Genomic DNA, 55463 nt, shown 5'->3' with positions numbered 1-55463 from the left:
GAATTCTGGATGAAGATCGGCATGCTGGCCGAGGCCAATCCGGCCCTGTCCTTCAACGAGATCGTCAGGATGCAGCTCGCCGCGGCCGACGCGGCGCTGGTGGAACGCGCGGCCGCCTGACATGGTGAAGACCGCGGACGAACTCGCGCTGATGCGCATATCGGGCAGGCTGCTCGCCTCGGTGTTCGAGATGCTCGACCGGCAGGACCTTGCCGGCATGTCGACGATGCAGGTCAACGACCTGGTCGATCGCTTCATCACCACGGACCTTGCCGCGCGGCCGGCGAGCAAGGGGCAGTATGGCTTCGCCTATGTCCTCAACTGCTCGATCAACCACGTCGTCTGCCACGGCGTGCCCGATGCGCGGGAGATCGTCCGCGACGGCGACATCGTCAATCTCGACATCACGCTCGAGAAGAACGGCTTCATCGCGGATTCGAGCAAGACCTACATGGTCGGCAACGTCGCGCCCGCGGCCAGGCGGCTCGTCCGCGTGGCGCAGGAGGCGATGTGGAAGGGCATCGAGCAGGTGCGTCCGGGCGCGTATCTGGGCGATATCGGCTTCGCGATCGAGCGGCATGCCAGGCGCCACGGCTATTCGGTGGTGCGCGAATATTGCGGGCACGGCATCGGGCGCGAGATGCACGAGGAGCCGTCCGTGCTCAATTTCGGGCGGCCCGGCACCGGCCTGAAGCTGCGCGAGGGCATGGTCTTCACCGTCGAGCCGATGATCAATCAGGGCAGCCGGAAGGTATCCACGCAGGACGACGGATGGACGGTGGTCACCAATGACGGCAAGCTCTCGGCGCAGTTCGAGCATACGGTCGCGGTGACGCCGGCGGGAGTCGAGGTGCTGACCCTGCGCTCGGGCGAGAGGCCGATGCCGGGATTGCGCGTGGCCTAGCTTGAGACGCTAGCGCCAGCTCACCTTGTCGCCCGGCGAGATGCCCAGCTCCGCGGCCTTGCCGCCCAGGATCTCAAGCACCGCCGCCACCGGCTCGCCCGAACGGACCTGATCCTCGGACAGCGGCACCGTATTCTCGGCGATATGCGCGATCGTGCCGTCGGCGCGGATGAAGATGATGTCGAGCGAGGTCGGCGTGTTCTTCATCCAGAAGCTCGCCTCGCGTGGCGCGCCGCCGCCCGCCGGATAGGGCGCGAACAGCATCCCGCCATCGGCCGGGATGTCGGTGCGGTACATCAGGCCGCGCTGCTGCTCGTCCGCCGTGCGCGCCAGCTCGACCTTGAAGACGTGCTTCGCGCCGCTGCTCTCGATGGTGACCGTCGTCCGCGCGGCGGCCTGCACCGCCGCCGTGTCGCCGGCCTCGCCGCTCTTGCATCCCGGAGCCAGCGCCAGTGCGGTCAGCGCCAGCAGCAGCGGCGTGCTAGCCCGCCGCCTCCACGACGACGGCGAGCGGGCCCTTGTCCCCTTCGACGATTCGCGCACGTAGCGGCTGATCGGGTTCAACGTCATAAATCTCCGCCCGGCGAAGCGTTTCCATATGCACGAATATATCGGCCGAATCGCCATCGCGCACCAGAAAGCCATATCCCTTCAGCCGGTTGAACCACTTGACGGTCACCTGCTCGAACGGCCCCGCCGAATCGATCAACTGCATCCGGTCGGCGCGGTCGGCGGCAGCGCGCGTCTTGGGCGGCTCAACCGCGTCGGTCAGGTCGATCGACAGGATCTCGCGCGCCTGCAAGCCGCGCTCGCGGCGCAGCACGGTGCATTCGACTCGCGCGCCTTCGGGCAGGCTGCGGCGGCCGTGCGGCTGAAGCACGGAAAAATGGATCAGGATATCACCCGCCGCCGCATCGTCGGCGACGAGGAATCCGAAACCACGAGTCACGTCGAACCATTTGACCGTGCCCGAATATCGCTCCCCCGAGCAATGTTCGTCGTCCGCGCCGGAACCGGCGACCGACAACACCGTGCCGGCCGGCACGGGCACAAATTCGCTCGACGCTCGTTGCGGGTCGATACGCATCCAGACACTTCCCCCTGACCGGCAACATTAACACAGCATTTCCGGCGGATGCGAATCCTTTGTTACTAATCCGCGACAAGCAACGGTTCGACGCTTTCGCCGGGGTCCATGCGGGCGATTTTCCAGGCGAGATCGGGCGAATGGCCGGCGCGCACCATCGCCGCGGCCTGCTTCGCGGCGCGCTCGCGGTCCGCCCGTTCCGTGGCGAACGGGCCGATCCTGCGCTTGCGGGCAAAGGCGAGCGCGGTCTCGACGGCGCGTTCGGCGATGAGCGGCGCGATCTCCGCGGCGTCCCGTTCCTGGACGCCTGCGTGGCGCAGCGCGTCGTTCACCCGCCGCGCGCCGAGGCCGCGCCGCGCCATCGCCGAAGCCTGTGATTCGGCATAGAGCCGGTCGTTGACGTACCCCAATTCGGCGAAGCGTTCCGCAATCGCGACAGGGTCCGCGGGCTCGCCCTCCCACCCCCGCTCGCGCACCTTGCGCAGGAGGTAAGCGGCCAATTTTCCGCGGGTCGTCGCGAAACGCTCGACATAGCGCAGCGCCAGCCGTTCGAGCGCTGCGCGGTCAAGAGGGGGCAAAGGGCGGCGCCCGGGGCGGTCGTTACGGCGCATGCGCCTTGTTTGTGCCACAGTACCAACCGAATTTGAACGCCAGTGCGTAGCAGGGCCGTCCGCATTTCTGATGTGGGGCCAGAGCGTCGTTGATGCGACGGACGGCCTGCCACGATCAGGGGCACGGATTTTAGGATATGGCATTGAACGTCAAGGATATGGTCGACGGGAACGGCGCAGCGCTGCTGCCGACCCCGACCGAAGATGCGCTCCCCCGCCGTCTCGCGGATTTCGCGACGCTCGGCGATGCGCTGGATTATGCCGCGCAGGGATTGCGCGGGCTCAATTTCCACGATGCCCGCGGCACGCTCGTGCGCGCCTATCCCTTTCGCGAGATGCGCGAGGATGCGCTGGCGCAGGCGCGCCGCCTGATCGCCGCAGGCGTGAAGCCCGAGGACCGGATCGCGCTGATCGCCGAGACCGGGGCCGATTTCGCCGCCCTGTTCTTCGGCGTGATCTATGCCGGCGCCTGGCCGGTGCCGCTTCCCCTGCCCACGAGCTTCGGCGGCAGCCAGCACTATATCGACCAGCTCAGCGTCCAGCTCGACAGCTGCGACCCCAAGATGCTGTTCTATCCGGCCGAGCTCGCCGCGATGGCCGGCGAGGCGGCGCGCATCAAGAAGGTCGAGGGCGTCGACTGGGAGAGCTTCACGACCCGCGAAGCACCCCAGGCCGATTTGCCCCAGGCGAAGACCGGCGACATCGCCTATCTCCAATATTCGAGCGGCTCGACCCGCGTCCCGCACGGCGTCGCGATCACGCACCATGCGCTGCTCAACAACCTGTCGGCGCACAGCCACGGCATGCATATCCAGGACAGCGACCGCTGCGTCTCGTGGCTGCCCTGGTATCACGACATGGGCCTGGTCGGCTGCTTCCTGTCGGTCGTCGCCAACCAGGTCTCGACCGACTACCTCAAGACCGAGGATTTCGCCCGCCGCCCGCTGGCGTGGCTCGATCTCGTCACCCGCAACCAGGGCACCACCCTCTCCTATTCGCCGACCTTCGGCTACGACATCTGCGCGCGCCGCATGTCGAGCCAGACCAAGGCGTCGGAGCGCTTCGACCTCAGCCGCTGGCGCGTCGCCGGCAACGGAGCGGACATGATCCGGCCCGACGTGATGCAGTCCTTCGTCGATGCCTTTGCCGATGCCGGCTTCAAGGCGTCGGCCTTTCTGCCCAGCTACGGCCTCGCCGAAGCGACGCTGGCGGTGTCGATCATGCCTCCAGGCGAAGGCATCGTGGTCGAGCTGGTCGAGGAAACCCAGCTTTCCGGCGGCAGCAATGGCGACGCCGGCGCGTCGCGGCGCCCCCAGCGCTTCCGCGCCATCGTCAATTGCGGCAAGGCCGCCAAGGACATGGAGATCGAGATCCGCGAGGAGGACGGCACCCCGCTGCCCGAGCGCGCGATCGGCAAGGTGTGGTGTCGCGGCCCAAGCCTGATGGTCGGCTATTTCCGCGATCCCGAATCGACCGCCGCCTGCCTGCAGGATGGCTGGCTCGACACCGGCGACATGGGCTATCTTTCGGACGGCTACATCTACATCGTCGGCCGCGCCAAGGACATGATCATCGTCAACGGCCGCAATCACTGGCCGCAGGACATCGAATGGGCGGTGGAGCAGCTTCCCGGCTTCAAGCAGGGCGATATCGCAGCCTTCGCGATCACCACGCCGGGCGGCGAAGAGACCCCCGCCGTCCTCGTCCAGTGCCGCACCAGCGACGAGGCCGAGCGCGTCAAGCTGCGCGAGGAGATCCGCGAGCGCGTACGCACCGTCACCGGCATGAACTGCGTGATCGAGCTGATCCCGCCGCGCACATTGCCGCGCACCAGCTCGGGCAAGCTCAGCCGCGCCAAGGCGCGCAACCTCTATCTCAACGGCGAGATCAAGCCCTACAGCATCGCCGCCTGAGCTTTCTTCAGGAGATCGACACCCGCCCGCGCTCCGTCTGCCCTGTGGGACCGGCGGTGGCGCGGGATGGCGCGGCTTTCGTCAGGCGCCCTATCCGCGATGGCGGAAATATTTCACCGCTTTGCCTCGCGCCTAACCTCTCGCTAACCTGATCCGGGCTAGTCACGGGGCGTGACGAGCCAGACGACTTCTCAATTCGCGAGACCGCGCATCGACGTGCGCGCGCTGCTCGGCCTGTACGACCCCGCGGACACTACCGACTGGGGTCCGATTCGCGCCGCCCAGATGAACGCCGGCAGCCAGCTCGCGCTGTTCATGCTTGCGGTCAACGTCGTCGGCGCCGCGCTGGTGACGCTCAACTTCGCCCCCAGCTTCCCGTTGTGGAAGCTCGCGAGCTGGAGCGCATTGGTCGCCGCGGTCGGTGTCGCGGTCGCGTTCCGGCGCCTTGCGGTGCGCCATCGGACCGAGCGGATCGCCACGCTCAAGGACGTGCGCGAGACCGCGCTTGACGGCATCTCGCTCGGCGCGGTCTGGTCGATCGCCCCGCTGTTCTTCGGGCCGTCCGCCAATGCCGATCAGGCGGCGGCGCTGTGGATCATCCTGTCGATCCTGATGGCGGCCTCCGCGGTCGCGATGGCCGCCCTGCCGCTCGCGACGATCGCCTTCCTCGTCGTTCTCGGCGCTTCGGCCGCGGTGTCGCTGGCGCTGACCACTGCGCCGGCGCTGGGTGCCGCCTCACTCCTCTTCACCGCGCTGCTGGTCATCGCCTGCTTCGCGCGCGGCAAGGCGCTGGTAGTGATCCGGGCCAACGAGATCGCGCTCGCCGAGCGCGACGAGACCGTCAGCCTGCTGCTGCGCGAGTTCGAGGACAAGTCCGCCGACTGGCTGTGGGAAACCGATGCGCAGCGCCGCGTGGTGCGCGCCAACCCGCGCTTCGCGGTCTCGCTGGGCGTCGATCCCAAGGCGATCAACGGCATGCCGTTCCTCCAGGTGCTCGCCGGAACCGCCTGGGAAAGCGGCAACTTCGCGCAGGGCCTGCGTGAGCTGGCCGAGCGGATCAAGCAGCGCGAGCCCTTCCGCGACCTGCTGCTCCCTGTCTATGTCGACGGCGTCGAGCGCTGGTGGGAGATGACCGGGTCGCCGCGCTTCAATGAGGAAGGCGGCTATGTCGGCTTCCGCGGGGTCGGCTCCGACGTCACCGAGGCGCGCAAGTCGGCCGATCAGATCAGCCGCATGGCGCGCTACGATCCGCTCACCGCCCTGCCCAACCGGCTGCTGATCAACGAGGCGCTGAGCGCCGCGATGGCCGAGGCCGAGAAATGGGGGTCGCGCTGCGCCTTCATGATGATCGACCTCGATCGGTTCAAGGCGGTCAACGACACGCTCGGCCATCCGGTCGGCGACCGGCTACTGACCCGCGTGTCAGAGCGGCTGAAGCAGCTGATGACCGTCAACGACGTGATCGGGCGCCTCGGCGGCGACGAGTTTGCAGTGGTGGTGCGCGACGCGACCGACACCGCCGCGGTCGAGCGGCTCGCGCGCACCATCATCAGCGTATTGTCGCAACCCTATGAGGTCGACCAGCACACGCTCTATATCGGCGCCAGCGTCGGCCTCGCGATCGGCCCGCGCGACGGGCGCACGGCGGAGACGCTGATCCGCGCGGCCGATCTCGCGCTCTATCGATCCAAGGACGCTGGCGGCGGCGTGTTCCATGCCTATGAGCCCGAGTTGCACGTCCAGGCCGAGGAGCGCCGCGTGCTCGAGATGGCGCTGCGCGCCGCGCTCGACAATGACGAGCTCCACCTTCTCTACCAGCCGGTCGTGCAGGCCGGGACCGGCGCGCTGACCGGGTTCGAGGCGCTGTTGCGCTGGACGCATCCGGAGCTTGGCAGCATCTCCCCCGCCAAGTTCGTGCCGTTGGCCGAGGAAGCACGGCTGATCGCGCCGATCGGCGAATGGGTGCTGCGCACCGCCTGCATGGAGGCGGCGAAGTGGAACGATCCGATCCGCATTGCGGTGAACGTCAGCCCCGATCAGCTGCACAGCCCGGCTTTCGCCTCCTTTGTCGCGGCCGCATTGCGCGACAGCGGCCTGCGCCCCGATCGGCTCGAGCTCGAGGTCACCGAAAGCGTGTTCATGCGCGAGGGCACCGCCGCGGTGCGCACACTGGAGGCGATCCTCGACATGGGGGTGCGCCTCAGCCTTGACGATTTCGGCACCGGCTATTCCTCGCTCGGCTATCTCAGCCGAACCCGCTTCTCGTCGATCAAGGTCGACCGCAGCTTCGTCCAGGGCGCGTCGAAAGGCAGCAAGGAGGCGATCGCGATCATCCGTGCCGTCGTCGCGCTCGCCGACAGCCTGGGCATGGCGACGACGGCCGAAGGCGTGGAGACCGAGGACGAGCACCGGCTGATCCAGGCGCTCGGCTGCACCAAGGTGCAGGGCTATTATTTCGGGCGCCCGCTACCGGTCCTCGAAGCCCGCGGCCTCGCCGTCCGCGACGATCGCGACAACGCCAGCGTCGCCGCCTGATGGCGGCATCCGGAGCTGGCCTGCGCTTGCCCTGACTTTCGTGCCCCGCATGCCACCGGAATGCGGCTGCCGCACGAAAACAATCCACCGTCACCCTCGCCTTGTGCCGGGGTCCACCGCGCGACGATCGATGTCGCATAGCTTCCTGTCCGCCGTGACCCCCGGCACAAGGCCAGAGTGACGACTGGGAAAGCTAACCTCTACCCGATGTCGATAGCCGCATTCCTCCAGCGGAACCGGCGATGCTCCGCCTCGCCTAAGCCGCGGCGGAACGCGCGCCCGCAGGCAGCACCGCACCCTGGCCCGACGGCTCGGGCGTGACCAGCCGCGCCCATTCCTCCACCCACCCGGCGGGATCGGTGAGCGCCCCGGGCCGGCGCGCCAGCACGCTGCGCCGGTACTGGCCGATCGGCCTTGGCCTGCCGACCAGATAGCCCTGTATCTTGTCGCAGCCCTCGGCGAGCAGCAGCTGCATCTGCGCCTCGGTCTCGACCCCTTCGGCGATGATCGACATGCCTAGGCCCTTGCCCAGGCCGATCACCGCGCGGACGATCGCCAGCGCTTCGCGGCTGGTCGTCAGATGCTCGATGAACGACCGGTCGATCTTCACCTCGTCGAACGGGAAGGCGCGGAAATAGGCGAGCGAGGAATAGCCGGTGCCGAAATCGTCCATCGCCACCCCGACGCCCAGCGCCTTCACCCGGCGCAGCGCGGCGAGCGTTCCGTCGGGATCGCCGACCAGCAGTCCCTCGGTCACTTCGAGGTCGAGCCGGCGCGGGTCGAGCTTCGCGTCAGACAATGCCGATGCGATGACGTCGGTGATATCGGTCTGCGCGATCTGCGCCGGCGACAGGTTGACCGAGACCTTGAGCGGCTGCCGCCAGCGCCCGGCCTCGCGGCATGCGCTGCGCAGCACCCACTCGCCGATCGGCACGATCATCCCGCCGTCCTCGGCCAGCGGGATGAACTCGCCCGGCGGGATCTCGCCATGCTCCGGGTGGCTCCAGCGCAGCAGCGCCTCGAACCCGATGATCGCGCCCGTCACCAGGCAGGCGAAGGGCTGATAGACCAGGCTGAGCTCGCCGCGCTGGAGCGCGAACTGCAGGTCGTGCTGCAGCTCCAGCCGCCGCACCAGCTGCGCGTCCATATGGGCGTCGAAAAAGCGCATCGTGCCGCGCCCCTGCGCCTTCGCGCGATAGAGGGCGAGATCGGCCTTGGTGTGCAGCTCCTCCGCCGTCGCCGCATGATCGGGATGGATCGCGATGCCGATGCTCGCCCCGGTGCGGATTGATCGGCCCGCGACCTGCATCGGCACCGCCAGCGAATCGAGGATCCGCCGCGCGAGCGAGGCCGCACGGTGCGGCTGGTCGCCGCCGGGCTGGACGATCGCGAACTCGTCGCCGCCCAGCCGGGCCAGTGCCTCGTTCCCGGTCATGCACGCGCGGATGCGCCGCGTCACCTCGATCAGCAGCGCGTCACCGGTCGGATGCCCGTGAATGTCGTTCACCGCCTTGAACCGGTCGAGGTCGAGGCACAGCAGCGCGACCGGCGCCTGCCCGGTCGAGCGCGTCAGCGCATCGGCGAGCAGATGGTTGAGGCTCAGCCGGTTCGCGGCGCCGGTCAGCGGATCGTGCGCGGCGAGATGCGCGATCCGCGCCGCCGCGGCGGTCTGCTCGGATACGTCGCGCAGCACCGCCATGTCGCGATCGACGCCGAGCAGTTGCCCGCGGCGGAACGCCATCTCGACGTCGATCCGCTCGCCGTCGCGCGCATGCAGCCGCGTGTTGAAGAAGCCGGGACCGCGCCGCTGCGGCGCGTCACCGGGCACATCGGGCAGCAGCTCCGACAGGCGCAGCCCTTCGGGTGGGTGCACCGGATCATAGCCGGCCAGCCCCCAGAAGGTGGTGTTGGCGTCGACGATCACGTCGTTGTCGAGGATCGCGAGCGCCTCGAGCGCGCTTTCGCTGAAGCTCTTGAGCCGCTCCGCCTCGCGCTGGGCATGGCGCGCGATCCGCGCCTCGGCGATCGCGGTGACCAGCCCAACCCCGAGGATCGCCGCCGCCAGCGTCGCGATCAGCAGGGCGAGCGTCCCCGATTCGATCGTGCTCGGATCGATCGTCAGCCCCGATTCGGGGTAGATCGTCACCGCCGCCATCGAACCGAAATGGATCGCGACGATCGCCAGCACCAGCGCGAGCGCCGGCAGGACCGGGAGGCGCCGCCAGCGCAGCCATGCCCAGCGGAACCCGGCATAGCTGAGCGCCAGCCCGACCATGACCGACCCCGCGATCATCGCGACGTCATAGGTGATCCGCCCGGTCGTCTGGAGCGCGGTCATCCCCGTCTTGTGCATCGCGGCCACGCCGATCGCGAAGATCGCGGGCGCCGCCAGGCGCCAGACCGCGCCCTTGGCGAAGAAGGCGCGCCACGCCGCGGTCGAGGCCGCCACCCCGACCGCGATCGACAGGATCGTGCGCAGCGGATCATAGGCGGTCGGCAGCTGCGGCTGATAGGCCAGCATCGCGATGAAATGGGTCGCCCAGATGCCGCCGCCCGTCACGAAGCCGAGCGCGGCAAGCCAGCGCAGGCGGCGCCGGTCACGCATCTCGCCGATCTGGGCCGCGAGCAGGAAGGCTGTCAGCATCGAGAGCAGGCAGACGATTGCCGCCACCACGACAAGTCCGAAGTCATGCTCCGTCGTCAAGCAGGAAAGTACACGCAGCACGGCCCCTCCCAAAGAAGACATAGAACTAGTATCATGTCCTTATCAATCGATGAAGACTTGATCGCAACCGGACCTATTGTCTGGGCGCGCCGACATTCCGCGCGTTCCGGTAGTAAAGGCCCCCGCAACCAAAGATATCGCGCGCACTGAGCGCGCCCCGGCCGCACGGAGATTCCCGCGAAGCGACAGGCGCCCGCCGCCATAGGCAAGTTGCATTTGCAACCGGAGCTTGCCACGCTCCCCCTCCCGCCCGTGGAGATACGCATGCGCCTTGCCTTGATCGCCGCCCTGCTCGCGTCCACCACGCCCGCGCTGGCGCATGACGCCCCCGCCCCCGCCCAGGCATCCAGGCCGGTCCCCAAGGAGGAGCTGCTGAAGCCCCCGGCGGATGCGATCCATTTCGTGGTGGTGTCGGAGGCAGGCAAGCATGGCGACCAGTGGCGCTGGCAGCTTCCCGACGGCCGCCTGGCCTATCGCTGGTCGCAGGAGCTGCGCGGCTGGATCACCGAGATGGACCAGGTGACCCGCCTCGCTCCCGACGGCACGGTCACCGCGCTCACCGTGCGCGGCGTCACCATGTCGGGCGACGCCGCCGAGACCTTCCGGGTAGAGAACGGCCGCGCGATATGGAAGACCGCAACCGATTCCGGCGAGGCGCCTGCGGGCGGCTGGTACATTCCGGCCGGCGGCGTCGGCATCGCCGGCGCGCCGATGATCGACAAGCTCGCCGCGGCGGGCGAGGCCGGCATCGATTTCCTGCCGAGCGGCAAGGGCCGCATGACCTTCGGCCGGACGCTCACCATTCAGGGTCCCTCCGGGCCGAAGAAGGTCCAGCTCGCCTTCATCAAGGGCATGCTGCCCTCACCGGCGCCCGTCTGGCTGGACGAGAACAAGCGCTTCTTCGCCAATATCAGCTACATCTCCGTGATTCCGGCGGGCTATGAGGGCGCGCTCAAGCAGCTGCGCGATGCGCAGGACGCGGCGACCGCTGCGGAGGTCAAGGCGATCGCGCAGCGCTTCCTGACCCCCGCCGCCAAGGCGCCGGTGCTGTTCGACCATGTCCGGCTGTTCGATGCCGACAAGGGCGTGTTCCTCGCCGACCGCGCCGTGCTCGCCCGCGACGGCAGGATCGCCGCGATCGGTGCCGCCGGTTCGCTCAAGGCGCCCGCGGGCACGCGCACCATCGACGGCCGCGGCAAGACGCTGGTCCCGGGCATCTGGGACAGCCATCTGCACATCGGCGACGATTGGAACGTGCTCTCCAACGTCGCCAACGGCATCACCAGCTTCCGCAGCCCCGGCACGACCTTCGATCGCGCGGTCGATGCGATCAAGCGCCGCGCGTCGGGCGAGCTGCTGATGGGCGAGCCCTTCATCTCGGCGATCATCGACAAGAAGGATCCGCTCGCGGCGCAAGGCGCCGAGGTGGTGAGCAGTGAGGCCGAGGCGATCGCCGCCGTCCGCCGGATCAAGCAGGCGGGCCTGTGGGGCGTCAAATTCTACACCTCGATGAACCCCGCCTGGATCGCCCCCGCCGCCGCCGAGGCGCATCGCCTGGGCCTGCACGTCCACGGCCATGTCCCCGCGACGATGAAGCCGAGCGAGGCCGTCGCCGCGGGCTATGACGAGCTCACCCATCTCAACTTCGTGGTGATGGAGGCGATGCCCAGGGAGGTGATCGACAAGGCCAACACCCGCCAGCGGATGGAAGGGCCGGCGCGCTACTTCAAGGATGTCGATCTCGACGGCCCGCTGATGACCGGCTTCGTCGCGGATCTCGCGAAGCGCGGGACGATCGTCGATCCCACCATCGTCATCTTCGAGGGCTTTCTGACGCAGGACGGCGGCAAGCCCCACCCCGCCTATGCCCCCTATATGGGCATCGTCTCCCCGGTGGTCGAGCGATCGGCCTTCACCAGCGGCGGCTATCCGCTGGTCGAGGGGCTGACCCGCGACGACTATCGCAAGAGCTATGCGAAGATGGTCCAGCTGGTCGGCAAGCTGCACAAGGCCGGCGTGCCGATCGTCGCCGGCACCGACGGCTGGGGGATCGAGCTGGTCCGCGAGCTCGAAATCTACCGGCAAGCCGGATTTACGCCCGCGCAGGCCTTGCAGAGCGCCACCATCCTGCCCGCGCGCGTGGTCGGCGCCGACCAGCGCACCGGATCGATCGCGGTCGGCAAGGAGGCCGACATGGTGCTGGTCGACGGCGACCCCTCGACCGAGATCGGCGCGCTCCGCCGCGTCGTGACCGTGGTCAGCGACGGCTATGTCATGGACGGCGATGCGCTGCGCGCCGCGGCCGGCTACAGCGGCCGGCCGAAATAGCAACGCGCGGCCTGCAATGCGGGCTTGCAATGTTGGAATGCGTTTCGGAACACTGGCGGATGGCACGACCGTTCAACCGCCGCCAGGCACATGAGAACCAGGCCTTCCTCGCCGCGCTGCGCCGCACCGGCAACGCACGGGAGGCGGCGCGCAGCCTCGGCTTCCACCGCTCGACCATGGTCAAGCGCCGCAACCGCGACGCCGCCTTCGCCGCCGAGTGGGACGCCGCGCTCGCGCTCGCCCATGCCCGCCTCAATACCGGTGAACCGGCGGCGAAGGCGGAAGCCGAGCCGCACGTCATTCGCACTGCGTCGGGCCGCCTCCAGCTGCGCCGCGCCCAGCCGCGCCGGCTCGATCGCGCGGCGGAGCAGGCCTTCCTCGCCGCCTTGAGCGCCACCGCCAATGTCCGCCTCTCCGCCGCGGCGGCGGGGTTCAGCCACTCCGCATTCTACGCTCGCCGCCGCAAAAGCCCCGCCTTCGCGCGCGAGATGCGCCTCGCGCTGGAGATGGGCTATGAACGCCTGGAAATGGCATTGCTCGAAGCCGCCGACCCGGAAAGCTATCGCGAGGACGCGTGGCGCCACAACGATCCCCCGCCGCTCCCGCAGCTGAGCCCCGGCGAGGCGCTCCAGCTCCTCTACCTGCACCAGAAGGAAGTGCGGCTGCAGGCCGAACCGCCGCACATCAAGCGGCGGCGCGGCGAGAGCCGTGAGGCGCACAGCTTCCGCCTCAGCGCGATGTATGAGGCGCAACAGCAACGCGCCCGCGAAGCGTTCGACATCGCCGAAGCCGAGCGCCGCGCGGCGGGCGAACCCTCGCCCTTCGGCCCGAAGGTGCTGCCTCTCCCCGCGCTCGATCAGGTCAAGGGTTGGAGCAAGGCCGATCCGGCAAAGCGCCTGCAGGATCGCGATCGGCCGATGTTCGGCGGCTGGCGGATCGGAGATTGGAAGGAGAAGTGAGGTTCGAGGCTCGTGTGTACCCCAAATTCTGCCGTTGGCAGCAGTGTCTGTCGATCCCGAAAGCAGCCTTTTGCCATTAGGTGTGGGCGTGAGCGCAGTAGGCGGTGAGGAATGCCCTCGCGACGACGTCGGCAGCGCAGAACCTGTCGATCGTGGGACCCTCCTGCAGCCATTTGCGAAGACCCTCGGGTTTGGTCCTGCCGGGGTGGCTGAGGCTGCTCGACCGGAATCGGTAAAGTTCCTTCGCAGACCTCACGACCGCGGGCTCGAGTTCGAGAATAGAGGCCGTCATATCGATGGACGGCAGCATGTTGGTCATCGACAGCTCGCGTAGTCTGGTGGAAGCCGCGCGGATCGCCTCGGGCTTGTCGGAGCGCCTTGCGAGGTCGACGGCGAAGCCAGCGGCGAACTCATGCTCGGCCAGGCGAATGGCATCAGCCCGTCTCCTGCGCACGGGGGCCATAATGCCGTTCACGATGGTCTCTACGCAGAGCACATAATGCTGGAGGATGGATCGCTGGAGCGGCTTCGAGCCGGCGGTGGACTGGAGCTGCCAAGCGGTGAGGAGGTGCACGTAGGCATTCTCGGCGACTTCATCGATTTCGACCAAGTCGAAGGTCGCCAAGGCGGTGGCGAGGTCGTCGGATTCGAACGGCTTAGGCGGTGACCAGCCGGTGATGGCGAGCGGCTGGGACCAGGCGGAAATCTCTTGCCGTTCGCCAGCGCGCCGGATCTTCCGCATCTCGACCACGTAGCGTCCGCCGGGAACGGTCAGGCTGAGGCTGGCGGCGAACCGGTTAGCGATCTGCTCGGCATGGAGGATCGCCGTCGCCTCGTCGGGAGCTTCGACGTCCACCTGGAGTCTATGCCGGCTGACAACGTGGTCACGCGGCGGGTAGCGGACAACAAAGTTCTCGGAGGTCATCGTTGCCTTGGGCACCGGCGTGCCCTCCTCCTTAAATCGCGTATAGGCTTCGTCATCAAGCGGTGCGAGATAGATGCCGGGACGGACCATCGTTTCGCTGGTGACCATTCGAGGGCCAACGATCATCCATAAGCTTTGCCATCGCTGCATTATCGAAGAGCTCCCTGCGTCGCGGCCTTCTAACTGGAAGCTACCTGGCCGCGTCAGGCCTAATTCGAGCCGTGCGTCGCCAAACCTCCGCCCATGTCCGCCTTCCCGTTTGCACGACAATAACTGCCTGTCCTCAACCGGCCCAGCTTCCGCCCACCTGTCCTAACAAGAAAGGCCGGAGCTTCCGCCCCGGCCTCTCGAATCTACAACTGTTTCCGAAGCCCTATTTCGACCGTTCCACCTGATCGAAATCCAGCTCCACCGGCGTCGCGCGACCGAAGATCGACACGCTGACCTTGACCTTCGACTTGTCGAAGTCGAGCTCCTCGACCACGCCGTTGAAGCTCGCGAACGGGCCTTCCAGCACCTTGACCGCGTCGCCGATCTCGTAGTCGACCTTGATCTGCGTCTTGGGCGCGGCGGCGGCTTCCTCCTTGGTGTTGAGGATGCGTGCGGCCTCGGCTTCGCTGATCGGCTGGGGCTTGCCCGAAGACCCAAGGAAGCCGGTCACCTTCGGCGTGTTCTTGACGAGGTGATAGACGTCGTCGTTCATCGCCAGCTTGGCGAGGACATAGCCGGGGAAGAACTTCCGCTCCGACTGCACCTTCTTGCCGCGGCGGACCTCGGTCACGGTCTCCACCGGAACCTCGACCGCCTCGACCAGCGCGTCGAGGCCAAGCCGCGTCGCGTCGGACAGGATCTGGTCCCGCACCTTGTTCTCGAAGCCCGAATAGGCGTGAATGATGTACCAGCGCGCCATTGTTTTCCCGTTATTGGCTTGGGTTATTCAGCAAGGCTGAGCAGGAAGCGGACGATCGCGTCGAACGCGCTGTCCACGCCGAAGAAGAACAGGCCGAGCAGCGTCGCCATGATCAGCACCATCACGGCGGTCATCACGGTTTCCCGGCGCGTCGGCCAGACGACCTTCCTGGTCTCTGCCTGCACCTGGCGCATGAATTCGAGCGGACTGGTCTTGGCCACCTGTTGCCTCGCAAATTGGTTGCCCGGCTTCGGGACAGGTTCCGCCGCCCGGCCCCTCCAGTGAGAGACCCGGCGAACACCCATCACGCTGTCGGATTGGGGCTGGTATCTAGCGACTTGGGCGCGGCGGGGCAAGAGCCGTATGTCTTCCACGACGCGGAGCGGCGCCCCAACGAAAGCGGGCGCTCCGCAAGGGGAGCGCCCGTGGGGTCCGCCGGGTCCGGGCGACCGTCAGTTGCTGTCGGAATCGTCGTCGCCGCTCGCCAGCTCGACGATGCCCCAGATCATCAGGCCGGCGACGATCGCGCCGATCACATAGACGCCGGCGCTCGTCTCGCTCTGTGCGTTGCTCGCGCCGATCGCGGTCACGGCGCGGGCTTCGGGCACGTTCGACAGGCTGAGCGATTGGGCGGATCCGGCATGCGCGGCCCCCGCGGCAAGCAGCGACAATGACGCGAACAGGGCCGAAAGCGGTCTGAGCATGTCCTTCCTCCTCATGGCGCACGAAACCTGCCCGTGCGAGCGCGGCCATTCGGTCGCGTTCGGACGGGCGCTGGCTCAACCGGCCGGCGGCATGGGGGTTCCGGCCCGGCCGCGGGAAACAGGACGGGCGGCGCGCCGTGTGAGGCGAACCGATCGCCGGCCAGCGGCGCTACGGGCAAAAAAATGGCGGCCGGAGCCGCCATTTTCCTCGACCGTGAAGATCGAACAGCGCTTAGTTGCTGTCCGAATCGTCACCGAAGATGTTGATCGCGCCGGTCACTTCCAGAATCGCGACCACGGCGATGATGCCGCCGACGATGAACAGCGGGCTGATGCCTTCAGCCTGCGCGTTCGATTCCGAAACGTTGGTCGCCGAGCGAGCCGGCACATTCTTGAGGCTGAGCGACTGGGCCGCCGAAGCGTGAGCGACACCGCTCAGCGCCATCGTCGAAGCCGCCACGGCAAGGGCAATCTTCTTGAACACGTTACTTCCCCTTCGGTTTTGCGCAAAGGCCCCCCGCCGATACGGGGCTTTCCAAGATTTCGCAAGCGCAATAATTTCCGTTCGTCCCGAATAAAGCACGAGACTGTAAAGAATTATTCATATTTCTCCCAATGAGCAGGAAGAACGAAGCAACGGATCGAAATGCGAGACGTCCCGGCAGTAATCGTCAGAGCAGCGCCACCAGCGCGAACCCGCCAATCAGTGCCGCGAGCACGATCCAGCCGATCAGGTTCAGCCGTTCCTCGATCACCTTCTGCACCGGCTCGCCATATTTCTTGAGCAGGAACGCGACGAGGAAGAATCGCGCGCCGCGGGTGATGGTGCAGAGCAGAATGAAGATGCCCAGCGGATAGTGCGAAAGGCCGCTGGCGATGGTCACCAGCTTGAACGGGATCGGCGTAAGCCCCTTCACGAGAATCAGCGCCGCGCCGTATTTCTGATAGGCGGCGGTGAAATCCTCGAACGCGCCGTGGCGGAAGAATTCGAGCACCTGGTGCGCGAAGCTGGTGAGGAAATAACCGATCGCATAGCCCAGCAGGCCGCCCAGCACCGAGGCGATCGTGCAGATCGTCGCGATGCGGTAGGCCTGGTCGCGCCGCGCCAGCACCATCGGCACCAGCATCACGTCGGGCGGAATCGGGAAGAAGCTCGATTCGGCGAACGACACGGTCGCGAGATAGCGCTCGGCGTGGCGATGGCCGGCAAGCCTCAGCGTCCAGTCGTACAGCGCGCGGAACATGCGGGGAGACCTTGGCTGAGGAGATGGCAGGGGAGCTCGGATTCGAACCGAGGGCCTTCGGTTTTGGAGACCGACGCTCTAACCAGCTGAGCTACACCCCTGTGCGGCCCCCGCCCCTAAAGTTTGATCGGCGGGAAGGCAAGGGGCCGTGCGAGCGAATCGCCGCGGTCCTTTCATGCCAGCTCGACTCCAACATGTATCCAACAATCGACGGTGCTTGCTTTAGAGGCGCGGTGGCGCTATGCGCGCCGCCTTCCATAGCGACAGCATTGGAACTTGCGGGAGCCGCGGAGCAATCCGGGGCGCCAGTACCGCTAAACTTGAACCGGCCGGGGCGACCCGGCCAGCTAGAGAGTGAAACATGGCTAAGAAGATCACGGGCTATATCAAGCTCCAGGTGCCCGCGGGCGCCGCCAACCCGTCGCCGCCGATCGGCCCTGCTCTGGGTCAGCGCGGCGTCAACATCATGGAATTCTGCAAGGCGTTCAACGCGGCGACCGATGGCCAGGAGAAGGGCACCCCCCTCCCCACCATCATCACCGTCTATGCCGACCGCAGCTTCTCGTTCGAGACGAAGCAGCCCCCGGCGACCTTCCTCATCAAGAAGGCGGCGAACCTCAAGTCGGGCTCGAAGGAGCCGGGCAAGGTGAAGGCCGGCACGATCAAGCGCAGCGCGCTTTCGGCCATCGCCGAGACCAAGATGAAGGATCTGAACGCGAACGACATCGACGCCGCGACGCGCATCCTTGAAGGCAGCGCCCGCTCGATGGGCCTCGAAGTGGTGGAGGGCTGATCACATGGCAAAGCTGACGAAGAAGGCGAAGGCCATGGCGACCGCGGTCGACCGCGAGAAGCTGTACGGCATCGACGAGGCGATTGCGCTCGCGAAGACCAACGCCATCGCCAAGTTCGACGAGACGATCGAAGTCGCGCTGAACCTGGGCGTCGATCCGCGACACGCCGACCAGATGGTCCGCGGCGTGGTGACGCTGCCCAAGGGCACCGGCAAGACCGTGCGCGTCGGCGTGTTCGCCAAGGGCGCCAAGGCTGACGAGGCCAAGGAAGCCGGCGCGGACGTGGTCGGCGCCGAGGACCTGCTCGAGATCGTGCAGGGCGGCAAGATCGAGTTCGACCGCTGCATCGCGACCCCGGACATGATGGGCCTGGTCGGCCGCCTCGGCAAGGTGCTGGGCCCCAAGGGCCTGATGCCGAACCCGAAGCTCGGCACCGTCACCATGAACGTCGCCGAAGCGGTCAAGGCCGCCAAGGGCGGTCAGGTCGAGTATCGCGTCGAGAAGGCCGGCATCATCCATTCGGGCATCGGCAAGGCCTCGTTCCCGGCCGAGGATCTGCGCGCGAACTTCGACGCGCTGGTCGATGCGGTGGTCAAGGCCAAGCCTGCCGGCGCCAAGGGCAAGTATCTGCGCAAGGTCGCGGTCTCGTCCTCGATGGGTCCGGGCGTGAAGATCGACGTCGCCGAGGTTTCGGCGGTCTGATCTTCGGCAGGACCGAACAAGGCAAGGGGTCGGTGGCAACACCGGCCCCTTTCCGTTTATGGAGCCCGGCGTGACTCAAGATGCCCATCCGATCCGCGTCGTCGCGCTGTACCGGTTCACGACCTTTGCCGATCCTGTAGCGATCAAGGGCCCGCTGGAGCAGGTTTGCCGCGCGCACGGCGTCAAAGGCACGTTGTTGCTGGCGCCTGAAGGGATCAACGGCACGGTCGCCGGTGCCGATGAGGGCATCGACCAGCTGCTCGCCCATATCCGCACGCTGCCCGGCTGCACTGCGATCGAAATCAAGGAGTCCCGTGCACCCGCGATGCCGTTCCACCGCATGAAGGTGCGGATCAAGCGCGAGATCGTGACGATGGGCCAGCCGGACATCGATCCGCTCGACACCGGCCATTATGTCGCGCCGGAAGACTGGAACGCCCTGATCGACCGGCCCGACACGATCGTCATCGACACGCGCAACGACTATGAGGTGGCGCTGGGCAGCTTCGCGGGCGCGATCGATCCGCGAACCCGCACCTTCCGCGATTTTCCCGACTGGTTTCGCGAACATCGTGACGCGTTGCTGAGCGGTGGAACGAAACCGAAGGTCGCGATGTTTTGCACCGGCGGCATCCGCTGCGAGAAATCCACTGCCTTCCTCAAAAGCGAAGGGCTGGACGAGGTCTACCACCTCAAGGGCGGCATCCTCGCCTATCTCGAGGCCGTTCCTGTCGAGCAGAGCCGGTGGGAGGGCGAGTGCTTCGTGTTCGACGAGCGCGTCTCGGTCGGACATGCGCTTGTGCCGGGCGACAACCAGCTTTGCCGCGCCTGCCGCATGCCGGTGACGCCCGAGCAGCGCAGCTCGCCGCTGTTCGTCGCGGGCGTCAGCTGTCCGGCCTGCCACGCCGAGCGCACCGACGAGCAACGCGCACGCTATGCCGAACGCCATCGCCAGGCGATGCTCGCGGAAGCACGGGGCGAGACGCATGTCGGCGCGATCCATGGCAGGCACCACCCTGACTGAACCCATTCTCTACAGCTTCCGCCGCTGCCCCTATGCGATGCGGGCGCGGATGGCATTGCTGGTCAGCGACACCGCTTGCGAGGTCCGCGAGGTGAAGCTGCGCGAGAAGCCGCTCGAGATGGTGGCGGCATCGCCCAAGGGCACCGTGCCCGTGCTGGTGCTCTGCGACGGGCCAGTGATCGAGGAGAGCCTGGACATCATGCGCTGGGCGCTGCGCCGGAACGATCCGGAACATTGGCTGGACGGCGACGATGCCGAGCTGATCGGGATCAACGACAGCAGCTTCAAATTCCATCTCGACCGCTACAAATATGCGGATCGCTATCCGGCCGATGCCGTCGATCACCGCGCACAGGCGGTTCAGATCCTCGCCGGCCTCGAGCAGAGGCTGGCGAAACGGGCATTTCTTTGCGGCGATGCGCGCAGCCTGACCGACGCGGCGATCATGCCGTTCGTCCGCCAGTTCGCCGCGACCGACCGCGGCTGGTTCGATGCGCAGCCGCTGCCGTCGGTGCAGCGCTGGCTCGCGACGATGCTCGCTTCGCCGCTATTCGCAGAGGCAATGGCGAAGCGTCCGCAGTGGCGCGGCTCCGCCTAGAATCGCCGCCCCTCGCCAACCGCGGTCATTTCCGCTATGGGCCGCCACTTCATCGCGCCGTGCCCGTTGCCCGCGCGTCCCAAATCTCGAGGCATATGTCCTTTCCAAATCTCCCCACCAGCCTCGCCGAGGCGCTCGCCGCGCGTGGCTATACGGCCCTCACCCCCGTCCAGGCCGCCGTCACGCAAGACGAGGCCAAGGGCCGCGACCTGCTCGTCTCAGCGCAGACCGGTTCAGGCAAGACCGTCGCCTTCGGCCTCGCCATGGCCGACGAACTGATCGAGGACGGCGCGCTGCCCGCCCCTGGCCTGCCGCTTGCGCTCGTCATCGCACCGACGCGCGAGCTGGCGCTTCAGGTCGCCAAGGAGCTGGGCTGGCTCTACGCTTCGGCGCGGGCGCGCGTCGTCACCTGCGTCGGCGGGATGGATGCCGCGCGCGAGCGCCGCAACCTTTCCTATGGCGCGCATATCGTGGTCGGCACGCCCGGCCGGTTGCGCGACCATGTCGAGCGTGGCGCGCTCGACCTCAGCGAAGCCCGCGTCGCAGTGCTCGACGAAGCCGACGAGATGCTCGACATGGGTTTCCGCGAGGAATTGGAGGCGCTGCTCGACGCGACCCCGGCCGAGCGCCGCACGCTCCTCTTCTCCGCCACCATGCCCAAGCCGATCGTCGCGCTCGCCCGCCGCTATCAGCGTGACGCGCACCGCATCTCGACCGTGGGCGAGGATCGCGGGCATGGCGACATCAGCTATCAGGCGATCGCCGTCGCGCCCGCCGATATCGAGCATGCGGTGATCAACCTGCTGCGCTTCCACGAGGCGGAGACCGCGATCCTGTTCTGCGCGACGCGCGACAATGTCCGCCACCTCCATGCCGGCCTGACCGAGCGCGGGTTCGCAGCGGTGGCGCTGTCGGGCGAGCACAGCCAGAACGAGCGCAACGCCGCGCTTCAAGCGCTGCGCGATCGCCGTGCGCGCGTCTGCGTTGCGACCGACGTCGCCGCGCGCGGCATCGACCTGCCCACCGTGACGCTGGTCATCCATGTCGAGCTGCCGCGCGACGCCGAGACGCTTCAGCACCGATCAGGCCGCACCGGCCGCGCGGGCAAGAAGGGCACCGCCGTCCTCATCGTCCCCTATCCGCGCCGCCGCCGCGTCGAGATGACGCTAAAGCAGGCGAAGATCGCGGCGGAATGGCTGCCGGTGCCGGGCGTCGAGGATATCCGCGCCAAGGATCGCGAGCGGCTGATGACCAAGCTCACCGCGCCGGTCGAGATCGAGGACGATGATCGCGAGATCGCCGAGGCGCTGCTGGCGGAGAAGTCCCCGCTCGAGATCGCCGCCGCGCTGGTGCAGGCGCACCGCGCGTCGATGCCCGCGCCCGAGGAACTGATCGACCGCGCGCCCGCCGAACGCGGCGCGCCGGTCCATCGCCCGGGCTTCGAGGATATCGTGTGGTTCAGCATGAACATCGGCCGCCGCCAGAATGCCGATCCGCGCTGGATCCTGCCGCTGATCTGCCGCCGCGGGCACATCACCAAGTCCGAGATCGGCGCGATCCGCATCGGCGCTGGAGAGACCCGCTTCCAGATCCCGCGCAAGCTCGCCGATCGCTTCGCCAAGGAAGTCGCCAGGACCGCCGCGCAGGACGAGGACGGGGTGCTGATCCAGCTCGCCGACGGCCCGCCCCCGCCGGGGACGCGCGGCGACCATCAGCCGCGCCACCACAAGCCGCGCAACCACGACCGGCCGGTTCATCGCGCCCGCCCGGCTAAAGCGCATCGCGGCAAGCCGCCTAAGAAGTGAGCGCACTACGCATCCTGGTCGATGCCGATGCCTGTCCGGTGAAGGACGAGGTGTACAAGGTCGCGTGGCGGCGCGAGGTGCCGGTGACGATCGTCGCCAACGCCTTCATCCGCATCCCCGACCACCCGCTGATCGCGCGTGAAGTGGTGTCGGACGGGTTCGACGCCGCGGACGACTGGATCGCCGATCAGGCCGGGCCGAAAGCGGTGGTAGTGACCGCCGACATCCTGCTCGCCGACCGCTGCCTCAAGGCCGGGGCGACCGTGCTCTCGCCCTCCGGCAAGCCCTTCACCACCAGCTCGATCGGCGCGGCGATAGCGACCCGAGCGATCATGGCGGACCTGCGCGCGGGCGGCGACCAGATCGGCGGACCGCCGCCGTTCCGCAAGGAAGACCGCTCGCGCTTTCTCTCCGCGCTCGACGAGGCGCTGGTGCGGCTCGCGCGGTGAAACCAGCGCATACTCATAATGCATTCGCGCTCGTTACGGGTGCGTGATAGCTTCCGCTCTCCTTTCCCCGGGAGGCGCGCATGACCGAAGAGCGGATCACTCACCCCGATGGCACCAGCATCAACCTGCACAGCTGGCCCGCGAGCGGCACGCCCAAGGGCGTGGTCGTGCTCCAGCACGGTTTCAACGCGCATGGCGGGCATCTGAGCTGGGCGGCAGAGCAGCTCAATGCCGCAGGCTATGCCTGCTACGCGGTCGATCTGCGCGGGCGCGGCAAGTCGGACGGCGAGCGCTTCTACGTCGATGATTTCGACAAATATCTTTCGGACCTCCAGCTCGCATTCGACCGGGCGCGCAGCGAGCATCCCGGCCTGCCGGTCTTCCTGATCGGTCACAGCGCGGGCGGCGTGATCGCCACCAGCTATGCGCTGCGGAACCAGAGCGAGCTCAAGGGGCTGATCTGCCACAGCTTCGCCTTCCGCGTGCCCGCGCCGCGACTGATGCTCAACCTGCTGCAATGGCTCAGTGGGCCGTTCCCGCGGCTCAAGGTGCTCAAGCTCAAGAATGCGGATTTTTCGCGCGATCCGGCCTGGGTGGCGATGATGAATGCCGATCCGCTGATCCATGAGGAGAACCAGCCCGCCAAGACGGTCGGCGAGATGTGGAAGGCGGACAAGGTGCTGGAGGTCTCGTTCCCCAACATCACCCTCCCGGTGCTCATCATCCACGGGACCGAGGATCACGCCACCTTGCCCGCGGGCAGCCAGATGTTCTTCGACAATGCCGGATCGGCGGACAAGACGATCAAGCTCTACGAAGGCCATTTCCACGACCTGCTCGCTGACACCGGCAAGGAGGAGGTGCTGGCCGATATCCGGGGCTGGATCGACGCGCGGGTCTAAGAAAGCCCCTCCCCTTCAGGGGAGGGGTAGGGGGTGGGGCGTCTCAGTCTCACCGAGACCGGGCGCCAAGAGGAAAGGCCCCACCCCAACCCCTCCCCTGAAGGGGAGGGGTTTAACTCCGCAGCCTTGCGCCATTGACTGGAGGATGCGGCACGGCCAAATGCGCCGCGTCCCGCTGGTCGCCCTCGACCGGCTCCATGCGCCGCCTCTTTCGGGTTTCCGGCCTGCGCATGATGTTTCGAGCCCGCGACAGACTGGAAGTCTTATGGCGTGGGTCATTCTCGGCGTTGCCGTCGTTACCGAAATCATCTGGGCGCTGAGCCTCAAATGGGCCGCAGGCGCATCCAGCTGGCACGCATCGCTCGTTCCGGTGACGCTCAGCTTCATCAACATGGCGCTGCTTGGTCTGGCGATGCGCGACCTGCCGGCGGGCACCGCCTATGCGATCTGGACGGGACTCGGCGCGGTCGGCGTGATCCTGATGGGGATCATGCTGTTCGGCGACCGGGTGTCGCCGGTGCAGGCGGGATTCATGGCGCTGATTGTTATCGGAGTCGCGGGAACAAAAGCCTTCTCTCCGGCTTGAGCATCGGGGCCGGGGGTGGGTGACTTTCACGCGCGCGGCCTTTATCATTGGGCTTCGGTGAAAGGGATATGCTCTTGATGTTCGGACGATCGCGGTCGCATGGTGTTGCGGCGCTGCCCTTGTTTGGCCTTGCCCTCGGCGCGCCTGCGGTCGCGCAGCAGGTGAGCGCGCCGCCGCCCGCGACGACCACCATCCCCGCGCCCTCGCAGACCGCGCCGCAGCCGGCGCCGGTGCAGATCGCGCCGGTTCAGATCCCGCTGCCCACGCTCAATCCGGAGCAGGCGCAGCAGGTGCGCCGCCTGATCGTGCAGGGCCGGATCGCGCAGGGCCTGCGCTATTCGACCGCCGAGGCCGAGGTGCTGCCTGCCGACGATACCGGCCTCGTTCGCGCCGCGCTCGACTATGCCCGCGCGATCCATATCGGCCGGCTCGACACCGCCGATTTCCAGGAGGACTGGGCGCTGCGCCCCGCCGCCTGGGATCCGCTGCCGGGGTTTGCGAAGGCGGTGTCCGACAACCGTATTCCGCAATGGTTCGCCGGGCTGACGCCGCAGTACGAAGGCTATGACAACCTGCGCAAGGGCCTCGCCCGCTACCGCCGGATCGAGACCGCCGGGGGCTGGGGCACCATTCCGGCCGGCCCCGACCTGTCCGCCGGATCGAGCGGCGCGCGCGTCGCAGCGCTGCGCGCGCGGCTCGCGGTCGAGGACGGCGAGGTCGCGGGAAGCGGCGACAAGTTCGACGCCGCGCTCAAGGAAGCCGTGGTCCGCGCCCAGCGCCGCTACGGCCTTGCCCCCACCGGCACCGTCTCCACCGGCACGCTGGCCGCGCTCAACGTCCCCGTCTCCAGCCGCATCCGCCAGATCATGGCGAACATGGAGCGTTGGCGCTGGATGCCCAAGGAGATGCCGGTCGACCGCATCCAGGTGAACATCGCCGCCGCGCAGGTCGCGGTGTTCGAGGGCGACCGCCCGGTGATGTCGATGCGCGGCGTGACCGGCAAGCCCGGCGGCGGCGAGACGCCGATGCTCCAGTCGAGCATCCATTCGGTGGTGCTCAACCCGCCATGGAACGTCCCCGCCGGCATCGCCCAGCGCGAGCTGTTCCCCAAGGGTGCGGCGTATCTGGCGCGCAACGGGTTCAAGGTGATCGGCACCGGCGCCAACCGCCGGCTGCAGCAGCAACCGGCGCAGTCCGCGCTCGGCAAGTACAAGTTCGACTTCAACAACCCGTTCGCCGTGTATCTGCACGACACGCCGACCAAGGGCACCTTCTCGCGCTACGACCGGCTTGCCTCGCACGGCTGCATCCGGCTCGAGCGCCCGGCCGATCTCGCGCGGCTGCTGCTGGAGGGCAGCACGCAATGGACGCCCGAAGCGATCGACGGCGCGCTGGAGAAGGGCGAAACGGTGCGCGCCGCGCTGCCCAACCAGGTCGCGGTCTACCTGCTCTACTGGACCGCCTATGCCAGCAGCAGCGGCACGATGAACTTCCGCGGCGACCCCTATGGCTGGGACAAGACGCTCGCAACCAAGATCGAGAAGCGCTCCGCCGCCCAGGCGCTTGCCGCTCGCTGAACCTACGGATACGGAGAAACGAATGACCCGCCGCCTGCCCCTCCTTACCACCCTGCTCGCCGCCACCGCGCTCGCAGCCTGCTCGGGCGGTTCGGACGCGCCCGACGCGCCGGTGAACACGACGGACAACGAGGTCGAGGTGATCGACGAGGCGCCGGTGCAGAATGTCGTCGAGCCCGAGCCGACTCCCACCCCCTCGCCGACCCCTGCCCCGATCGTCGAGGACGATCTGACCAGCGAAGAGCAGGTGCAGGATGATGCCGATGCCGTGGGCATGACCGCACGCCTGCCGCGCGATCAGGGCGGGAACGAGACCGCCCCCGCCGAATGATGCTGCCCGTTCTGGTTAACGCAATCTGGCCAACCGGCATCTGATACGCTAGCGTCACGGCAATCGGTAGGAGCGGAGACGAGGTCCGCTCGGGGGAATTGACGTGACGTTGACGGTGGCGCTCGTTGTGCTGAGCGTGAGTGCATCGATCGGTTCAAACGGGCTGATCGCCGAAACGCGCGTTCCGCCGGGGCAGCATGATGCGGTCGTCGCCCGCACCGTGGGCGGCATGATCAGCTACACGCGCTGGCCGCAGCCGCGCGCCGTGGTCCGGCTCTGCGTCAGCGGCGCCACGGCCTATACCAAGGGCTTTGGCCGCATCGGCCAGAATGCCGGTCGGCAGATCTTCACGCAGACCGTGGCGCCGGGCGGCGCGACCGAGGGTTGCGACGTGCTGTATTTCGGCACCATGGCGGACGCGGACCGCCAGCGCATGCTGCGATCGATCCGCGACCAGCCGGTGCTCTCGATCGCCGAGGCGGATCCCAGCTGCCGCGGCGGGACGATCTTCTGCATGCGCGTGCTGCCGGACCGCGTCGGCTTTCAGCTCAGCATCGATGCGGTGTCGCGCAGCGCGGTGCGGATCGACCCGCGCGTGCTGCGGATCGCCCTGCCGGAACGAGGCGCGTGATGAGCGACGCCGCCCGCCTCCCTTCGCTGCGCCGCGTGCTGGCGCGGATGCACCTGCGCGTCACGCTGTTCGCGGTGGGATTGACGGGCCTTACCGTGCTGCTCGCCGGGTTCGCCGCGATCGGCGCCTATGCCGGGCAGAACCTGCATCTGATCGGCCGTTCGGCCGGCTACACCGCCGCGCCCTCGATCGTGTTCGACGATCCGGTCGCCGCGCGGCAAAGCATCGCACCGCTGCTTGAGCGCGGCGTGGCCGGAATCGCCCTGCTCAAGCCGGACGGCACCGTGCTCGCCACGGTCGAGCGGGAAGGCGAGGACAATTCGCTCGCGCGGTGGATCGCCGACCGGCTGTTCTTCGCGGCGCCGGTCGAGGAGCCGGTCATGCACCTCGGCACCCGCATCGGCACGGTGCGCGTGCAGGGCGAGGGCAGCGCGGTCGCAACCTATATCCGCGACGGAATCCTCGGCACGCTGGTCTGCCTGATCCTGACCGGGCTCGCCGCATGGCTGCTTTCACGGCGGCTGCGCGCCGATATCGTCGAGCCGCTCGATGCGATCGCCGCTGCCGCGCACAGCTTCCGCCGCGACGAAACGCTCGACGCGCGCGTGCCGTCGGCGGCGATCCGCGAGGTCGAGGCGCTGCGCACCGATTTCAACGCGTTGATCACCGAGCTGGCCGATTGGCGCCAGCACATGCGCCGCGAGAACGAGACGCTGAGCCACCGGGCGAGCCACGATGCGCTCACCGGACTGCCCAACCGCGCCCATTTCGAGCGCCGCGCCGCGGAGATGATGGCCGAGGCGCGCGCGGGCGAGGCGAGCTTCGTACTGCTCTATGCCGATGCCGACAGCTTCAAGCCGATCAACGATCGGCACGGCCATGCCGCAGGTGACCGCGTCCTGATCGAGACCGCGGCGCGCATCCGCAGCTGCCTGCGCGCGCGCGACGTCGCGGCGCGGCTGGGCGGCGACGAGTTCGCGATCCTGCTCGCCGCGCCGAGCGGCTCCGATGCCGCCGAGCGCGTGACCAGCGAGATCACCGCGCGCATGGCCGAGCCCGTCCGCCTGCCTTCGGGGGAGGCGGTGAGGATGACGCTGAGCATCGGCGGTGCGATCTATCCGGGGGATGGCCAGGATCTGGCCACGCTCATCAATCGGGCGGATGCGGCGATGTATGCCGCCAAGGGGAATCTTCGCGCCCGGCAACAGGGAGTTTGATCGTGATGTCGTCGTTCGTGCGTACCGCCCTGCCCCTCGCGCTCGCCGCGCTCTTCCTGAGCGGCTGCCAGATGTCGAAGGACAAGTCGCCCTGGACCCGCGCCCAGCGCGCGGTCTTCGTCTCCGAAGGCTTCGCCGAGACCGATCGCGGCTGGGAGTTCAGCATCAACGACCGCCTGCTGTTCGCGACCGACGAGAGCGTGGTGCTTCCCGAGCAGGCTGCGTCGATCCGCCGCATTTCCGGCCGGCTGCTCGGCGTCGGCATCCGCCACGCCGCGGTCGAGGGGCATGCCGACGGCTCAGGCGGCGCCGAGCACAACCAGCGACTCTCGGAGCGCCGCGCGGCAGCAGTGGCTGAGGTCCTGACCTCGAGCGGCTTTGCGCATGGCGATGTCACGACGACCGGCCTGGGCGATCGCTTCCCGGTCGAAAGCAACGCCACCGTCGAAGGCCGCCGCGAGAACCGCCGTGTCGTCATCCTGATCACCGCGCCCTGATCCGGCCAGAGTTGACTTTCACGCGCCAGCCGCTATTGGCGCGCCTTCGCTTGGCCGGTCCGTCCGGCCCTGCGTACCGTCCGAGACAGTGGGTGGCCGGGTTTGCCGGTCTTAATTTCCCGCCAAGACGGGGACAGAGATTTTACCGGGTCCTTCCGTGCGATGGAGTCCGGGTCAGCCAGCCGGAGCTATCCGTGCCCTGACGATCATGCCCCTCGGACGTGGGGGTTGGGCATCCGCTCTTCCCTCGGCGTAACCGGCTCCAACCATCTGGTTGGGGTTATTTTGAGGAGACCGGCATGGATCGTGCTCAGAAGACCGAAGCCGTTGCCGAGCTGAACCGCACCTTCAACGAGGTCGCCGTGGTGGTCGTCACCCGCAACCTCGGGATGACCGTCAAGCAGTCGACGGACCTCCGCAACAAGGCGCGCGAAGCCGGTGCGAGCTACAAGGTCGCGAAGAACCGCCTTGCCAAGATCGCGATCGAGGGCACCGACTATTCGGTGCTCGCGGACCTGCTCGTGGGTCCGACGGCGCTTTCCACTTCGACCGACCCGGTCGCCGCCGCCAAGGTGGTCGCCGAGTTCGCCAAGACGAACGACAAGATCGAGATCGTCGGCGGCGCGATGGGAAGCCAGCTGCTCGACGCGGAAGGCGTGAAGGCGCTCGCATCGCTGCCTTCGCTCGACGAACTGCGCGGCAAGATCGTCGGCCTGCTTCAGGCCCCGGCGTCGAAGCTCGCAGCCGTTACCCAGGCACCGGCGGCGCAGCTCGCCCGCGTGTTCAAGGCATATGCGGAGAAGGAAGCCGCCTGAGTGCGGCGTTCTTTCGACACACAACCACACCGTCACCCCAGCGAAAGCTGGGGGTCTCAAGAGACAGGAGATCCCAGCTTTCGCTGGGATGACGAACTGAGAAACGAAGGGAATATCAAATGGCTGACCTGAACAAGCTCGTCGACGCTCTCTCGGAGCTGACCGTCCTCGAAGCCGCTGAGCTCTCGAAGCTCCTCGAAGAGAAGTGGGGCGTCACCGCCGCCGCCCCTGTCGCCGTTGCCGCTGCTGGCGGCGCCGGCGCCGCTGCTCCGGCCGCGGAAGAGAAGACCGAGTTCGACGTGATCCTCACCGGCGACGGTGGCAAGAAGATCAACGTCATCAAGGAAGTCCGCGCGATCACCAACCTTGGCCTGACCGAGGCGAAGGCCCTGGTCGAGGGCGCGCCGAAGGCCGTCAAGGAAGGCGTGTCGAAGGACGAGGCCGAGAAGCTCAAGAAGCAGCTCGAGGAAGCCGGCGCGACCGTCGAGATCAAGTGAGGCCGAGCGCCGCAAGGCGCACAGGACTCATCCCCGGCGAAGGCCGGGATCTCGTGCGGCAGGCGTTAGCTTGCTAGTGAATGGGGCGGTCCGGCAACGGGCCGCCCTTTTCTGTTGGCGTGACGGTGCGCCCAGCCTAGGCAACAGGCCAATGACGAGCGCCGTAACCGATCCAGCCCTGTCACCCGCCAGCGTCGGACTGGGTGGGGATGGAGACGAAATCGCCGCTATCGACGAAGTTGAGGCCGAGTTCAGGGTAACGCTCGACTATGCCGACGCGCCGCAATGGCACACGGCGGGCGACGTGTTCCGCTCACTGCTGGTGCAGCTTCCACCCGAGCAGGCGAGCGATCCGGAGACGTGGCGCCGCTTCGTGCGGGCGCTGACCGACGTGACCGGGATCGATCCCCAGACAATCACACCGGACAGCCCGTTGATCGACCAGACTCAGATCTGGCGCGGTCTCAGCACGCTGTCGGCGGCGCTGTGGCTGTTGCTGGTCGGCATGGCGCTAGTGGTCGTGCTCGGCGCCTTGCTCCTCGCGCGCTAGGCTTTCGGCACGTAACGCTTCGCTGCCAGCCGCCCGAAGCCCTCGCCCGCCCGCTCGACCCAAAGCGGCCCCAGCCGGTCGCTGCCCGCCGCCGGCGCGGTGCCGACCATGAAGGCATCGCGCAGCGTGCGGATGCTGAGGCCTGCATACCATTTGAGCGACACCGGCACGATCGGCACGAACATCGGCTTGCCCTGCACGGTCACGACCTTCATCTGATCGCCGGGCAGGCTGACCTGCGCGTTCACCACATGAACCGTGCCGGGCGCGACGCTGAACGGCTCCGATCCCGCCGCGATCCGCGCGGCGCCGTGGAAGCTGGCGATCTGCGCATCCTGCTCCGCATTGGCACCCAGCAAGGCGAGCACCGCGCGAATATTGTCCGCAGGCTCGGCCCCGCGATTCTGGATGAACAGCTCCAGATCCAGCGTGACCATTCCATCGCGGATGGCCGCGCGCATCGGGCGTATCTCCGTCACCAGCGGCCCATCGGGTGGCGCGACCGGCGGCGAGACAGGCGCCACGGGTGCGGCCGGGGCCGCCGGAGGGGCGGGCCGGGCAGGCGTTGCAGGCGGCGCCTTGCGCGCGAGCGGCGGCGGACCGGGCGTGGGCGGCGCGACTGCAATCGCTTCGGGCTCGAATGCCTCTTCCTCCGCCTCGGCGCGGCGGCGGCGGCGAAGCGCGAATGCGGCAGCGCCCCCGGCGAGAAGCAGCACGCCCCCCAGCACGGGCCAGAGCCAGACGGGAGGCCCCTCCCCCGCATTCGGCGTCGGTGTCGCGGCGGCTTCGGGCACCGCCTGCGAGGGCGCAGGGATGCCCGAAGGCAGGGGCAGCGGCGAGGCGCCTGGCGGCGGGGTCGCACCTGCGATCGGCGCCGCAGCGGTTGCGGTGGGACTCGGTACGGCGGTGGGCGTCCGGACGCTCCGCGGGGACGGCGTGGCGACCGCCGACGGTGTCGGCGTGGGGATCGGGATCGGCTGGACGATCGGCACTGCGGCAGGCGTCGGGGTGGGTGTCGGCGTCGGGGCGGGCGTGGGCGTCTGGCCCGAGGGCGGGAGGTTGAAATCACCGACCGGCGGGGTGATGACGGTCGGCGCCGGGCGGTCCTGCGCAGCGGCAGGAGCGGCAAGAAGCATATAGGATAGCAGCGCGCCTGTCGCGCGAAGGGAAAACGCAGTCACGCGCCGCGCGTTAGCATGTTGCGCCTGAACCGGGGCACCAAAAAATGCGTGCAGCCCGACGCAAAACAGGCCCGTCCCACCGCGTACGGGCGATGGGACGGGCCATGTTGTGGCCGCTTCCGCGCCGCGTCAGACCTTGGCAGGCACGCTGTGGAGCCGCGCCTCGACATCGGCATACATCGCCGGATCGTCATGCAGCGCGATCGGCACCAGATGCTCGCCGCCATTGATGCGGCCGATGGTGAATGCGGCGGCCGTGCGCCCCTCGCTCCCATCGGGCAGGCGATAGCGGGCATCCGCCACCAGCACCGGGGTGAAGCCGTCGCCCCCCTCGTGCACCGCGGCATCGACCAGCTCGCGCGGCAGCGTCACGGCCGCGTTGAGTCGCGTGCCATCGCCCGGATCGATCCGCTCGGCCGGCACGACCTGCTCGACCGGCGGATGCATCAGCAATCGTTCGATCTCGGTCGATGCGGCCGCGCTCTCGCCCAGCATGAATGCGCCGATGCGGACATCCTCGGCTGGCACGCCGCCTGCATTGGCGACGGTCAGCTCGAATTCGACCATCGCGCCGCGACGGCTCATCCCGGCGCGAGTCGGGCGCATCGCCAACTCGAGCTTGGGGCGCGCGCCCTGCGGCTTCGCCCCGCCCAGCACGGCGCTGATATCCTCGGCATCGGGCGCAACCAGCTCTGCATTCTCGAGTGCGGGCTGCGGCTCCTCGCTATTCGCGCCGGCGGGCAGCGGGGCTTCGGGGCGCGCGATCTCCGGTTCGGGGCGCGGCGCCACGAAGATCGGCGCTGCGGCGATCGGGTCGCCGGCGCGCGGCTGCGGCGCCACGACCGGCTTCACCGGTTCGGCCTGGACCGCGACCGGCACGGCCGCATATTCCTCATACACCTCGTCCTCAGGGCGGCGGCGAAGCAGCAGGAAGGCGGCAATCGCGGCGGCGGCGAGACCCACCGCGGCGAGGATCAGCCACATCGTGCCGTTGCCCGACTCGGTAGCCGGTTCAGGCGCGATCGCGGTCTCGGCAGGCGGCGCCGTTTCCACTGGCGGCGGGGCGACTTCCGCGGTCGGCGAAGTCTGCGGCGCAGCCGCGACAGGTGCGGCTGGCTCAGGCGCGGTCACAGGGGCCGGCTCCGGTGCGGGCGCAGCAGCGGGACGCGCGGGCGCTTCAGCACGTGGCGCGGGCCGGGCGGCGCGCGGTTGCTGACGCGTTTCGGCTCGTTCGGCGCGGGCAGTGGCAGCGCGTTCGCGCGCCTCCGCCTCGGCCGCTTCGGCGACGCCCGGCGCGATCCGGGTCCGCGATTCGCCCGGTTGCGTCTGCGCTGCCGGAGCAGGCGCAGGCGCAGGCGCAGGAGCTGGTGCGGGTGCCTGCTGGCTGGGCACCAGCACGGGCGGCGGCGTCACCACCTCCTGCGCCAGCGCAGTTGCGGGAAGGGCGGCAGCCGCGAGAAGCACGGCGATCGCCCGGCGGTGCGCATGGCGCACAGGGTTGGTGTGTTGGGTCATAACGGGGGTTCAATGAATGGAACCCGCGATTCGCCGCGTCACCGGCTCACAATTGCGGCGAACCGTTGACTGCCATCGCCCAAATGAAAAACGGGAGCGGTGTCGTAGCGCCCCCGTTTCATTTCAGGCCGCTTCCTGAATATTCGTTCAGGGAACGGTCACGGTCTTGAACTCGATACCCTTCAACTCGGGAAGTTCCTGAAGCTGCGGCGTAACGACCTTCAAGTCTCCCACAACGACCAGCGTCAACTTGTCGAGTGGCAGGTTCTTCGCTGCGGCACTGATCTGCGCCGGGGTCACCGCGAGCGTGGCCGGGACATATTTGTCCATCCAGTCGCGCGGCAGCCCGAGCGAGTCGCGCGTCGCCAGTGACCCGACCAGCGCGCCCGGGGTCGAGTTCTGGATCACGAACAGGCCCGCCATATACTGGCGCATCCCCGCCGCTTCCTCGTCGCCCGGCGCGGCCGCCTGAAGCGTGCGGATCTCGTGGAACACTTCCTTGAGCGCCGGCCCTGTCACTGCGGTGGTCACGTCGGCGTTGAACGTCCACACCGCGTTGGAGGGGTAGAAGGCGAGGCTCGAGCCCGGCGAATAGGTATAGCCCTTCGCCTCACGGATGTTGCGCGTGATGCGCGAGCTGAACGCCCCGCCCAGCAGGGCGTTGGAGACGCGCATCGGGATATCCTCCGCCGTACCCGCACGCGGCGCGGGATAGGCGATGCTGAAGGTCGACTGCGGCGCGCCCGGCCGGTCGACCAGCAGCACCTGCGGCCCCGGCTTCGGGCTCGGCGGCAGCGACAGCCGCTCCGGCCCCGCGGCCCAGCCGCCGAACGCCTTCTCCACCGCCCCCTTCACCGCCGCCGCATCGAACTTGCCGGCGATATAAAGGTGCGAGCGCTTGGCCCCGAAGTTCGCGGCGTGCCACGCCTTGAGCTGCGCGGTGGTATAGGCGCCGAACTGCTGCGGCGTCGGCAGCACCCGGCCATAGGGATGGTCCGGGCCGTAATAGGCGCGCGTGATCGCCGCATTGGCGAGCGTGCCCGGCTGGCTCAGCGCCACCGCGAGGCGGCGGTTCCAGTTGGCCTTGACCCGCGCGAGTTCGCTATCGGGATAGCTCGGCCGCTGCGCGACGTCCGCAACCAGCGCGATCGCATCCGCGGCGCGCTCCGACAGCACGTTGAGCGTCACCGACGAGCTTTCGAGGCTCGCATTGGTGGCGAGTCCGCCGCCCATATCGGCCGCTTTCTGCGCGATCTGCGCAGCGGTCATCCCGGCCGCGCCTTCCTTGAGCATGTCCACTGCGAGCAGCGCCAGCCAAGTGTTCTCGCCTTCGTTGACGGAGCCGGCATAGGTCTGGAGCGACACCACCACCTTGGGCGCGACGCCATAGGGGACCAGCGTCACCTTCATCCCGTTGGCGAGCGCGAAGGTCTCCGACGCCGGAACCGTAAACGCCTTGGGCGCCGGGATCGGCGGCGGAGTGGTGGGAAGCTCCTGCGCCGCGACCGGGGCGGCGAGCAGCGTGGCAGCCATCAGGCTTGCGATCATGCGGCGCATCTTACTTGGCTCCCGCGGGCTTGGCAGGCGCAGCGGCGGGCGCCGCGCCGGGATCGATCACGTAGATCGAGCGGTTGGTGGGACGCAGATATTCCTGCGCGGTCTTCTGGATCAGTGCCGGCGTCACCTTGGCGAAGCCGTCCTCGATCCCGTTCACCTTCTTCGGATCATTGTCGAACAGCGCGTACACCGCGAGCAGGTCGATCAGGCCGATCCGCCCGGTGCCGTCGATCGTCGAATAGAGCGACGAGCGCATCTTGGTCCGCGCGCGCGCCAGCTCCTCGACGGAGACCGGCTTGGTGCGCAGATCCTCGATCACCGCGTCCACCGCGGTCTTGATCTCGTCGCGGCTGCGATTGGCGTCGTGCGTGAAGTTGAAGCTCCACAGCATCGGGCCCTGATAGTTGAACATCGTGCCCAGCGGGAAGTTGATGCCCCCGCCCACCTCGCCGGCGATGCCGGTCTCGGCCACCAGCTTGCGGTAGAGGCGGCTGTCCTGCCCCTTGACCAGAATCTGGTCGATCAGGCCCATCGCATACCATTCGGGCGTGCCACGCGCGGGAACGTGATAGCCCGCCGCCCAGCCCGGCTTGGGCGCGAGGCGGTCGACGCGGCTCTTGAACTTCTCCGCCGTCTGGCGCGGCTCGCTGATGTCGGGCAGCTTGACCGGCGCGGTCTTCGGCATCCAGCCGAAATACTTCTCCACCATCGCCCTGGTCGCCGCATAGTCGATGTCGCCGGCGACGACGAGCACGGCGTTGGACGGCTTGTAGAAGGCGTCGTGGAACTGGCTGGCATCGGCCACCGTCGCTGCCTCGATCTCCTTCAGCTCGCCGTAGAAATTGTGGCTGTTGTACCAATTGGTGTTGGCCAGCATCGGCAGGTCGATCCACGGCCAGGTCGAATAGGGCTGATTGAGGACGTTGACCTTGACCTCGTTGCCGACGACGCCCTGCTGGTTCTTCAGCACCTCGTCGTTGATCACCGGGCTCGCCATGCGGTCGGCCTCGAGCCACAGCATCCGTTCGAGCGCGTTCGAGGGCACCACCTCGAAATAGTTTGTGAAGTCATAGCGGGTCGATCCGTTGAGGATGCCGCCGGCGTTGCTGATCGTGCCGATATGCACGCCCTTGGGCGCGTTCTTCGATCCCTGGAACAGCAGATGCTCGAACAGGTGCGCGAAGCCGGTGCGCTCCTTCGGTTCGATGCGGAAGCCGATGCCGTAATAGACGCCGACCGTCACCGTGGGCGAGATCGAGTCCTTGGCCAGCACCACGCGCAGCCCGTTGGGCAGCGTGTAATATTGCATGTCGACCGACAGCTTCTGCGGCGCCTGGCGCGCAACCGCGGGCGTCGCCGCCAGCCCGAGCGGCAGCGCCGCCCCGGCGAGCGCAAGCGCCGCCACCCATCGTTTCATCTTCATGTTGATCCCCTGTACGACTGACTGTGTTACGATATCAGCACAGCACGTCACGTAAAGGGGCTAGATGCCGCCGGGCACCACCTCGTACCCCGCCGCGGCAAGCTGTGCGCCCAGTTCGGCGGCACAGGCTTCGACCAGCGCGGCGTCGGTCGCGCGGACCACGAAATTGGCGCCGGTCCGCCCGTCGCGGAAAAATGGGTAGCTGCCGATCGCGACCCCCTCATACGCCTTCTCCGTCGCACCGAGCAGATCGGCGATCTCGCTCTCCGCCGCCCAGCTGCCGATCGTCGCGCTCACCACCGGCCGGCCGCCCTCCAGCGTGCCGGTCAGCGCATCGAGCATCCCGGCGGTGATATGCGGCACGCCCGCCAGGATGAACAGGTTGCCGACGCGAATGCCCGGCGCCCCCGACATGCGGTTGGGAATCAGCTCCGCCCCTTGCGGCACCCGCGCCATGCGCAACCGCGCCTCGGTCAGCCCGCCGCGCGTCTCGTAATAGCGCGCCATCATCGCGCGCGCGCCTTCATGGATCACCACCGGCACGCCCAGCGCCGCGGCGATCGCATCGACCGTGATGTCGTCATGCGTCGGCCCGATCCCGCCGGTGGTGAAGCAATAGTCATAGCCGGTGCGGATTGCGTTCACCGCATCGACGATCCGCGCCTGCACATCGGGCACGATCCGCACCTCGGCCAGCCGGATGCCCTGGACATTGAGCCAGGTCGCGATCTGCGCGACATTCTTGTCCTGCGTGCGTCCGGAGAGGATCTCGTCCCCGATCACCACCAGCCCCGCGGTCCAGATACGCTCGCTCATGCCCCGGCCATAGCGTGCCGCAGTGCCCTCGCAAAGCGGGCGCGTTTCGCCTATATCGCGCCGATGACCGAATATGTTGCCGTAACCGCCGACACCAATTTCGCCCGCGACGGGTCGATCAAGCTCTATGGCCCCGACGGGTTCGCCGGCATGCGCGCCGCCGGCCGCCTCGCCGCCGAGATCCTCGACGCGCTGGTGCCGCATGTCGTGCCCGGCGTGACCACGCAGGAGCTGGACGATATCGTCCGCAAGATGACGATCGACGGCGGCGCGGTGCCGGCGACGCTCGGCTATCGCGGCTATACGCACAGCTGCTGCATCAGCATCAACCATGTCGTCTGCCACGGCATCCCGGGGCCGAAGACGCTGAAGGACGGTGATATCGTCAATATCGACGTGACGCCGCTGCTCGACGGCTGGCATGGCGACACCAGCCGCATGTACCTGGTCGGCGATGTGCCGTTGAAGGCGAAGCGCCTGGTCGATGTCACCTATGAGTGCCTGATGCTCGGCATCGAGATGGCCAGGCCCGGCAACACGATGGGCGATATCGGCCATGCCATCCAGAAATATGCCGAGAAGCACCGCTATGGCGTGGTCCGCGACTTCTGCGGCCATGGCCTCGGCCGCGTCTTCCACGATGCGCCCGAGGTGGTCCATGTCGGCCGCCCCGGCACCGGCCCGGAGCTTCGCCCCGGCATGTTCTTCACGATCGAGCCGATGATCAACATCGGCCGTCCCGACGTGAAGCTGCTCGACGACGGCTGGACCGCGGTGACGCGCGATCGCTCGCTCTCCGCGCAGTTCGAGCATTCGATCGGCATTACCGAAGACGGGTGCGAGATCTTCACGCAGAGCCAGCGCGGCCTGCACCAGCCGCCTTACCTCTGATGGCAGAGGGCAAGTTCGAGCGGCATCGCCAGCCCTGGCGGCCGGACGAGGTGCAGAAGCTGCACACGCTCGCCAAGAAGGGCATGGCGCTGAAGGCGATCGCCAAGGCGCTGACCCGCAGCGAGGAATCGGTCAAGGACCGCGCCAAGGCCGATGGGCTGCCGATCGCGAAGCTGCGTTAGTTGCCACCTCCGTTCGTGCTGAGCTTGTCGAAGCACTGTCTTTCTTCAACGGGCTCGTAGAAGAACAGCCCTTCGACAGGCTCAGGGCGAACGGTGGGAAGTCTGACCTCCAACTACGACGCCATCATTCTCGGCGCGGGCGCCGCAGGCCTGATGTGCGCCCTCACAGCCGGCCAGCGCGGCCGACGCGTCCTGCTGATCGATCATGCCGACAGGCCAGGGAAGAAGATCCTGATCTCGGGCGGCGGGCGGTGCAATTTCACCAATCTCGGCATAGCGCCCGACCGCTATCTGTCCGCCAATCCGCACTTCGCCAAGTCGGCGCTGCGCCGCTACACCCAGCATGACTTCATCGCCCTGGTCGACCGGCATGGCATCGCCTGGCACGAGAAGACGCTCGGCCAGCTCTTCTGCGACGGCAGCGCGAAGCAGATCGTCGCGATGCTGCTCGCCGAATGCGAGGCGGGCGGGGTCGCGATCGCATTGGGCCACGCGGTCCGAGACGTCAGCCATGCCGATGGCCAGTATCGAGTGATGGTCGGCGAACGTGAGGCCACCGCCCCTGCCCTGGTCATCGCCACCGGCGGCCCCTCGATCCCCAGGATGGGCGCGACCGGCTTCGCCTATGATCTCGCCCGCAAATTCGGCCTCAAGGTGATCGAGCCGCGCCCCGCGCTCGTCCCGCTGACGCTGGGCGGGGACGAGGTGCTGTTCCGCGATCTCTCCGGCGTCGCCGCGCCAGTCGAGGCGCGCGCGGGCAAGGCCAAGTTCCGCGAGGCGGCGCTGTTCACGCATCGCGGCCTGTCAGGCCCCGCGATCCTCCAGATCAGCTCCTACTGGCGCCATGGCGATCCGGTCGAGATCGATTTCCTGCCCTGGCGCGGCAGCGGCTGGCTGCTTGAAGCCAAGCGCGCCCACCCCCGCACGGCGCTACGCAAGCTGCTCGGCGACGCCCTGCCCAACCGCCTGGCCGACACGCTCGCCGATCAGCTGTCGCTCGATACCGAGCTCGCCAACACCGCCGACAGGAAGCTGGCCGAAGCCGAGCGCCGCCTCGCCGCCTGGCGCTTCCACCCCAACGGGACCGAGGGATACGCCAAGGCCGAGGTCACGATCGGGGGCATCAGCACCGCAGGCCTGTCCTCCCAGACGATGGAAGCGCGCGACGTCCCCGGCCTCTATGCGATCGGCGAAGGCGTGGACGTCACCGGCTGGCTCGGCGGCTACAACTTCCAATGGGCCTGGGCGAGCGGCTGGGCGGCGGGGATGGCGATTTAGTCGACATCCCGTTCGTGCTGAGCTTGTCGAAGCACTGTTCTTCTTCAATCCGGGCGAAGAAGGCAGCCCTTCGACAAGCTCAGGGCGAACGGTAGAGACTTAATGCATGGCGCATCACTTCTGCGCCGCAATCCAGTCGTCGACCTTCTTCTCCAGCACCGGCATCGGCAGCGCACCGGTATCGAGCACCACGGCGTGGAAGGCGCGCGGATCGAACTTGTCGCCCAGCGCCGCCTTGGCCTTGGCCTTCGCCTTGAGGATGGTCAGCTGACCGACCTTGTAGGCCAGCGCCTGCCCCGGCATCGCGATGTAGCGCTCGACCTCGGCGATCGCGTCGGTCTTCGGCATCGGCGAGTTGGCGAGCATGTAATCGATCGCCTGCTCGCGGCTCCAGCCCTTGGCGTGGAGACCGCTGTCGACCACCAGCCGCATCGCGCGCAGCATCTCGTCGCTCAGGCCGCCCATCCGCTGGTACGGCTCCACCGCGACACCAAGTTCATCGTGCAGCGTCTCGGCATAGAGCGCCCAGCCCTCGACGAACGCGGTGTTGCCGCCGAAGCGCATGAAGGCGGGGAGCTTGTCGTTCTCCTGCGCCAGGCTGATCTGGAAATGATGCCCCGGCACCGCCTCGTGCAGGTACAGCGTCTCCATGCCCCAGGTGTAGCGCACGGGCAGATCGTGCGTATTGTAGAAGAACACGCCGGGCCGTGAGCCGTCGGGCGTGCCCTGGACATAGCTGCCCGCCGCGTCACCCTCGGCGCGATAATCGGGCACTGGCCGGATCTCGAGCGGGGTCCTGGGGATCAGCGAGAATTGCTCGCGCACGCGCGCATCGACCCGCTTGCCGATCGCCTCATAGCCTTCGCGCAGTGCGTCGGCGCTCTTGGGCTGGAAGCGCATGTCGGTGCGCAGGAAAGTGAAGAATTCGGGCAAGGTGCCGGTGAAGCCGACGGCCTTCTTCTGCGCTTCCATCTCGGCGAGGATGCGCTTGACCTCGGACAGGCCCAGATTGTGGACGTAATCCGCGGTCAGCGGCAGCGTCGTATTGCTCTCGATCGCGTAATTGTACACCGCCGCGCCGCCCGGCAGGGCCGATGTCCCCACCGTATCGCGCGCGGCCGGAAGATACTCGTTCGCCAGGAAGTCGCGCATCTTCCGGTGCGCGGGGATCAGCACGTCCTTCACCTGCGCCGCATAGGCCGCGCGCAGCCGCGCCTGATCGGCTTCGCTCACCTCCTCGGGGAATTTCTTCACCGGCGCGTAGAACACCGAGTCCTCCACGCCCTGCGCGATCAGCTTGTCGAACTGGCCGATCATGTTGCGCACCACCAGCTTGGGCTGAACGATCTTGCGCTTCATGCCCTCGCGGAACAGACCGATGACCCGATCATAGGTGGCGGCATATTCGACGTTGCGCTTGAGGTTGTTGTCATAGTCCGCGACCGTCTTGAACGGCGCCGCCCCCTGCCCCGACGCGAAGTCGGGGTAGAAGGTCTGGAACCCGGTGAAATGGTCGATCGGCAGATATCTGGCCACGCCCAGGATTTCCGGCCGGAAGCCCTTGAGCGCCCGCTCCTGATCGGCCCTGAACACGTCATAGGCGATTTGATTGACCCGGCTCAGCTTCGCCCGGTCGATCCGCTTGAGCGCGGCGAGATCCGCCTCGCTCGCCGCCTTCTCCGCCGCGGTGAAGGCGTCCGTATAGTAATTGCCGAGGCGGCCGGCGTAACGCAGGTCGCCGCGGAAGATCGCCTGCAGCGGCTGGCGCTTGAGCAGCGCCTCGTCGCTGGCGTGGAACAGCGCCTTGAGCTTCGCGTCCTCCGCGCTCTCGCCGGGTTGGGCGGCGGGCGCCTGTTGCGCGATCGCGGGAGCGGAAGGAACGGCACTGCCGGCAAGCAAGCCGGCGAGCATCAGGCGGACGTAACGCATATGAGGAAATCCCCGGACAGGTGTGATAGCCAACCGCTACACCTGCCCATCTCGCCCGGCAAGGCTGCCCCGCAATCGCGCAGAATTCGGCGGCAACTGCTCAATTGTTAGGCAGCGGTTAACGCCCCAACTGCGCCGCACCGCAGAATCCCATGGGGCTGGCGCGACCGGGATTCTGGCACGCCTCGTGCAACCCGCGCGGCAAGGGGCGTCTCCGCTTGATCCGTTTCCGTGCCTCCGCCAAGCATCGGCGCGGGAATCAAGCGAAGCCGGGGCAAGCCCCGCTTGAAACGAAGGAATGACAGGCCGTGAAAAAGATCGAAGCCATCATCAAGCCGTTCAAGCTGGATGAGGTGAAGGAGGCGCTGCACGAAGTGGGGGTGTCCGGGATCACCGTGACCGAGGCCAAGGGCTTCGGTCGCCAGAAGGGCCATACCGAGCTCTATCGCGGCGCTGAGTACGTCGTCGACTTCCTGCCGAAGGTGAAGCTGGAGGTCGTGGTCGAGGATGCGCTGACCGACCGCGTGGTCGAGGCGATCGCCGCGGCCGCGCAGACCGGCCGCATCGGCGACGGCAAGATCTTCGTCACCGCGATCGAGACCGCGCTGCGCATCCGCACCGGGGAGCGCGACGACAACGCGATTTGATTTGGACGGTTTGACGCACCGCAAAAATTTCACGACACACCGCTGCAACGCAACATGATTCTCCGGCACCCGCCGGTTCCGACAAGCGAGAGAAAGGGCTTGGTTCCAATGGCTAATACCGCCGCCGACATTCTGAAGATGGTCAAGGATCAGGAGATCGAATGGATCGACCTGCGGTTCACCGACCCCAAGGGCAAGTGGCAGCATTTGACCATGGTCGCCGGCGTGATCGGCGAGGACGAGCTGACCGACGGCCTGATGTTCGACGGTTCGTCGATCGAGGGCTGGAAGGCGATCAACGAGTCGGACATGATCCTGAAGCCCGATCTCGACGCCGTGTGGGTCGACCCGTTCTCGGCTACCCCGATGCTGATCCTGGTGTGCGACATCGTCGAGCCCTCGACCGGCGAGCTCTATGCCCGCGACCCGCGCTCGACCGCCAAGCGCTCGGAAGCCTATCTCCAGTCGCTCGGCATCGGCGACACCGTTTATGTCGGCCCCGAGGCCGAGTTCTTCATGTTCGACGACGTCCGCTTCGAGAACACCTATTCCTCGAGCTACTACCAGCTCGACGATATCGAGCTGCCGGGCAACTCGTCCAAGGAATATGAGAGCGGCAACATGGGCCACCGCCCGCGCGCCAAGGGCGGTTACTTCCCGGTCGCGCCGGTCGACAGCGCCGTCGACATCCGCGGCGAGATGGTCTCGACCATGCTCGAAATGGGCCTGCCCTGCGACAAGCACCACCACGAGGTCGCCGCCGCGCAGCACGAGCTCGGCCTGACCTTCGGCACGCTGGTGCAGACCGCCGACCGCATGCAGATCTACAAATATGTCGTGCATCAGGTCGCCCATGCCTATGGCAAGACCGCGACCTTCATGCCCAAGCCGATCAAGGAAGATAACGGCTCGGGCATGCACACCCACATCTCGATCTGGGATCAGGGCAAGCCGCTGTTCGCGGGCAACGGCTATGCCGGCCTTTCCGAGATGTGCCTCTACTTCATCGGCGGCGTGATCAAGCACGCCAAGGCATTGAACGCCTTCACCAACCCGTCGACCAACAGCTACAAGCGGCTGGTCCCGGGTTATGAGGCGCCGGTGCTGCTCGCCTATTCGTCGCGCAACCGCTCGGCCTCGTGCCGCATCCCGTATGGCGCGGGCAGCAAGGCGAAGCGCGTCGAGTTCCGCTTCCCCGACGCGCTGGCCAACCCGTATCTCTGCTATGCGGCGCTGCTGATGGCCGGCCTCGACGGCATCCAGAACAAGATCCATCCGGGCGACCCGATGGACAAGAACCTCTACGACCTGCCGCCCGAAGAGCTGGCCGAAGTGCCGACCGTGTGCGGCTCGCTCCGCGAGGCGCTCGACAGCCTGGAGGCCGATATGGACTTCCTGCTCAAGGGCGACGTGTTCTCGAAGGACCAGATCGAGGCGTATGTCGAGATCAAGCGCAACGAGGTCGCGCGCTGGGAAATGACCCCCAGCCCCGTCGAGTTCGACATGTACTATTCGTCGTAAGGCGAACCGGTTCCCAAGCGCCGCCTCCGGGGGGAAGCGGCGCCGGACAGCGAGACGCCCGGGCCGAAAGGCCCGGGCGTTTTCGTTCTCGCGCTCCTCACCGTGTCGCCCGCGCAACGTCACGCAATCGTCATCGTTGCGCAATCGAAGTGAAACCGGAATCGCACCGGAGTGACATGCGCCGGGCCTAGGCGCGCCCTCGACTCAATCGGGGGATCCCATGAACTGCAAATCGATCGTCGCCACCCTTGCGGGTGCCAGCCTGCCTGTTCTCGCGCTGTCGCTCGCCGCGCCTGCCGCCGCGCAGACCGTGGAAACCGCGCAAGCCGCCGCTCAGCAGGAGATCGAAACCGCCGCCGACGTCGTCGTCAACGGCACCATCGCCTATCGCAATCGCACCGAGGGCGCCGAGCCCGAGCTGGTCTATGACCAGGAATTCTTCCAGCGCTTCGAGCCGCTCACCGCCGGCGATGCGCTCAAGCGCGTTCCCTCGGTGACTTTCCTGTCCGACGTGATCGAGAGCGACGGCGCCCGCCTGCGCGGCCTCGATCCCGGCTACACCCAGATCCTGATCAACGGCGAGAGGGTGCCCGGCACCAACGCCGACCGCAGCTTCTTCCTCGACCGCATCCCGGCCGAGCTGATCAAGCAGGTCGAGATCGTGCGCTCCTCCTCGGCGCGCCGCACCGGCGATGCAGTCGCCGGCACGCTCAACATCGTGCTGCGCGACGGCTACCAGCTCGACGGCGGCTATATCCGCGGCGGCCTGCTCCGCTTCGACGATGGCGAGGTGAAGCCGAGCCTCGGCGCGGTGTTCGGCGGCCAGGTCGGCCCGGGCCGCATCCTGCTCGGCGCCAACCTGCAGGGCCGTTACAACCCCAAGAAGAAGTACAGCCTGCGCTATGACGAGCCGGGCGCCGCGCTCAACAATCGCGAGGACCAGTCTGACGTCCGCGATGGCACCGACTACGCCTTCAACGCGAGCTACACGATCGATACCGACACCACCGACTTCGAGCTGTCGGGCTTCTACGTCCGCACCGATCGCACCGAGACCGAGCGCTCGTTCGAATACAGCACCGCGACCGGATCGGGCGGTTCGATCCGCAACGGCGCGGGCGGCAACCTGCTGGTCGATAATTCCAACATCAACGGGATCGAGCAGGACAATTTCAGCATCAACGGCAAGCTCGGCCAGAAATGGAGCCTGGGCGAGACCAAGCTGAAGGTCGGCTTCGCCAAGTTCATCGACAATCAGTGGGAAACGGAGAACGAGATCGAGTTCGATCGCGCGGCGCCGCGCTTCACCGGCGACCGGTTCGACACGCATATCGTCGACAAGGAATTCTCGGCCGGACTCGAGCATGAAGCGCCGCTCGGCAGCGGCATCGATCTCGTGTTCGGCGGCTTCTACCAGAACAAGGTCCGCGACACCGATATCCAGGAAGCGGCGCGCCAGCGCTTCAACCTCGCGACCAGCTTCCACGCCGCCTACAGCCAGTTCGCGCTGACGCCCGACACCAATGCGCAAGGCTTCACCGGCTTCACGCCAATCGCGGGCGGGCTCAGCAAGATCAAGGAGGAGCGCAAGGACTTGTTCGGCCTGATCGAGGGCGAGACCGGCGCGGTGAAGTGGGAAGTCGGCCTGCGCTGGGAAAATACCAATGTGCGCATCGACGACCTGACCGCCGCCGGCGGCGCGATCGAGCAGGACTACAACCAGCTCCTGCCCAGCGCCTCGGCCAAGATCAGCGTCGGCAATGGCGGCCGCATCACCATCTCGGGCGCGCGCACCGTTCGCCGCCCGCGCTTCGACTATATCACGCCGGTGCTGCTCGAAGCGGAGCTGGGCGACAACGACCTGCTCGGCAATCCGCTGCTGCGGCCCGAGACCGCCTGGGGCGCCGATCTCGGCTTCGAGCAGCGCATCGGGTCGACCGGAGTGATCGGCGTCAACTTCTTCTACCGCGACGTCAAGGACCTGGTCGAGGTGTACAACACCCAAGTCGAGGGTTCGGAGGGGCCAGGAACCTTCGTCTACCAGCCGCGCAACACCGGCGACGGACAGGTCTATGGCGTCGAGTTCGACGTTTCGACCAGCCTGGGCTTCCTCGGCCTTCCCGACACCGGCGTGTTCGGCAACCTGTCACTGCTCGAGAGCGACATCACCGACGAGCTGGGCGAGCGGCGCTTCAACGGCCAGTCGAACACCGTGTACAATTTCGGCTTCATCCAGAACTTCCCGAGCTTTGGCGCGGCGTTCGGCGCGACCTACCGCAAGCAGGGCGCGGCGATCGACCGCAACGTCGGCGAGGAAGTGCGCACCACCTATGGCGCGGACCTCGAGATCTTCGTCGAGAAGCGCTTCGGCAAGAGCTTTACGATCCGCGCCGTCGGCTCGAACCTGCTCGACAGCGAGAAGCGCGAGGCGTTCAACAAGTTCACGACGATCGAGGACCAGATCGACCGCAACTTCGACGAATATGAACTCGAGCGCGAGAATGCTGGCCCGGTCTTCCAGGTCATGGCACGTCTGGCCTTCTGATGCGCCGCGCCATTCTCTTCACGGGCCTGCTCCCGCTCGCCGCCTGTGCCGCATCGAAGACTGCGGTTCCGGTCGTACCCACCACCCCGGCGGCCAGCGTCCAGGCGCGCGGCGAGACCGAGGCGGTGGGCACGGCAAACGCCGATGCGGCGGACGATCCCGCGATCTGGCGCAACCCGGCCAACCCCGCCGCCAGCCTGATCGTCGGCACCGACAAGAAGGCCGGGCTGCACGTCTATGACCTGGCCGGCAAGGACCGGTTCTTCATCGACGCCGGCCAGGTCAACAATGTCGACCTTCGCGACATGGGCGACGCCGGGATCATCGTCGCGGCGAGCGACCGCAACGATCGCAAGAACGCCAAGCTCGCTTTGTTCCGGCTCGACACTACCGCCGCGAAGCTGATCCCGCTCGGCGCCGTCCCGGTCGGTGCGGGCGAGGCCTATGGGGCATGCCTCTACCGTAGCGGCGGCAAGCTCCACGCCTTCAACGTCATCAAGGACGGCACGATCCGTCAGCTCGAGCTCGACCTGACGGGCGCCGCGCCGGCGGGAAAGATCGTCCGCACGATGAAGCTCGCCACCCAGTCGGAAGGCTGCGTCGCCGACGAGCGCACGCACCGCCTCTATGTCGGCGAGGAGAATAGCGGCGTGTGGCGGTTCGATGCGCGCGCCGACGGCCCTGTCGCGGGAACGAGGATCGCGGCGGCCGACGGCCAAACCCTCGTCATCGATGTCGAGGGCGTCGCGATCGCCGCCGAGGGGGAGGGCAATGGCGGCTATCTGCTGGTCTCCAGCCAGGGCGACCATGCCTATGCCGTCTACCGGCTGTCGGACGAGGCCTATGTCGGCCGCTTCCGCATCACGCCCGGCACGTTCGGCTCCACCGAAGAGACCGACGGGATCGAGGTGATCACCGGCGACTTCGGCCCCGATTATCCCGGCGGGCTGTTCATCGCGCAGGACGGCTACAACCCGCCCAAGGCCCAGAACTTCAAGTTCGCGGCCTGGGCGGACATCAAGGCTGCGCTGAAGCTCGACTGAGCGGAAGACCGCGCGGCTCGCCCGGCCGCGCGGCACATGGTATAGCCGCGCTAACCACGACTCTTCGCTGCCCCGCGGGAACAAAGCCGCCTTCGCGCGTTTCGGACCTGTCACGACGGGAGGAAGCGATGCGGCTGGTCATTCTCGGCACGGTAGCGTTGCTCAGTGCTTGCAGCGGCGGAGGCGGTGGCGGCGGCGGTTCTCCGAGCCCGACGCCGACGCCTCCCCAAACCAACCGCGCGCCGGCCTTCACCTCCGCCACGACCGCATCGGTCGCGGAGAACACCGTTGCCGCCTATACCGCCACCGCCAGCGACCCGGACGGCAATCCGCTTACCTTCTCGATCGCCGGCGGCGCCGATGCCGCGCGCTTCACGATTACCCCCGTCGGCGCGCTCGCCTTCGCCCCTCCCCCCAATTTCGAGCTGCCCGCCGATGCCGATCGCGACAATGTCTATCAGGTGCAATTGCGCGTCAGCGACGGATCGCTCTCCGCGACGCAGGACGTCACCGTCACCGTCACCAACAGCCGTGAGGGGATCGCGGTGCGCCGTGTCGGCACCGGCTTCAGCCAGCCGCTCTACGTCGCCCCGATTCCGGGCTCGGCTCAAGTCTATGTGGTCGAGAAGGGCGGCGGCATCTGGCGGCTCGATCCGGCGACCGGAGCGAAGACGCTGATCCGCACGGTCACCAACCTCGCGACCGATGGCGAGCGCGGGCTGCTCGGGCTCGCCGTCAACACCAATGCCCCCGCCACCTATGGCGAAGCGCTGATAGTCGCGACGGCGACCGATGGCGCGGTCGAGGTCCGGGCGCTCTCGCTGAGCAGCCCCGCCACGCCCCATACGGTCGTCCTGCGCACGCCGCATCCGACCAACAACAACCACAATGGCGGCTGGCTCGGCTTCGGCCCGGACGGGCATCTCTATGTCGGCATCGGCGACGGCGGGGGCGGCGGCGATCCGGCCAACAATGCGCAGAACACCAATGTCCGCCTCGGCAAGATCCTCCGGCTCGCGCAGAGCGGCGGCAGCTATGTCCCCGCTCCGGGCAATCCGTATCTCATCGCCGGCGGCGATCCCTGGGTGTTCGCGATCGGCCTGCGCAACCCGTTCCGCGCCTCCTTCGCTCCCGACGGCCGCCTGCTCATCGGCGATGTCGGTCAGGGCGCGCGCGAAGAGATCGACGTTCTCCGCCCCGACCAGCCTGGACTCAATTTCGGCTGGCGCTTCCTCGAGGGGACGCAGCCCTTCAGCGGCACCGCGCCTGCCGGGCTGACCCCGCCGGTCACCGAATACAGCCACGGCACCGGCCCGCGTCAGGGCCGATCGGTGATCGGCGGCTATGTCTATCGCGGCCCGGTCGCTTCGCTGGCGGGTTCCTATGTGTTCGGCGATTTCATCAGCGGCAACCTCTGGAGCGTTCCCGCCGCCTCGCTCGTCGCGGGAAGCACGCTGGCATCAGCCAGCTATGAGCGCCGCAATCCCGATTTCGCGCCCGATACGGGGACGATCGACCAGCTCGCGTCGTTCGGCGAGGATGCGGCAGGGAATCTGTTCATCGTCGATCTCGACGGCGAGATCTTCATGGTGACGCCCGGCTGAGGGTTGCCGAGTGCGCAGGCAACAGCTTTAACCGCTGTCATGCATCGCGCCCTCGCCCCGCTCGCCCTGATCCTCGCCCTTCCCGCCGCCGCACAGAGCGGCGCGGAGCAGAAGATGGCATCCACCGTGAAGGCGGAGACCGAACGCCATGTCGCGCTGCTGGAGAAGCTGGTCAATCAGAACAGCGGCTCGCTCAACATCGACGGCGTGAGCAAGGTCGGCGCGATGGTGCGCGCCGAGCTCGAGCCGCTCGGTTTCAGGGTCGAGTGGATCGACATGAAGGAGACCGGCCGCGCCGGGCACCTGGTCGCGACGCACACGGGCAACGGGAAGGGCAAGCGCCTGCTGCTGATCGGCCATCTCGACACGGTGTTCGAGCCCGAATCCCCTTTCCAGAAGTTCGTGCGCACCGGTGATCGCGCGACCGGCCCGGGCATTGGCGACGACAAGGGCGGGATCGTCGTCATCATCGCCGCGCTGCGCGCGATGCAGGCGGCGGGCACGCTCAAGGGCGCGGACATCCGGATCGTGCTGACCGGCGACGAGGAACGCACGGGCGCGCCGCTGGAGATCGCCCGCCGCGACCTGATCGCCGCGGGCAAATGGGCCGATGTCGCGTTGGAGTACGAGAATCTCGCGCGAGAGGATGGCAGCGACAAGGGGACGATCGCGCGCCGCAGCTCGGCCAACTGGACACTCACGACGACCGGAAAGACGGGGCACAGCAGCGGCGTGTTCGGCGCGTCGCTCGGCTATGGCGCGGCCTATGAGCTTGTGCGCATCCTCGACGAGTTCCGGCGCACGCTGCCCGAGCAGAACCTCACCTACAATATCGGCGTGATGGCCGCCGGCACCCCGGCGACGCTCGCGCCCAACAACTATCAGGTCAGCGCGGGCGGCAAGACCAACATCGTTGCCGAGCAGGCGGTCGCGCGCGGCGACCTGCGCGCGCTCACTCCCGAGCAGGAGGCGAAGACCCGCGCCGCGATGCAGGCAATCGTCGCCAAGAACCTGCCCGGCACCAGCGCGAAGCTGGTCTTCCAGGACGGATATCCGCCGATGTCGCCGACTGCGGGCAACCGCGCGCTGCTGGCGAAGCTCAACGCGGTCAACCGCGACCTGAAGCTGCCCGAGATGGCCGAGATGGATCCCGCGAAGCGCGGCGCCGCCGACAGCGCCTTCGTCGCCGCGGATGTCGACACGCTCGCCGGCCTCGGCGTGGCAGGCGGCGGCGCGCATGCCGAGGGCGAATGGGTCGATCTCACCTCGATTCCGCTCCAGGCGCTGCGCAACGCGGTGTTCCTGACGCGACTGAGCCGCGAGAAGCGCTGAAGAGCGCGGCGTTCAGCTTCCAATCCTCCCCCGCCAGGGGGAGGATTGGAACCCTGATCAAGGCACCAGCAACGTCGCGCCCATCGTCTCGCCCGCCTCGATCGCGCGGTGGGCATCGGCGGCATCTTCCAGCGCGAACCGCTGCCCGATCTCGACGCTGAGCACGCCGCTCGCGACCAGCTCGAATACCCGTGCCACACCCGCCGCGCGTTCTGAGGGCGTCGCATAATAGTCGTAGAGGGTCGGCCGGGTGACATAGAGCGATCCGTGGCGGCTCAGGATGCCGAGGTTCACCCCCTCCACCGGCCCGCCCGCATTGCCGAAGCTGACGACCAGCCCGCGCCGCGCCGCCGACTTGAGCGACGCCTCCCAGGTGGATCCGCCCACACCGTCAAGCACCACCGGGACGCCTTCGCCGCCCGTGATCTCGCGCACCCGCACGGCGATATCCTCATTCCTGTATTCGATGACGTGATCGGCGCCGAGCGCCCGCGCGCGCTTGGCCTTGTCCGCCGATCCGGCGGTCCCGATCACCGTCGCGCCGAGATGCTTGAGCCATTGCACCAGCAATTGCCCGGTCCCGCCGGCCGCGGCATGGACAAGCACCGTCATCCCCGGCTGAACCCTCGCCGCGCGCTCGACCAGATATTCGGCCGTGCAGCCCTTGAGCATCACCGCCGCGGCGATTTCGTCCGAGATCGAATCGGGCAGCTTCGACAGGATGTCCGCGGGCACGTTGCGCTCGGTGGCATAGGCACCCAGCCCCGGCCCATAGGTCGCGACCCGATCGCCCGGCGCCAGCGCGGTCACGCCTTCGCCTACCGCCTCAACAATCCCGGCGGCCTCGCTCCCGAGTCCGCTCGGCAGCGGCACGGGATAGAGGCCCGAGCGGTGATAGGTGTCGATGAAGTTCAGCCCGACCGCGGTTTGCCGCACGCGCACCTCGCCCGATGCTGGCGGTGGCAGCTCGCGCTCGACCCATCCGATCACCTCGGGTCCGCCGGTCTGCTCGATCACCGCCACACGCGCCATGCACTCGCCTCCAGTTTCGGGTTGCAACCCTTGGCTCGCACCGCCATCTAGGCGCCATACCCGATGTTTGAAAACCGGAGGCCAGGATGCGGAGCTATCTCAAGCACTATATTGGTGGTGCGTGGATCGAAAGCGAGGGCGGCACCCGCCACGACGTGATCAACCCCGCCACCGAAGCTCCGGTCGCCGAAATCACGCTCGGTTCCGAGGCGGACGTGAACAAGGCAGTCGCCGCGGCGAAGGCGGCGTTCGAGAGCTTCGCGCGCACCAGCGTCGTGGAGCGGCTGGCGCTGCTCGAGGCGATCCTTGCCGAGTACAAGAATCGCGCGGGCGACCTTGCCGATGCGATCTCGGCCGAGATGGGCGCGCCGATGAGCCTCGCGAAGACCGCGCAGGTCGGCAGCGGCATCGGCCACCTCATGTCCACGATCAAGGCGCTCAAGGAATTCCAGTTCAGCGAGCAGATCGGCGCCAGTCTCGTCGTGCATGAACCGATCGGCGTCGTCGCGCTGATCACGCCGTGGAACTGGCCGCTGAACCAGATCGTCGCCAAGGTCGCCCCCGCGCTCGCCGCGGGCAACACGATGGTATTGAAGCCCAGCGAGGAGGCGCCGAGCTGCGCGGCGATCTTCGCCGAGATCATGGACAAGGCCGGCGTCCCCGCAGGCGTGTTCAACCTCGTCCAGGGCGACGGGCCGGGCGTCGGCACGGCGCTCAGCCGCCACAAGGACGTCGACATGGTGAGCTTCACCGGATCGACCCGCGCGGGCATCCAGGTCGCGAAGAACGCCGCCGACACGGTCAAGCGCGTTCATCAGGAGCTTGGCGGCAAGTCGCCCAACGTCATCCTTCCCGGCGCCGACCTGCCCAGGGCGGTGCAGACCGGGCTGATGAGCGTCATTATGAACTCGGGCCAGAGCTGCATCGCCCCCGCCCGCATGCTGGTTCACGAGAGCCAGGCCGACGAGGCCGCGCAAATCGCGAGCGGCGTGATGAAGGCGGTCGAGACCGGCGATCCTTCGCAGGAGGGCCGCCATATCGGCCCGGTGGTCAACAAGGCGCAGTGGGAGAAGATCCAGGGCCTGATCCGCAAGGGGCTGGAGGAGGGCGCCAAGCTTGAGACCGGCGGCCCCGGGCGCCCCGACGGCGTGGAGACCGGCTATTTCGTCAGGCCCACGCTCTTCTCCGGCGTGCGCAACGACATGACGATCGCGCGCGAGGAGATCTTCGGCCCGGTGATCGCGATCATCCCCTATAAGGACGAGGAAGAGGCCGTCCGCATCGCCAACGACACCGACTACGGCCTGTCCGCGGTGCTGTTCGGCACGCCCGAGGAGGTGAAGCGCGTCGCCCCGCGGCTGCGCGCCGGCATGGTCTACATCAATGGCGGCCAGCCCGATCCCGGCCTGCCCTTCGGCGGCTACAAGCAATCGGGCAACGGCCGCGAGCACGGCAAGTTCGGCCTCGCCGAATTCATGGAAGTGAAGGCGATGGTCGGCGCGATGGCTTGAACCCAGAAATCCTCCCCCGCCAGGGGGAGGTGGCGCGCGAAGCGCGACGGAGGGGGGAGGAAGCACGCCAGCGTTCTGGAATCCGCCCCCTCCGTCAGCCTGCGGCTGACACCTCCCCCTGGCGGGGGAGGATTAATACGCGAAACTACCGCTCCCTCAGTCGAACAGCTCCTCCAGGAAGCTCTTCTTGCGCTTGTGCTTGTAGCGCGGGTCGTAGCCGTAGCCGCGATCGCCATAGCCCTGTCGCGGATAGCCGCCGCCTTGCTGCCACGGCCCGCCTTGCGGCGGTGCCTGAGGCGCCGGAGGTGCCGGGGGCGCTTCCGCCGCGCCGCTGCGCTCGATGATCTTGTCGAGCTCGCCGCGGTCGAGCCAGATGCCGCGGCATTGCGGGCAGTAATCGATCTCGATCCCCTGCCGGTCGCTCATGTGGAGGCCCACCTTGCACACGGGGCACAGCATTCCGGCAACGGCTTCGGGGGTTCGCATCATCGGCTCCTGATCATGGTCGATGCACCCTAGCTAGGAAGCATCGCGACCCGCCGCAACGATGCGATCAGTGAACCGTGCCCACCGCGCGGTTGACGCTCATCAGCACGATCAGCCGCTCGATCTGGCGCCAGCGGCAGAAGTTGATGTGGTTGCCCAGGTCGCGATATCTGTCCGCGCGCGCCGCCGCCTCGAACCCGGCATCGTCACCGAACATCGCGATCAGTTCCGCCGCGTCGGTCACATGGGCACGATCGGCAAGATACGGGATGGTGGACATCGCAGGCGACATAAGCGGGGGGCGCTCCGGCTGGGGTATGCCGAGCGGGCACGCACCCCCCGTGCCATGATCGGCCAACCCCCGCTTTCCCGCGCTTCGCAAGGGTAAATCGATGGAAACCATAGGCTTTTGCGCCGTGCCGCGCGTTCCGCATCGGGACGGTGGCGTCCCGGCGCGGGACGTGGCAAGGGAACGGCATGGACCGCAAGCCCTCCCCTGCCCCGCGCGGCGGCGCCCCGATCGCGGGCGGCGCTTTGCTCGCGCTCAGCCTCGTCACCGGCTCGGTGATCGGCGTGCTCAAGGGGCAGCCCTCGCTCGGCTTCATCGGCGGGCTCGGCATCGGCCTCGCGCTGCTGCTGATCGTCGCGCTGATCGATCGCGCACGGCGTTAGATTCGTCCGCAATCACTCGGGGCGCGTTGCCCCGCGAAACGAGCGTCGATCCAGTCGAGCGTCGTCCGCGCGTCGGTCCGCGCGACCGTGGCATGCTCGCCGCCCGGGATCGAGAGATAGCGCACGGCCTTGCCGTTGCGGCACGCCCGCTGCGCGAAATCGCGCACCACGGCGGGCGCCACGATCACGTCCTTGCTTCCCGTGGCAACCAGCAGCGGCGAAGGGACCGCGGCGGGCGAGACGCTGTTCTCGCGCATCAGCCGGCCCCAGGGCTGCTGCTTGCCGAGATCGAGGTTGCGGATCGCGCGCTGCACGGTGACGATGCCCAGGATCGTGCCGAGCTTCGGCTTCTTGTGCGTCTCTATGCAGTAATTGTCGGCCAGCCGGGTCATCACATTCTGAGTCGCGCGGCTGCCGAACGCGGTCATCGGGATGCCATAGTGGCGCGACCAGCTCGTCCCGGTGTACGCCATCAGCAACGCGCGCGCCCGCGGGTCGCTGCCCTCCTTCATGTTGCGCGCCAGATCGGTGGGCGGCACGATCGCGGCGATCCCGACCAGATCGAGCTCCGGCGCATAGCTTCGCGCCAGCTGCCCGGTCCATAGCGCGGCATGCCCGCCCTGCGATTCGCCCCACACGGCGAACCGTAGCCCGGCATTGGCGCCGCGAATGTCGCGCGCCGCGCGCACCGCATCGAGCACCGACCGCCCCGTGCTGACCCCGACCAGCCCCGGATGAACCATAGCGGAGCCGAGCCCCGGATAGTCAGGCGCGACAACGGTATAGCCACGCCCGATCACATCCGCGAGCGAGGGGATCATGGTGAAGTTGAGGCCGCCCGACGAAGGAGCGCATTTCTGCGCGACGCCGATCATGCCGTGTGTCCAGGCGATCACCCGACCCGGTCCGGACGACGGACGTTCCGGCGCGATCACCATCCCCGTCACCTCGATCGGCTGGTTGCGATCGCTCATCGTGCGATAGCGCACTCGCCAGGCGCGCATCCCGGCGGGGGCGTCGGCCGCCGGCTCGGCGGAGACCAGCGTCCCGGCACGTTGCGCGGAGGCGGTGGCCGGCATGGTGAGCAGGGCCGCCGCAACGATGCTGGCCATACTGGCGCGTGCACGATGCATGGCTGTGAGATATCACAGCCGCGCCCGAAACGAAAAGCGCGGGGAAGGGTTCACGCGCGCTACACCAGGGCGCGGTGCAGCCACACCACCCGCCCGACCACATCGATCGCCCGGGCCGGAACCACCTCACGCCCAAAGGCGGGGTTGTCGCTCACCACCTCCACCTCGGCACCCATCGCCCGCAGCCGCTTGACCGCCACCAGCCCCTCACGCCGGAACACATAGATCGCCGGCCGAACGCCCAGCATCCGCCGCGCCCCATCGACCAGGATCTCGTCGCCGTCGCACAGGTTCGGCTCCATCGACGCGCCCTCGACCCGGATGGTCGAGGCCATGTCCGGCCGCACGCCCAGCCGCCGCAGCAGCGCCGGGTCGAGCAGCAGCTCGCTGCGCCGCTCGGTCTCGACCAGCCGCCCGCGCCCGGCCGCCGCCCCGGCATCGACCCGCGCCACGGGCACCAGCCCGTCGACCGCCGGCCCGCCCAGCGCCGCATCGCTCAACCCCAGATAGCGCGCCAGCTTGCGCCGGTCGGCTTCGGCCAGGCGGCGCGGCGACCCGCGCGTCACGAACTGCTGCAGATAGGCGGCATTGCGCCCGATCAGCCGCGACAATGCCGCCAGCGACTCCCCCCGCGCCGCCGCCGCGCGCTCCAGCGCCTCGCGTTGCTCGAAGGATTCCATGTTTTGAGCATAGCCGTAGGATTTTTCCTAGACAAGTTGGAAATGAGAACATTCAATGAACATCAACATGAGCGAGTCGGGAGAACAGGAGTGATCGATGGCGATTTTGCGAGAAGTGGAGCGGTATCTGCGCCAGCACGGAATCCCGGCCACCAAATTCGGACGGCTGGCGGTGCGCGATCCGCGGCTGGTGGGCGACCTGCGCAATGGCCGCGAGCTGCGCGCCAAGACGCGCGCGCGGGTCGAGGCCTTTCTGGCGGCACCGCCGCCGCCGGAGCTTCGTCCATGAGCCGCGGGCCCGATCTGGGCACGCAGCTCGAGCGCGCGCTGGTGCGCAGTGCCGCGGATGCGGGGATCGCGCTCTCCGTCGTCGCGATCACGGCAACGCCCTGGGCCAGCGTGACCTTTACCGGCGCGCGCCACCGGATCGTCGCCATAGCAACGCCCTGCCCTTTGCTGGATAGCTGGTTGGTGGGGCTTGGCGAGACCGAGTTCCGCCTGCGCGGGCATCTGGTCGCGGACCTCGCCGTGACGGGCTCGATTCACGCCGAAGAATCGGCCGAGGTCACGATCGAGGTGCTGACGGTGGAGGATTGCTAGAGTCGTTTTCAGCTTCGCTGAAACGGCGCTGGCCCGCTCCCCACCCGGCCACCCATCAAGATACG

The 55463-nt window shown here is 67.7% G+C and carries 56 protein-coding genes and 1 tRNA gene (1 of these 57 running past the window's edge); 35 read left to right on the top strand and 22 right to left on the bottom strand.

The genetic code is table 11. The features are described from left to right. Window positions 1-120: the 3' portion of a ParD-like family protein gene (locus tag VGD28_RS08585; RefSeq protein WP_331027920.1), read on the top strand. The gene continues 87 nt to the left of window position 1, outside the view; 120 of the gene's 207 nt are visible here — the last part of the coding sequence; its start codon lies beyond the left edge, outside the window; the stop codon is at window positions 118-120. Between the two features lies 1 nt (window position 121). After that, window positions 122-904, top strand: a complete 783-nt coding sequence (gene map / locus VGD28_RS08580) for a type I methionyl aminopeptidase (RefSeq protein WP_331027919.1) — start codon at window positions 122-124, stop codon at window positions 902-904. Between the two features lie 9 nt (window positions 905-913). Here map (VGD28_RS08580) and VGD28_RS08575 read toward each other — a convergent pair whose 3' ends face one another. From VGD28_RS08575 to VGD28_RS08565, 3 genes are all read right to left on the bottom strand, one after another. Further along, complete coding sequence (locus tag VGD28_RS08575; protein ID WP_414714481.1) at window positions 914-1378, bottom strand: DUF192 domain-containing protein; 465 nt, start codon at window positions 1376-1378, stop codon at window positions 914-916. 7 nt (window positions 1379-1385) lie between these two features. Next, window positions 1386-1991 carry a cold-shock protein gene (locus tag VGD28_RS08570; protein WP_331027917.1) on the bottom strand — a complete coding sequence of 202 codons (606 nt, stop codon included), beginning with the start codon at window positions 1989-1991 and terminating at the stop codon, window positions 1386-1388. A gap of 65 nt (window positions 1992-2056) precedes the next feature. After that, complete coding sequence (locus VGD28_RS08565; protein WP_331027916.1) at window positions 2057-2602, bottom strand: regulatory protein RecX; 546 nt, start codon at window positions 2600-2602, stop codon at window positions 2057-2059. A gap of 137 nt (window positions 2603-2739) precedes the next feature. Between VGD28_RS08565 and VGD28_RS08560 the strand changes: the two genes are divergently transcribed. Beyond that, window positions 2740-4515: a fatty acyl-AMP ligase gene (locus VGD28_RS08560; protein ID WP_331027915.1), complete on the top strand. Its 1776-nt coding sequence runs from the start codon at window positions 2740-2742 to the stop codon at window positions 4513-4515. A 171-nt stretch (window positions 4516-4686) separates the two neighbouring features. Beyond that, window positions 4687-7050, top strand: a complete 2364-nt coding sequence (locus VGD28_RS08555) for a putative bifunctional diguanylate cyclase/phosphodiesterase (RefSeq protein ID WP_331027914.1) — start codon at window positions 4687-4689, stop codon at window positions 7048-7050. Between the two features lie 256 nt (window positions 7051-7306). On the opposite strand, the gene VGD28_RS08550 is transcribed toward VGD28_RS08555, so the two are convergent. Continuing rightward, a complete protein-coding gene (locus VGD28_RS08550; RefSeq protein ID WP_331027913.1) occupies window positions 7307-9721 on the bottom strand; it encodes an EAL domain-containing protein in 2415 nt (804 codons plus the stop codon). A 318-nt stretch (window positions 9722-10039) separates the two neighbouring features. Here VGD28_RS08550 and VGD28_RS08545 point away from each other — a divergent pair, with 318 nt between their 5' ends. Together VGD28_RS08545 and VGD28_RS08540 are read left to right on the top strand one after the other, a co-directional pair. After that, window positions 10040-12103, top strand: coding sequence for an amidohydrolase family protein (locus tag VGD28_RS08545; protein ID WP_331027912.1), 2064 nt, complete (start codon window positions 10040-10042; stop codon window positions 12101-12103). Between the two features lie 59 nt (window positions 12104-12162). Then, complete coding sequence (locus tag VGD28_RS08540) at window positions 12163-13062, top strand: hypothetical protein (RefSeq protein ID WP_331027911.1); 900 nt, start codon at window positions 12163-12165, stop codon at window positions 13060-13062. 76 nt (window positions 13063-13138) lie between these two features. Here the strand turns inward: VGD28_RS08540 and VGD28_RS08535 are convergent, their stop codons facing one another. The 7 genes from VGD28_RS08535 to VGD28_RS08505 all read right to left on the bottom strand — a co-directional run bounded on the left by VGD28_RS08535 (window position 13139) and on the right by VGD28_RS08505 (window position 16946). Then, window positions 13139-14095, bottom strand: a complete 957-nt coding sequence (locus tag VGD28_RS08535; RefSeq protein ID WP_331027910.1) for a hypothetical protein — start codon at window positions 14093-14095, stop codon at window positions 13139-13141. Between the two features lie 265 nt (window positions 14096-14360). Beyond that, on the bottom strand, window positions 14361-14897 hold the full coding sequence (gene nusG, locus VGD28_RS08530) for a transcription termination/antitermination protein NusG (protein ID WP_066576721.1): 537 nt from the start codon (window positions 14895-14897) through the stop codon (window positions 14361-14363). 23 nt (window positions 14898-14920) lie between these two features. Then, window positions 14921-15118, bottom strand: coding sequence for a preprotein translocase subunit SecE (gene secE / locus VGD28_RS08525; protein ID WP_331027909.1), 198 nt, complete (start codon window positions 15116-15118; stop codon window positions 14921-14923). 231 nt (window positions 15119-15349) lie between these two features. Continuing rightward, window positions 15350-15601: a hypothetical protein gene (locus VGD28_RS08520; protein WP_331027908.1), complete on the bottom strand. Its 252-nt coding sequence runs from the start codon at window positions 15599-15601 to the stop codon at window positions 15350-15352. A gap of 232 nt (window positions 15602-15833) precedes the next feature. Beyond that, window positions 15834-16085: a hypothetical protein gene (locus tag VGD28_RS08515; protein ID WP_331027907.1), complete on the bottom strand. Its 252-nt coding sequence runs from the start codon at window positions 16083-16085 to the stop codon at window positions 15834-15836. A gap of 187 nt (window positions 16086-16272) precedes the next feature. Further along, the gene (locus tag VGD28_RS08510; protein ID WP_331027906.1) at window positions 16273-16845 is read right to left on the bottom strand and encodes a YqaA family protein; all 573 of its coding nucleotides are present in this window, start codon (window positions 16843-16845) and stop codon (window positions 16273-16275) included. Between the two features lie 24 nt (window positions 16846-16869). After that, window positions 16870-16946, bottom strand: a tRNA-Trp gene (locus VGD28_RS08505). Window positions 16947-17206: 260 nt separating this feature from the next. On the opposite strand from VGD28_RS08505, the gene rplK reads away from it, so the two are divergent. From rplK to VGD28_RS08425, 16 genes are all read left to right on the top strand, one after another. After that, window positions 17207-17638 (top strand): 50S ribosomal protein L11, encoded by a 432-nt coding sequence (gene rplK, locus VGD28_RS08500; protein ID WP_331027905.1) that lies wholly within the window; start codon window positions 17207-17209, stop codon window positions 17636-17638. 4 nt (window positions 17639-17642) lie between these two features. Then, window positions 17643-18341: a 50S ribosomal protein L1 gene (rplA, locus tag VGD28_RS08495; RefSeq protein WP_331027904.1), complete on the top strand. Its 699-nt coding sequence runs from the start codon at window positions 17643-17645 to the stop codon at window positions 18339-18341. 58 nt (window positions 18342-18399) lie between these two features. After that, complete coding sequence (locus tag VGD28_RS08490; RefSeq protein ID WP_331027903.1) at window positions 18400-19365, top strand: rhodanese-related sulfurtransferase; 966 nt, start codon at window positions 18400-18402, stop codon at window positions 19363-19365. Further along, complete coding sequence (locus VGD28_RS08485; protein WP_331027902.1) at window positions 19343-19963, top strand: glutathione S-transferase; 621 nt, start codon at window positions 19343-19345, stop codon at window positions 19961-19963. The genes VGD28_RS08490 and VGD28_RS08485 overlap by 23 nt, the downstream gene beginning before the upstream one ends. A gap of 95 nt (window positions 19964-20058) precedes the next feature. Continuing rightward, window positions 20059-21768: a DEAD/DEAH box helicase gene (locus tag VGD28_RS08480; RefSeq protein WP_331027901.1), complete on the top strand. Its 1710-nt coding sequence runs from the start codon at window positions 20059-20061 to the stop codon at window positions 21766-21768. After that, window positions 21765-22217, top strand: coding sequence for a YaiI/YqxD family protein (locus tag VGD28_RS08475; protein ID WP_331027900.1), 453 nt, complete (start codon window positions 21765-21767; stop codon window positions 22215-22217). Before VGD28_RS08480 ends, VGD28_RS08475 begins: the two co-directional genes overlap by 4 nt. Before the next feature lie 80 nt (window positions 22218-22297). Then, window positions 22298-23119: a lysophospholipase gene (locus VGD28_RS08470; protein ID WP_331027899.1), complete on the top strand. Its 822-nt coding sequence runs from the start codon at window positions 22298-22300 to the stop codon at window positions 23117-23119. Between the two features lie 265 nt (window positions 23120-23384). Beyond that, window positions 23385-23705, top strand: a complete 321-nt coding sequence (locus VGD28_RS08465) for a multidrug efflux SMR transporter (RefSeq protein ID WP_331027898.1) — start codon at window positions 23385-23387, stop codon at window positions 23703-23705. A 77-nt stretch (window positions 23706-23782) separates the two neighbouring features. After that, on the top strand, window positions 23783-25282 hold the full coding sequence (locus VGD28_RS08460; RefSeq protein WP_331027897.1) for a L,D-transpeptidase family protein: 1500 nt from the start codon (window positions 23783-23785) through the stop codon (window positions 25280-25282). 22 nt (window positions 25283-25304) lie between these two features. Beyond that, window positions 25305-25613 carry a hypothetical protein gene (locus VGD28_RS08455; protein ID WP_331027896.1) on the top strand — a complete coding sequence of 103 codons (309 nt, stop codon included), beginning with the start codon at window positions 25305-25307 and terminating at the stop codon, window positions 25611-25613. A gap of 136 nt (window positions 25614-25749) precedes the next feature. Then, entirely contained in the window at window positions 25750-26244 is a 495-nt protein-coding gene (locus VGD28_RS08450) for a YfiR family protein (protein ID WP_331027895.1), read from the top strand. Further along, entirely contained in the window at window positions 26244-27461 is a 1218-nt protein-coding gene (locus tag VGD28_RS08445; protein WP_331027894.1) for a diguanylate cyclase domain-containing protein, read from the top strand. Before VGD28_RS08450 ends, VGD28_RS08445 begins: the two co-directional genes overlap by 1 nt. Window positions 27462-27466: 5 nt before the next feature. Next, entirely contained in the window at window positions 27467-27958 is a 492-nt protein-coding gene (locus tag VGD28_RS08440; protein ID WP_331027933.1) for an OmpA family protein, read from the top strand. A 299-nt stretch (window positions 27959-28257) separates the two neighbouring features. Then, entirely contained in the window at window positions 28258-28773 is a 516-nt protein-coding gene (rplJ, locus tag VGD28_RS08435) for a 50S ribosomal protein L10 (RefSeq protein WP_331027893.1), read from the top strand. Window positions 28774-28892: 119 nt separating this feature from the next. After that, window positions 28893-29270, top strand: coding sequence for a 50S ribosomal protein L7/L12 (gene rplL / locus VGD28_RS08430; RefSeq protein WP_331027892.1), 378 nt, complete (start codon window positions 28893-28895; stop codon window positions 29268-29270). Window positions 29271-29421: 151 nt separating this feature from the next. Beyond that, window positions 29422-29820 (top strand): hypothetical protein, encoded by a 399-nt coding sequence (locus tag VGD28_RS08425; RefSeq protein ID WP_331027891.1) that lies wholly within the window; start codon window positions 29422-29424, stop codon window positions 29818-29820. Here VGD28_RS08425 and VGD28_RS08420 read toward each other — a convergent pair. The 5 genes from VGD28_RS08420 to VGD28_RS08400 form a co-directional block, all read right to left on the bottom strand. After that, a complete protein-coding gene (locus VGD28_RS08420) occupies window positions 29817-30956 on the bottom strand; it encodes a hypothetical protein (protein ID WP_331027890.1) in 1140 nt (379 codons plus the stop codon). The genes VGD28_RS08425 and VGD28_RS08420 overlap by 4 nt on opposite strands. A 174-nt stretch (window positions 30957-31130) precedes the next feature. Further along, window positions 31131-32516: a hypothetical protein gene (locus VGD28_RS08415; RefSeq protein WP_331027889.1), complete on the bottom strand. Its 1386-nt coding sequence runs from the start codon at window positions 32514-32516 to the stop codon at window positions 31131-31133. A gap of 147 nt (window positions 32517-32663) precedes the next feature. After that, a complete protein-coding gene (locus VGD28_RS08410; RefSeq protein ID WP_331027888.1) occupies window positions 32664-34064 on the bottom strand; it encodes a pitrilysin family protein in 1401 nt (466 codons plus the stop codon). Between the two features lie 10 nt (window positions 34065-34074). Beyond that, on the bottom strand, window positions 34075-35496 hold the full coding sequence (locus VGD28_RS08405; RefSeq protein WP_331027887.1) for a pitrilysin family protein: 1422 nt from the start codon (window positions 35494-35496) through the stop codon (window positions 34075-34077). 60 nt (window positions 35497-35556) lie between these two features. Continuing rightward, on the bottom strand, window positions 35557-36312 hold the full coding sequence (locus VGD28_RS08400; protein WP_331027886.1) for a competence/damage-inducible protein A: 756 nt from the start codon (window positions 36310-36312) through the stop codon (window positions 35557-35559). Between the two features lie 63 nt (window positions 36313-36375). Here VGD28_RS08400 and map (VGD28_RS08395) point away from each other — a divergent pair, with 63 nt between their 5' ends. The 3 genes from map (VGD28_RS08395) to VGD28_RS08385 all read left to right on the top strand — a co-directional run bounded on the left by map (VGD28_RS08395) (window position 36376) and on the right by VGD28_RS08385 (window position 38663). Then, window positions 36376-37203 (top strand): type I methionyl aminopeptidase, encoded by an 828-nt coding sequence (map, locus tag VGD28_RS08395; protein ID WP_331027885.1) that lies wholly within the window; start codon window positions 36376-36378, stop codon window positions 37201-37203. Further along, window positions 37203-37385, top strand: a complete 183-nt coding sequence (locus VGD28_RS08390; RefSeq protein ID WP_331027884.1) for a hypothetical protein — start codon at window positions 37203-37205, stop codon at window positions 37383-37385. Before map (VGD28_RS08395) ends, VGD28_RS08390 begins: the two co-directional genes overlap by 1 nt. A 153-nt stretch (window positions 37386-37538) precedes the next feature. Continuing rightward, complete coding sequence (locus VGD28_RS08385; protein WP_414714480.1) at window positions 37539-38663, top strand: NAD(P)/FAD-dependent oxidoreductase; 1125 nt, start codon at window positions 37539-37541, stop codon at window positions 38661-38663. A 114-nt stretch (window positions 38664-38777) separates the two neighbouring features. Here the strand turns inward: VGD28_RS08385 and VGD28_RS08380 are convergent, their stop codons facing one another. Next, window positions 38778-40592: a DUF885 domain-containing protein gene (locus tag VGD28_RS08380; protein ID WP_331027883.1), complete on the bottom strand. Its 1815-nt coding sequence runs from the start codon at window positions 40590-40592 to the stop codon at window positions 38778-38780. 308 nt (window positions 40593-40900) lie between these two features. On the opposite strand from VGD28_RS08380, the gene VGD28_RS08375 reads away from it, so the two are divergent. The 6 genes from VGD28_RS08375 (at window position 40901) to VGD28_RS08350 (ending at window position 49284) form a co-directional block, all read left to right on the top strand. Further along, window positions 40901-41239: a P-II family nitrogen regulator gene (locus VGD28_RS08375; RefSeq protein ID WP_066576824.1), complete on the top strand. Its 339-nt coding sequence runs from the start codon at window positions 40901-40903 to the stop codon at window positions 41237-41239. 108 nt (window positions 41240-41347) lie between these two features. Beyond that, window positions 41348-42760, top strand: coding sequence for a type I glutamate--ammonia ligase (gene glnA / locus VGD28_RS08370; RefSeq protein ID WP_331027882.1), 1413 nt, complete (start codon window positions 41348-41350; stop codon window positions 42758-42760). A gap of 220 nt (window positions 42761-42980) precedes the next feature. Continuing rightward, the gene (locus VGD28_RS08365; RefSeq protein ID WP_331027881.1) at window positions 42981-45305 is read left to right on the top strand and encodes a TonB-dependent receptor plug domain-containing protein; all 2325 of its coding nucleotides are present in this window, start codon (window positions 42981-42983) and stop codon (window positions 45303-45305) included. After that, window positions 45305-46348, top strand: coding sequence for a phytase (locus VGD28_RS08360; RefSeq protein ID WP_331027880.1), 1044 nt, complete (start codon window positions 45305-45307; stop codon window positions 46346-46348). The genes VGD28_RS08365 and VGD28_RS08360 overlap by 1 nt, the downstream gene beginning before the upstream one ends. Window positions 46349-46476: 128 nt before the next feature. Next, window positions 46477-47952 (top strand): PQQ-dependent sugar dehydrogenase, encoded by a 1476-nt coding sequence (locus VGD28_RS08355; protein ID WP_331027879.1) that lies wholly within the window; start codon window positions 46477-46479, stop codon window positions 47950-47952. 39 nt (window positions 47953-47991) lie between these two features. Next, entirely contained in the window at window positions 47992-49284 is a 1293-nt protein-coding gene (locus tag VGD28_RS08350) for a M20/M25/M40 family metallo-hydrolase (protein WP_331027878.1), read from the top strand. Window positions 49285-49341: 57 nt separating this feature from the next. On the opposite strand, the gene VGD28_RS08345 is transcribed toward VGD28_RS08350, so the two are convergent. Beyond that, a complete protein-coding gene (locus tag VGD28_RS08345; protein ID WP_331027877.1) occupies window positions 49342-50316 on the bottom strand; it encodes a quinone oxidoreductase in 975 nt (324 codons plus the stop codon). 86 nt (window positions 50317-50402) lie between these two features. Here VGD28_RS08345 and VGD28_RS08340 point away from each other — a divergent pair, with 86 nt between their 5' ends. Then, window positions 50403-51827, top strand: a complete 1425-nt coding sequence (locus tag VGD28_RS08340; protein ID WP_331027876.1) for an aldehyde dehydrogenase family protein — start codon at window positions 50403-50405, stop codon at window positions 51825-51827. 156 nt (window positions 51828-51983) lie between these two features. Here the strand turns inward: VGD28_RS08340 and VGD28_RS08335 are convergent, their stop codons facing one another. Together VGD28_RS08335 and VGD28_RS08330 are read right to left on the bottom strand one after the other, a co-directional pair. Next, the gene (locus tag VGD28_RS08335; RefSeq protein ID WP_331027875.1) at window positions 51984-52313 is read right to left on the bottom strand and encodes a zf-TFIIB domain-containing protein; all 330 of its coding nucleotides are present in this window, start codon (window positions 52311-52313) and stop codon (window positions 51984-51986) included. 67 nt (window positions 52314-52380) lie between these two features. Beyond that, complete coding sequence (locus VGD28_RS08330) at window positions 52381-52593, bottom strand: hypothetical protein (RefSeq protein WP_331027874.1); 213 nt, start codon at window positions 52591-52593, stop codon at window positions 52381-52383. A gap of 197 nt (window positions 52594-52790) precedes the next feature. Between VGD28_RS08330 and VGD28_RS08325 the strand changes: the two genes are divergently transcribed. Then, complete coding sequence (locus VGD28_RS08325) at window positions 52791-52985, top strand: hypothetical protein (protein WP_331027873.1); 195 nt, start codon at window positions 52791-52793, stop codon at window positions 52983-52985. On the opposite strand, the gene VGD28_RS08320 is transcribed toward VGD28_RS08325, so the two are convergent. Further along, the gene (locus tag VGD28_RS08320) at window positions 52982-54097 is read right to left on the bottom strand and encodes an alpha/beta fold hydrolase (RefSeq protein ID WP_331027872.1); all 1116 of its coding nucleotides are present in this window, start codon (window positions 54095-54097) and stop codon (window positions 52982-52984) included. The two genes, VGD28_RS08325 and VGD28_RS08320, sit on opposite strands and share 4 nt — an antisense overlap. Window positions 54098-54177: 80 nt before the next feature. Further along, window positions 54178-54798, bottom strand: a complete 621-nt coding sequence (locus VGD28_RS08315; protein WP_331027871.1) for a S24 family peptidase — start codon at window positions 54796-54798, stop codon at window positions 54178-54180. A gap of 97 nt (window positions 54799-54895) precedes the next feature. Between VGD28_RS08315 and VGD28_RS08310 the strand changes: the two genes are divergently transcribed. Then, window positions 54896-55087, top strand: a complete 192-nt coding sequence (locus tag VGD28_RS08310; RefSeq protein ID WP_331027870.1) for a hypothetical protein — start codon at window positions 54896-54898, stop codon at window positions 55085-55087. Then, complete coding sequence (locus VGD28_RS08305; protein WP_331027869.1) at window positions 55084-55398, top strand: hypothetical protein; 315 nt, start codon at window positions 55084-55086, stop codon at window positions 55396-55398. The genes VGD28_RS08310 and VGD28_RS08305 overlap by 4 nt, the downstream gene beginning before the upstream one ends. Window positions 55399-55463 lie beyond the last annotated feature (65 nt).

The organism is Sphingomonas sp. (assembly GCF_036402235.1).
GTDB lineage: Bacteria > Pseudomonadota > Alphaproteobacteria > Sphingomonadales > Sphingomonadaceae > Sphingomonas.
The sequence above is the reverse complement of the archived record's forward strand: the minus strand, read 5'-3'. Positions and strand labels throughout refer to the sequence as shown.

Coding starts and splice junctions, on each gene's coding strand:
- map (WP_331027919.1), top strand. CDS start 122: ATGGTGAAGACCGCGGACGAACTCGCGCTGATGCGCATATCGGGCAGG.
- VGD28_RS08570 (WP_331027917.1), bottom strand. CDS start 1,991: ATGCGTATCGACCCGCAACGAGCGTCGAGCGAATTTGTGCCCGTGCCG.
- VGD28_RS08565 (WP_331027916.1), bottom strand. CDS start 2,602: ATGCGCCGTAACGACCGCCCCGGGCGCCGCCCTTTGCCCCCTCTTGAC.
- VGD28_RS08560 (WP_331027915.1), top strand. CDS start 2,740: ATGGCATTGAACGTCAAGGATATGGTCGACGGGAACGGCGCAGCGCTG.
- VGD28_RS08545 (WP_331027912.1), top strand. CDS start 10,040: ATGCGCCTTGCCTTGATCGCCGCCCTGCTCGCGTCCACCACGCCCGCG.
- VGD28_RS08540 (WP_331027911.1), top strand. CDS start 12,163: ATGGCACGACCGTTCAACCGCCGCCAGGCACATGAGAACCAGGCCTTC.
- VGD28_RS08535 (WP_331027910.1), bottom strand. CDS start 14,095: ATGGTCACCAGCGAAACGATGGTCCGTCCCGGCATCTATCTCGCACCG.
- nusG (WP_066576721.1), bottom strand. CDS start 14,897: ATGGCGCGCTGGTACATCATTCACGCCTATTCGGGCTTCGAGAACAAG.
- VGD28_RS08520 (WP_331027908.1), bottom strand. CDS start 15,601: ATGCTCAGACCGCTTTCGGCCCTGTTCGCGTCATTGTCGCTGCTTGCC.
- VGD28_RS08510 (WP_331027906.1), bottom strand. CDS start 16,845: ATGTTCCGCGCGCTGTACGACTGGACGCTGAGGCTTGCCGGCCATCGC.
- rplK (WP_331027905.1), top strand. CDS start 17,207: ATGGCTAAGAAGATCACGGGCTATATCAAGCTCCAGGTGCCCGCGGGC.
- rplA (WP_331027904.1), top strand. CDS start 17,643: ATGGCAAAGCTGACGAAGAAGGCGAAGGCCATGGCGACCGCGGTCGAC.
- VGD28_RS08490 (WP_331027903.1), top strand. CDS start 18,400: ATGGAGCCCGGCGTGACTCAAGATGCCCATCCGATCCGCGTCGTCGCG.
- VGD28_RS08485 (WP_331027902.1), top strand. CDS start 19,343: ATGGCAGGCACCACCCTGACTGAACCCATTCTCTACAGCTTCCGCCGC.
- VGD28_RS08480 (WP_331027901.1), top strand. CDS start 20,059: ATGTCCTTTCCAAATCTCCCCACCAGCCTCGCCGAGGCGCTCGCCGCG.
- VGD28_RS08470 (WP_331027899.1), top strand. CDS start 22,298: ATGACCGAAGAGCGGATCACTCACCCCGATGGCACCAGCATCAACCTG.
- VGD28_RS08465 (WP_331027898.1), top strand. CDS start 23,385: ATGGCGTGGGTCATTCTCGGCGTTGCCGTCGTTACCGAAATCATCTGG.
- VGD28_RS08460 (WP_331027897.1), top strand. CDS start 23,783: ATGTTCGGACGATCGCGGTCGCATGGTGTTGCGGCGCTGCCCTTGTTT.
- VGD28_RS08455 (WP_331027896.1), top strand. CDS start 25,305: ATGACCCGCCGCCTGCCCCTCCTTACCACCCTGCTCGCCGCCACCGCG.
- VGD28_RS08445 (WP_331027894.1), top strand. CDS start 26,244: ATGAGCGACGCCGCCCGCCTCCCTTCGCTGCGCCGCGTGCTGGCGCGG.
- VGD28_RS08440 (WP_331027933.1), top strand. CDS start 27,467: ATGTCGTCGTTCGTGCGTACCGCCCTGCCCCTCGCGCTCGCCGCGCTC.
- rplJ (WP_331027893.1), top strand. CDS start 28,258: ATGGATCGTGCTCAGAAGACCGAAGCCGTTGCCGAGCTGAACCGCACC.
- rplL (WP_331027892.1), top strand. CDS start 28,893: ATGGCTGACCTGAACAAGCTCGTCGACGCTCTCTCGGAGCTGACCGTC.
- VGD28_RS08425 (WP_331027891.1), top strand. CDS start 29,422: ATGACGAGCGCCGTAACCGATCCAGCCCTGTCACCCGCCAGCGTCGGA.
- VGD28_RS08420 (WP_331027890.1), bottom strand. CDS start 30,956: ATGCTTCTTGCCGCTCCTGCCGCTGCGCAGGACCGCCCGGCGCCGACC.
- VGD28_RS08415 (WP_331027889.1), bottom strand. CDS start 32,516: ATGACCCAACACACCAACCCTGTGCGCCATGCGCACCGCCGGGCGATC.
- VGD28_RS08410 (WP_331027888.1), bottom strand. CDS start 34,064: ATGATCGCAAGCCTGATGGCTGCCACGCTGCTCGCCGCCCCGGTCGCG.
- VGD28_RS08405 (WP_331027887.1), bottom strand. CDS start 35,496: ATGAAGATGAAACGATGGGTGGCGGCGCTTGCGCTCGCCGGGGCGGCG.
- VGD28_RS08400 (WP_331027886.1), bottom strand. CDS start 36,312: ATGAGCGAGCGTATCTGGACCGCGGGGCTGGTGGTGATCGGGGACGAG.
- map (WP_331027885.1), top strand. CDS start 36,376: ATGACCGAATATGTTGCCGTAACCGCCGACACCAATTTCGCCCGCGAC.
- VGD28_RS08390 (WP_331027884.1), top strand. CDS start 37,203: ATGGCAGAGGGCAAGTTCGAGCGGCATCGCCAGCCCTGGCGGCCGGAC.
- VGD28_RS08385 (WP_414714480.1), top strand. CDS start 37,539: ATGTGCGCCCTCACAGCCGGCCAGCGCGGCCGACGCGTCCTGCTGATC.
- VGD28_RS08380 (WP_331027883.1), bottom strand. CDS start 40,592: ATGCGTTACGTCCGCCTGATGCTCGCCGGCTTGCTTGCCGGCAGTGCC.
- glnA (WP_331027882.1), top strand. CDS start 41,348: ATGGCTAATACCGCCGCCGACATTCTGAAGATGGTCAAGGATCAGGAG.
- VGD28_RS08365 (WP_331027881.1), top strand. CDS start 42,981: ATGAACTGCAAATCGATCGTCGCCACCCTTGCGGGTGCCAGCCTGCCT.
- VGD28_RS08360 (WP_331027880.1), top strand. CDS start 45,305: ATGCGCCGCGCCATTCTCTTCACGGGCCTGCTCCCGCTCGCCGCCTGT.
- VGD28_RS08355 (WP_331027879.1), top strand. CDS start 46,477: ATGCGGCTGGTCATTCTCGGCACGGTAGCGTTGCTCAGTGCTTGCAGC.
- VGD28_RS08350 (WP_331027878.1), top strand. CDS start 47,992: ATGCATCGCGCCCTCGCCCCGCTCGCCCTGATCCTCGCCCTTCCCGCC.
- VGD28_RS08345 (WP_331027877.1), bottom strand. CDS start 50,316: ATGGCGCGTGTGGCGGTGATCGAGCAGACCGGCGGACCCGAGGTGATC.
- VGD28_RS08340 (WP_331027876.1), top strand. CDS start 50,403: ATGCGGAGCTATCTCAAGCACTATATTGGTGGTGCGTGGATCGAAAGC.
- VGD28_RS08335 (WP_331027875.1), bottom strand. CDS start 52,313: ATGCGAACCCCCGAAGCCGTTGCCGGAATGCTGTGCCCCGTGTGCAAG.
- VGD28_RS08330 (WP_331027874.1), bottom strand. CDS start 52,593: ATGTCCACCATCCCGTATCTTGCCGATCGTGCCCATGTGACCGACGCG.
- VGD28_RS08325 (WP_331027873.1), top strand. CDS start 52,791: ATGGACCGCAAGCCCTCCCCTGCCCCGCGCGGCGGCGCCCCGATCGCG.
- VGD28_RS08320 (WP_331027872.1), bottom strand. CDS start 54,097: ATGGCCAGCATCGTTGCGGCGGCCCTGCTCACCATGCCGGCCACCGCC.
- VGD28_RS08315 (WP_331027871.1), bottom strand. CDS start 54,798: ATGGAATCCTTCGAGCAACGCGAGGCGCTGGAGCGCGCGGCGGCGGCG.
- VGD28_RS08310 (WP_331027870.1), top strand. CDS start 54,896: ATGGCGATTTTGCGAGAAGTGGAGCGGTATCTGCGCCAGCACGGAATC.
- VGD28_RS08305 (WP_331027869.1), top strand. CDS start 55,084: ATGAGCCGCGGGCCCGATCTGGGCACGCAGCTCGAGCGCGCGCTGGTG.